Raw genomic sequence first — 57,038 nt, 5'->3', positions numbered from 1 at the left:
CGATACCGTCCCGCGAAGGTTTTTGAAATAAACCCCGTCGGATATCGACATCGAATGAAGCGTGGCGACCGTCGCCATATGAGCATATGCCTCAGCACCATGTCGGCGTTTTAAGTCAAGAAGCTCCGCTCGCTCGATCTTTGTCACGAAAGTCGCTATCGTCTTCGAACCGGAAATTTCATAAAAGTTCGAGATTGTGACGCCACCATCAGGAGTGCTCAGGACAGATGAGCCGCCTGCAGGCAACAGACCAAGATTGCCAAAGCGCTTCTTGATATCTGCGAGAGTTGTTTGGCCGAACCTGAAGTCGGAAAAGTAAGCGAGCTGGCGCAAGCCTTTTCCATCCCATTTGGCCTCCAAGCGAACTAATTTCCCGGTCGACTGCTCGGAGGTCGCTGAGACTTCGACCCCATTTGCAGCCATGAATTTCCCGTCAACATATCCGCCGAAACTGTTCTGCCAGGCTACGCTATCCAGCTTTCCACGGTCCTCTCCGATCGAGTGCCCAGCGACGACTTGAGCTGCTGCCTCAGAAGAAGGATGCAAGACGACCACGCCAAGTGCAACGGACAAGCCGGGCCATCGGAAAAGATATCGCAGCTTTTGTAAAAGCATTTCGTACCGGCCCCCGCCCGTATTCCATTAGTACAACCTTACATTATCAGGTTTGCCGAAGTGCGAAATCACTAATTGAACACAGGGGAAGGGTTTTCGCGAAAAGCGCGACTTTTGCAAGCTAAGCCAAAATGCTCATAGTCGCCTTGCTTTACCTATCCAGCCAGTCTGGCTCTCTGACCTCCGGCAAACAAAGCTTTTGCGTGGACGATTGCGCCTCTGAGGCTTTCTAACGAAGGTAGTTTGGGTGACCACAATTTACCCAAAGGGAAACTATGAGCGCGCGATTAACTACCGCGATTCGAATGTCAGCGTCCGCGAAGGCGCTTCTTCACAAAACAAAAAGCTTTTCTGACCGGGATATGATGGATCAGATAGATCTGAAGGCCCATATGGGCGTAGAGCCGTTGCTCTTGGCGCTCGCGATGGAAGTGGCCCTCAAAGCCTGTTTTCGATCATGACGATGGATCCGTCATAAAGTCGCATAACCTAACGAATCTATTTGGCCGTCTAACACCTGAAAGTCAGCAGATACTCGACGCTCAATTCAAAGAAAGTAAGCGCCCGATTGGTACCGCCTGCCGAATAGCGGCTTGATGGCCTAAGAGACGTGTTTAACGACGTCGTTAGCGACGTGTCTTAGGCGAGGTATGGGATGCGTGTCGAAATTCTTGGTCAGGAACGGCGGCGACGTTGGGGTGATGAGAAGAAGCTCGACATTGTCATGTCTGTCGGGCTCGACGGTGCGACGATCACTGAAGTTGCGCACCGGCACGATGTGACCCGGCAACAGATCTACGCCTGGCGGCATGAGCTGAAGAAGAAGGGTTTGTTGCCGACCGCTGCCGATACGGTCTTCGTTCCCGTAGAGACGTCCGCCATGCTTGGCGCCCCGCTCGTACGTGAGGATATTGTGCGCGTGCCTGCAATGATCGAGTTGCAGTTGAACGATGGGCGGGTCCTTCGCTTCGACAGTGCCGTCGATGCCACCGTCCTGACAAGGCTCATCCGGGCGGTTGAAGCAGCATGATCGGACCAGGAACCGGTGTTCGAGTGTATCTCGCCTGCGGCGCCACGGACATGCGTAAGGGATAGAGGGCCTGGCTGCGCTTGCGCAGGATGTATTGCGCCAGAAGCCGACGGGAGGTGCTGTCTTCGCGTTTCGAGGAAGACGGGGCGATCGGATAAAACTCCTGTATTTTGATGGCCAAGGCTTCTGCCTGTATTATAAAATTTTGCAGAGGGGGCGTTTTCCCTGGCCTTCAGCAGCAGATGGAACGGCCCGGCTGACAACGGCGCAACTGGCCATGCTTTGGGAAGGGATTGATTGGCGACGTCCGAATTGGGGCGCTCCGCCGGCGCGTGTCGGTTGATTTTATCCCTCTGATTCTGCTTGTTTTTATGGATCTTCGCCCTGACTTATGGTAGTCAGGCTCATGTCGAACGCCACCCAAAATCTTCCCGACGATCCGGCCTTTCTGAAGGCAATGATCGCCGCTTTGCAGGCGGAAAACGCGAAGATGTCGGCGACGTTGCAGGCCCATGACCAATTGATCCAGTCCTTGCGGCTGCGCATCGCCAAGCTGAAGAAGCAGGTCTTCGGCAAGTCCTCGGAAAAGATCGAGCGGGAAATCGAACAACTCGAACTGGCGTTGGAAGATCTTTTGATCGCCGCGGCCGAGCGCGATACGAAGCCGATCAATGAGGCCGATGAGTCCAAGCCCGTCGCGTCGGTGGCAAACACTCCCGAAAGAATAATGCGCCGTCGTCCGCGCGTATCGGAAAAGGCAGTTCGCGAGCGCAAGGAACTCGATCCCGGCACCTGCTGCCCTGCGTGTGGCGGCGAATTGCGCCTTGTCGGCGAGGATGCCAGCGAGATCCTCGACATGATCGCCGCGCAGATGAAGGTCATCGAGGTCGCTCGATTGAAGAAGTCCTGCCGTTGCTGCGAGAAGATGGTGCAGTTGCCGGCACCCAGCCGCCCGATACCGGGCAGCATGGCAGGTGCTGGCCTTCTGGCTTACATCATGGTCTCGAAGTTCGACGACCACCTGCCACTCTATCGCCTGAACGAGATCTTCGCCCGCATGGGCGCCGACATTCCCGACAGCACGTTGGTCGAATGGTGCGGTCGCGCCATGCAGGTACTCCAGCCGCTGATTGAGCGGATCGAGGCCGCGATCATGGGCAGTGACCTCCTCCATGCCGACGACACCCCGATCCGGGTGCTCGACCGTTCGCTGCGAGACAAGGGGTTGGGCAAAGGCGTGAAGAAGGGCAGGATTTGGACATACGTCCGCGATCAGCGGCCATGGGCGGGCGCGGCTCCACCAGGTGCGGTCTACTACTTTGCTCCCGACTGGAAGGAAGACCACGTTCATCATCACCTCAGGCAGGCGAGCGGCATCCTTCAAGCCGACGGCTACAAGGGCTACGGGAAGCTTTATGAGCCTGGAGCGGATGGGACATCTCGTTTCCAGGAGGCAGCATGTTGGGCGCACTGGCGACGCGACTTCCATGACATCTGGACCTCGAACAAATCCGAGATCGCACGCGAGGCTCTCGACCGTATCGGTGCGCTTTACGACGTCGAGCGCGACATTGCGGGCCAATCTGCTGATATCCGCTTGGCCGCGCGTCAAAAACACAGCAAGGCAAAAGTCGAGGCATTGCGTGTCTGGGCCGAAGCGCAATTGACCCGCATTCCGGGCAAGGGCGATCTGGCGCGAGCCTTCCGGTACGGCCTGAGCCGCTGGTCGTCATTCTGCCTGTTCCTGGAAGACGGTCGTGTCGCAATGGACACGGATGTTGTTGAACAGCCCCTTTCTCAACCTTTTTGTGGTTTAGGTGGCCTATCTCTCCAGGCTTCGACCATGGCCGCGTAGGCTGCCTCCGCCTGTGCAACGAGCTCCATCTCTCGATGTCGGATTTCCTTGATCCAGTAATCGCGGGCGGGACCAGCGGGCCCATGTGCTTTGGGAGCGCCCGCACGAAGCTCGAGCTTTCGCATCTTCATGGCGACAAAGGCGGGCCGAGCCCATCTGTAGGGAGCCTCCTTGGTCAGCAACTGCCAGATCAGATTTGCGATCTTGCGCGCCGTGGCGACCGCCGCGACGTTGAGGCCTTTGCGGTCCTTTATCCGGAGAAAGAAGGGACGCAGCGGCCCCGGGACCGACGCGGCCGACCAGGCAGCTTCAATCAGCATCGTTCTGGCAATCGCGTTTCCCTGTTTCGAGATGCGGCCATGGATTGCGCCGCGATCGCCGGACTGGCGCACCCGTGGGGTCAAGCCGAAGTAGCTCGCAAGCCGGTCGGGCGTCGGGAACCGGGAGATGTCGCCAATGGCGGCTATCACCGCCGTGGCAACCACGGAATTTACTCCGGCGATCGTCATCAGCTTGCGCGTGCGAGTGTCGTCAAGCGCAATTCGGGCCATGGCACCATCCAGCTTTTCGAGCTTGCCCTTCAGCCAGTCCAGTTCATCGAGATGGCGGGCGAGGAGGTCGCGCTCTGCCTTGGGCAACGGGGCCTTCGAAAGCCAGTCTCTGCCATCTTTTCCGAACAGATGTCCCGAGTATTTCGGCACGAGATTGGCGTGGAGAACGGCCTGAACCCGGCTCTTCACTCGTCGCACTGATCGCACGAGCGCCGCGCGCTCCGACACGAGACGACGCAGGTTCGGGGTATCATCATCCGCGGCCCAGACCTCCGGCAAGAAGCCGGCGGCATGAAGCTGCGCCAGAATCCGCGCGTCGACTTTGTCGGTCTTCACGCGCGCGTGGGCGATGGCCTTCACCTGAAGCGGGTTCGCGATCACGACCTTGGCCACGAACGGCGTCAGCAACCTTACGATGGCCGAGGTGTTCCCGGTTGCTTCCAGTATGACTTCGTCATCCTTTCGAAGCTTCTGCCCAAAGGCCACCACAGCGTCGTAATCCAGGTCCACCCGGAATTCATCAGTGACCTTGCCCCTGTCAAGAACCGCGACCTGCGCAAAACTTCGATGCACATCCATTCCGATCGACCGCATTCCAAATCCTCCATGTTGTTGATGGGGGAGTGCGCGGGCTGTGCGACATCTACGGATACGCGCTCGCAGCGCAGACGGGATAGTCGCAGGGGCGGCCAGATAACAACGCGAGCTCGCAGCTCAAAGTCAATTCGGCCTGCCCGCTTCTTCGCACTCCGACGCCCCTGTCCCGACACGACAATTCTAACATGACAGGATAGAATCTGCCGAACGTTCGTGGGACGCCGATGGCAACATGCCCGATAACAATGCCGCCGAGCGGGCGCTGCGCCCGATTGGAATCGGAAGAAAGAATTGGCTTTTTGCTGGCGCTGACACCGGCGCGGAGACCTTGGCGCGCGCCATGACGATCATCGAGACGGCCAAGATGAATGGCCTCGATCCACAGGCCTATCTGGCCGATGTGCTCGACCGTATCCACGATCATAAGATCAACCGCCTCGACGAACTGCTCCCCTGGAATTGGTCACCCGTGGCCGTCATCTGCGCTGAGGCGGCCTGATGGCAACAGTCACTTATGTCCGCACCTTCAAATATGTCGCCGAAATTCTTGGCGAGGATCCAGAGCTTCTTCGGGCGATCGTCAGCAACGATGACAACCTGACCTACGGCAGCATCATCAGTGTCTACAACGGCGAGGACGAATCCGTCATCGCACTGACAGACGACGGCATGGAGGAGCTGGAACAAATGCTCCACTATGCTCGCCGCTCAACTCAGGAATGGGACGAATTCCTCGACAGCTTTGTCGACGACGAAGAACTTATCGCCCGCATCAAAGCAAAATCTCCGCGGTAACAATCGGGCGGTTACCAAAGAAACAGTGGCACGATATTATTCCAGCGGGCTGCATATAGACCATGGGATCAAAGTTCTCTTGTATCAACATCAAGACGCATTTTTAGACTGGCGATATCTTCATGAGAGGAAGAAATCTCTGAATTTTGATCAGGGGACTTTTGAGGCGACACTCGAAATGGTTCTCCGCGAATTTCATAAACGATACCGTGTCGAACCACTATAGATCGTTGTAAGAACATGAAAGCTGGGCCCTCGGCGATCACTTCGAAAACGTCGGTGAAACAACATGTTGGCGTGCTCGCTCTTTATTATAATTGGGGCGCCGACGGTTCGTATCCGTTCAAGAGCGGGCGACATACTTCACAGTCTCTAACTATTTGCCGACCATAACTCCGTGCGTTTTCTCACAATATCGCGCGGACGCAATCCAAACGTTTATAACCCCGGCGAGAGCTATGGCGCGGGTGATGGAAGAATGGCTCCAAGAAGGACAATCCCCTGCCACAGGTGCCGCGTTTTAACGTACGTGGATGGTAACCATTGCGCCGCCATTGGCGCTGTTTTTAAACTCAAGGTGTCCGCCATGCGCTGCTGCTATTGCTTGAACAACGGAAAGACCAAGGCCTGTCCCGCCCGTTTCTCTAGACCGTGACACGTCGCCGCGCCAGAATAAATGGATAGCGGTAGCATCGATCTCCTCGGGAAACCCCGGGCCGCGATCGATAACATGGATGACCGCTTGGTTATCTGGCAGTTGGTGTGTTTCGAAGCGTAGCCATTTGCCACTTCCGGCATATCTGACAGCGTTATCCAGGAGCGCAAGGACCGCTTGCCTGATCCTCTGGGCATCTGCAAAGACCCATGCCGGGTCCAAACCTGTTTCGATTTCGAATTGTCGCTCGTCGAGAACGGGTACTGAGGACGCGATGACCGAAGCCACAATATCCGCCAGATTTGTTCTTTCGCGATGCGTGACAAGTTTTTGGCCGGCGGCCAAAGACAGCGTACGCAGGTCTTCGACGATTTTTGCCAATCCTTCCACCTGAACCAAGAGATCCGCCACGCTCTCTCGCCTCAGGGGAAACACGCCATCGATCATCGCCTGCAAACCGCCCTGAAGGATCGTCAGCGGGGTACGCAATTCGTGAGCAACAGCCATATTGTTGAAACGTAGCCTTGTTTCCATGTGATCAAGACCGCGCGCGAGTTGGTTGAAGGTTTCGACCAGGCTGGCGACTTCCTGTGTGCTTCCCGCAGGCGCTTCAACTCGGACTGCGAAGTCCCCGCCTCTTAAGGCCTCCGCGGCGCGTGTAAGTGCAACGAGGGGACGCGCGATGTGCCGGGCAAAATAGACGCCAATCAACGAGCAGATCAATGCCGAGATCAACCCACAGATCAGCGCAGACAGCTGAATTTTAATATCGGCTTTCGCATCCTCCTCCTCCATCCTGTCAAGCAGAGACCTGAGAGAAGTGCCGTCCGGAATGCCTCCCTGCTGAATGACTTGTAATGCTTGAGCGGCGTCGGGCGGAAGGTTCCTGTTGATCCCATCGTCGAGAAACGACGAGTACCAGGTGACGCCGACATAGGACATTCCGACACTGAGGATCAGCATCGTCGCGATAACAATAGCGGTGAGTGTCGCGAGCGATTGGGAAAGTCGGGGGCGTTTCAACATAGTAGAGGTTCCGCAAAACGGTAGCCAACTCCCCTGACTGCGGGGAAGAACCCGATTTGCCCATGGTCTTCGAGCTTTCTCCTCAGATTCGAGATATGGGTATCCACTGTCCGCACCAATGCGTCGCTCTCCGGCAGGCATGCGTCAAGGATGTCGGCGCGCGCAAATACCTGGTTCGGATGGCGGATCATATGTGCGAGAATCCGAAATTCACTGAGAGTAAGAGGTAGGACCTGACGCGTATTGTCCTTTGCAACGACGACAGAATAGCTACTGAAATCCACCTCAATCGCGCCAAACCGGATTAGTTTGTTGGGCTGCGCACCGGAGGCGCGTCGCAACACCGCCTTTACCCGCGCGACAACTTCCTGCGGGTTAAACGGCTTTACCACGTAATCATCTGCGCCAAGATGGAGGCCGCTTAACCGATCGAGATCGTCGGCCAAAGCAGTCACCATGATGACCGGTGTCGAGCTCGTGTGCCGGAGCCGAGCGAGGACCGCCAGTCCATCCAGCTTTGGAATGCGGATATCGAGAAGCACAATGTCCGGTTTCAGATAGGCATGCTGTTGCAGCGCCGTCTCGCCATCTGACGCCTGGACGGTGCGGAAGCCCTCACGTGACAAATACGCCTCCAATAACCTGGAAATGGCAGGCTCGTCTTCAACGATCAGGACAAGATAATTTTCCACCTCTAACCCCAGCAACGTATTGTTCATTTCGGTCCGCCGCGAGGCATTTATGTGAAATCAGAGGTGGCCGTGCAATACCCAAGCGTGCCCCTTTACATCGATCCCGGGGCTTGCGGACAGCTCTTTGACAAGACCTTCGCCATTTCTTGACAATCCGGTTCCAAATCCGCTGCGTTCACGGCAATCCGCGCCAACTGGTATGCAGGAGAGCCCGACGCCAACCACAGCCAGCATTTGATATGCGGACGGCAAGCCCGCGTCTGATGCTGAATTCGCGGATCAATTAGCATGCAAAAACACGCCTCCCAATTCGTCTTCTCCCCGTTTTTGGAAAGACCCGTAAAAGCCGATCTTTCTCCGATAACACATGCTTTGACCGTGACCGGCTGGTTGATCGTTGGTGTGAGCTTCATATTTACGGTCTTTCCGACGATCGACCTGACGGTGTCCAGCTGGTTTGCCAAAGACGGAAATTTTATCCTTGGCGATCATGTATTGCTCAGGGGTTTGAGGGACTACAGCCGGCTGCTCACGAAAGTCATAGTTTGGTCGATGGTGCTGTTGACGGCGTTGTGCATCGCCTGTCCCAGGGGTTTATGGCGGTGCGCTGCCCACAAACCTTTGTTCGTGCTGACGAGTTTCTTTGCAGGACCAGTTGTTGTCGTTGAGGCGCTGAAGTTCGCAATAGGGCGCGCGCGGCCACGCCATCTCATCGATTTTGGAGGTAGCGCTGATTTCACGCCGGTGTGGGAATTCGCAGCAGCATGTTCCCATAATTGCTCTTTTCCGTCGGGTGAAGCGGCGGGGGCTGCAGCTGCACTCTCCCTGCTGGTTTTTGTTTCTCCAAGGTATCGGGCGTTGACAGCATCAATGGTAACGCCTGTCCTTATTTTTGTTGCGATGAACAGAGTGGCTTTCGGGGCCCATTTTTTATCGGATGTGGTTCTGGCCTGGCTGATAACCCTCTTTATCATGTTGTTGATCTGGCGGTGGACGCAGGTTCGGTCACAGGATATCGACGATCGTTTAAGCGGGGTCGTACGAAGGCGCGCACAATAAGTTTCGCTGCCCAGTATCGGTTTTAGAAACCGCACAAATATTTGGGCTGCGAGATCGACCGGCGTACGACGCATTGACCGGAGCCGCATCATCTTTGGCCAATTTAAAACCCATCACACTCGAAGAGAGGCTTCACAATGAGCATGATAACTATCGAAAAATATGTGGAAGGACGGTGCGTGGAGAAAATGAGCCTTCCTGTCGCACCACTGCGCTTCCTGACGAAGCTGCTTCCTCGCAAGGCCAAATTTGAGCTGCTGGCGCTTGGTCTCGACATCGAAACGATTTTGGCCGCGAGTAGAACCTCGCCTGCCGAATGTTGGATAGACGTCGAAGAAAATAAGGTGCCGAAACGCATCCGGGTCGTTCGTCATGTCTGAGTCGACTATGCGCACAGTTCAAAGGTGATTCAAGACCGGCACTCGCGGATCGTGCACGACGAGTGGCATAGTGGAGGCGACCTACAAACTGATAACAATCGCCATTCCGGATAAAGAAATTGCGGTTACTATGCGTAGTTCCAATCATCCGGCTGGCGGCTCATATCTCTTCAAGACCCTGAAGGAAGCGGAGCTGAGCCATGGCGAGCCTCCGAAGGTTGGTCTTTAAGAACCGCCGTTTTCATTTACCGGCCCGCTTTCGGAAGCGATTTCATTGCGAAAGACAAGGAATCTCAGGCGTGAGCAAATTCGGGGTCGCGTTCATTAAGATATGTCGGCAGCCTAGCTCCAGCCAGTTTCTAACATTTCCGACTTAGCCGTCACGATTCAATACGCGTCGCGCAACGGCAGGGCCGCTAGTCCAAGATAGCGTGGAAGATCGGTTGCGGTGGAATAACCATAGAGCCTGCCGCATTCTTCCAATGCCCTTCGGGTGAAGATCGGTCCGTGACTTGTTCTCGTTGGCTCACCTGTTGAGCAGGTTCTTCAGCTAAATGTAAAATCCGCTCGGCTGAACCCGCAAAAGGCGTCATCTCGTTCGAACGGAATATTGCAAGGTGGGCAGAGCGATGTACGCCTAGGGATATTTAATTGGAGTTCGGAGCGAACGAAAAAATCTGAACCGAGGGAGCGCTCACGAAACCCTTGATCGTTCCCTTTTACAGTCGTCAGTTGCTCACCGCCCGAGGTCTTTCGTCTGCGACCATCGCCTAAAGGCTGTGAAACACCATATCCAATTAACAGATCCATCGCTCGCCCGGCATGACTGGCGTCGAGCTTGGCACTTTCGATCTTTTCTGTCGGCCTTCTCTACCGAAACTCCACGAAACTTTCAGATGAGCGAAAATCGGATCGGCAGAGCGGAAATGGCATGCGTTTTTTAAAGCAAAGTGGTGTTATCTTGCGACCTTCGTCCCGGACACTCAAATCCATAGCTGCCATCATCAGGTTCGCGGTGATCATAATCCTTGTGCTTTGGCCCTTCTTTATTGCCGTCATATTTCGAGTGGTATCGAGCGATGCTGGTCAGTTGCCCCTATATTTTTAAATCTCTTCTGACCCGGAGCGCGACGTATTTCGCGGGTTGGGATTCCATATAAGGCCGTTCAAGGTTAGTAGTGGACGGAATGTGAAGCTCCCTGTATCGCAGAGCTCACAGGTCTTTAATGCCTGCATCTTCCACCTATCGATTCTTGTATATCGGGGAGATATTCAATTCGGTCGCTGATGTCGGTCATACACTCTGCCGACTTTATTTGTAGACGCGAATGATGACCCGTTGCCCCACCCGGAACGGCGCGTCGCGGCTTACCATCACGATTGAGGTTGCTGTGCGAATGTCATTGCGTTCGCCGGGCATACCGGTTGACTGCATCAGAACGGGAGAGATGCGGCTGATGCGGCCCTCATATGCCTGCCCTGTTCTGTCCTCGGCCAGCACCTCAACGGGCACGCCGGGTTTGACGTTGTCGAGAAACTGCTCGGGGATTTCTGCCCGGACGATCTTCTGGCCTTCCGGCAGGATAGTGAACATCTCCGTCGCGCCGCTGGCTGTGGCAAATTCTCCGACCTTGATTCCCTGCCTGATGATGAAACCATCGACCGGAGCGCGGATGGTTCGTATGTCGGCCTCGCGGGCGGCGATATCGCGCCGCATTTTGGCGGCAGTGAGGACGGATGCGGCCACCTTGAGTTCGCCAGCGAGATTATCCCTGGCCGTTATAGCTTCATCGAGGGCTTGGTCCGAAACGGCATTTCCCGCCGCGGCGCGCTTGACCCGATCTGCCTGGCGAGAAAGGTTTTTCATCTTCATCTGAAGAAGATTATGTTGCTCTTCGGCCTGCAGAGCTTCCTCCGATGCGATCTTCGCCGATAACGTTTCCTGACTGGAATCGAGTACTGCCATGACGTCCCCCGCCTTGACCTGGTCACCCTCGTTGACCAGCAGGGACGTAACGATGCCATCGCGGGGGGAGGCGACCCGCAGAAGGCCGCCCGGGATATCCACGACCCCCCTAGCTGCAGCCAGGATGGGTGGACCGACCAGATCCGGCCGGTCGGTGTCTTCCTCGGCGTTCGGGGAAAGTGTGGTGAAATACAAGAGCGCCACGCCGATCATCCCAGCCGAAACCGTTGTCACTGCCGGACGTTTGATACGAGGGAGAAATTTCATGTCTTCAAGATCCTGTGGAACTTTTACCGGAGATGGGCCTGATGTCTCGGAGCAGGCGTCCGTCCTCCATCTGGAGGACACGATCAGCCTGCTTGACGAGACGCATGTCGTGCGAGACACACAGCACCGCCGAACCGAAGTCTTTTGCGATGGACTGGAGAATCTCGACAATGTTTCGACCGTTTTCGCTGTCGAGGGCGCTGGTGGGTTCGTCTGCAAAGAGAATGGCGGGCTTTTTGACGATGGCGCGGGCAATCGCAACACGTTGTTTTTCACCGCCGGACATTTCCGACGGCCGCAGATGACTTTTCTTTGACAAGCCGACGCTTGCCAAGGCGCTTGCGGCCCGTTCGCGGGCCTCTGCAGCGGGAACAGACATGTAATCGAGCGGTATCTGCACCTGCTCGACTGCGGTGAGGCCCGGGAAAAGATTGAACCCCTGAAAAACAAATCCGCAATTCTTAAGGCGAAATTCGTCCCGCGCTTCATCGCTTAATGTAGACAGCATGACATCACCCGCGCTCACCGACCCGTCGTCTGGCTTCGTCATGCCGCTGAGGATGGCAAGCAGCGTGCTCTTGCCGCATCCCGACGGGCCGATCAGCAGCGTGAATTCGCCAGCGTAAATGTCCACCGACACACCCGATAACGCCTGCATCTGAATGTTATGTATCGTAAAGGACTTACCGAGATTGCGCGCGCTGAGCACAGGCAGCATGGTTCACCTCAAAAGCGTGGCGGGATCGGTGTCCCGCAAACGATGAATTGCCAGAAGACAGGCGACAGCCGCGACAAGAAGCACAACTGTTGAGGCTGCAGCGACAATGGTGAAGCGCAATTCGAAGGGAACCCGGTACACCGCCGCCATCAGGGCGATTGCAACACTTAGAAACAGGCTGATGATAAAACCGAAAAGACCGACCCAGCCCGCCTGTTCGATGACGATGAAACGAAGCCGGTCGAAGGGTACGCCAAGCGCCCTGAGCGTTGCATATTGAGGCACCGTGCCGGCCACCGCACCCATCAGGGTCTGGCTCGTTATGACGGCTCCGATCATCACGGCGATGAGGGTCGCGAAAATGAATGCAATTCCCGCACCCGAATCCAGCAACATATACATCGTCGTCATGGACGCGAGTTCTTCAGCCGACCAGACCTCGAAACGGCGTATATCGGTGCCGCTGTTAAGGCGCGCCTGTATGGCGGCGCCGTTGGTGCCCCGCTTGAGATCATAAAGGAAATAGGTGGCGCCGCCGTCGCTGGGCAGACTGTGATCGAGATTACGGGCGGTCTCCCGTGAGGTCACCACGTTGACGCCGCCTAGGCCGCGAAGGCCGTCGATATAGCCGACGATCCGTACCGAACGCCCGTTCACCTCGGCAATACCGCCCTTTTTTGTAGAAAGCTTCGAAGCGTCTGCAATGTCCACAAGGACGGTGCCGGGCTCGCTCAACTGATTTCGCAGCGATCCGGGAATAATGCGCGCGAGGGCCTCGGCGTCATGTGCCGTATCAATGCCGAGAACCGTGACGCTGACACCGCCGCCCCCGTGCGTGCCTCTCCAGTCGCCGGAGCCGAACAGAACCGGCTCCACATGCGAGATCGCCGGCTCGGCGTAAAGATTTGTCGCCACACTTGCGGGAATCGCGCGCCCGAGGTCGACACTCTGTGTTCCGGGAAAACCCACCCAGTATTCGGCTTTGGATTGCGTAACGTAAAGACCATTGGCACCCACGATGCCCAGCAGCAAAGCACCCTGGACCGTCATCAGGACGCCCGAGAAGGCAATCGCGATTGTCGCGGGCAAAAAGCGGCGCCATTCGTGGATCAAGGTCTTGCGCGCAATCGAGATCGTCATGATCCGCTTTTCCTCCGCTTATCGGGGAAGGTTGCGATACCAGGTGCCTGCGCTGCGAGACTTCCGCCCGTCGCTTTCGCAAAGGCAATTAAGGCTTCCGCTTCGTTCTTCGTCGCTTCGGTAAGTTGACTGCGGGTGTCTGCGGCTTCGATTTGGCGGGTCACGAGGGCGGACGCGTCAGACAGGCCTTCGCGGGATAACAATTTGGCTTGAGCCAAACCTTTTTGCGCCGTCGCATAGGCTGAATTCGCACGCGCGGTTTCAAGCCGCGCGGCGAGGAGCGTCCGCAAGGCCGAGGAGGCTTCGCCATCGGCAACCAGAACTGACTGCCGGTAGGCTGCAACGGCCTCACGCCATTGCGCCTTTTTTACCTCCACGACATCCAGTCGTTTCCCGTAGTCAAAGATGGGCATCTGTAATGATGGGCCACCCATGACGCCGAAGATGGACCCTGAGACGGGTGATCCGATACCGATCATTCCCGAGAGATGGAGTTTGGGATAAAGATCGGACGTCGCAATTCCCACTTCGGCTCCCGCCTTCAGGACGGCAAATTCAGCCCTTCGAATGTCCGCGCGCTGCCGCAGCACATCGGCCGGAACCGCCGTTACCCGTGCGTTGCTCGCCACGGGTTGAGGTCTCATTGCCGATAGGGTGGCATCGCCCTCCCTCACGCCCTGAAGAACCGCAATGCGCTGGATTTCGTCGGCAATGGCATTGTCGAGAAGGCGTTTCTGTTGCGCCATAGCGGCACTGTCCTCAGTCGCCGCCTGGGCTTCGAACCTTGTCGCCAATCCGCTTCTTGATCGTAAGGTCGCGACATCTCGTGCTTTTGCCTTAGCGGAGGATAGGAGATCGACATTTTTTCGCTGGTGCTGCAACGCCCTCAGACGCACGTAACTTGTTGCGGCCTCCGCCGCGACGGAGAGCTTCGCTGCATTTACGTCTTCAGCCGCTATGTATCTGTCCAGATCGGCAGATTGCTGGGCGAGCTTATCTTGCCCGAAGAGAGCGATTTCCCATTCAGTCTCAAGGTTAAGATGAGCTGGACGGCGGGAAATGTCGTCTACCTTCGTCCTGCTGCTGGAACCCGTTGCAGACCCGGAGAGGGCGACATTGGGCAGGAAGCCGGAGGACGCAGAGTGTGAAATCGCGGCTGCCGCAGCCAGCCGCTCACGGGCCTGCGCCAAGGTCAGATTGCCCTGCTCTACACGCGCCACGATGCCATTGAGTTGACTGTCGTTAAGCGCCAGCCACCAGGCTTCGGTTTTTGGGCTGGGTCGCCGCGCATCCGCCGGCGGAAACTCCGCCGGTGCGATGTCAGAAAAAGTCGGTCCGCCCTGATGGCAGGAAGATAGGAGGAGCGCAAGGAGCATCCAGCGATGCCGATTCAAAACGCCATTGCAATTCGACCTCGAACGATCGACACAATCACGACGCACCCTAATCATTTTGGACCACATGAAACACGCATTACCCAGAAAAATAGCCGTTGATCCCCAGTGCCGGTCGCTGATGCGACAAATCGAATGCAGGCCATCGCATTCATCGTCCCAAGACCATTGCAGGCTCAAGATTTCGCGCAGTCACTGTGCAGATTTGGTCGAGGACCTCGGTATCGACCTTTCCTCCGGTGCCGTCGACACACACCATGCACCCGCAATGATCAGCGCACTGCCACCCAGCTGAAGAGCGGACACTGGCTCGGAATAGAGGAGCCAAGCGCTTGCGAGCACAAAAACGTAGCTGACGGCGGAGAGGGGAAAAGCTTTCGAAAGATCGGTCTGCGCAAGCACACGCAGCCAGAGGACGAAACAGACAATTTCGGCAATGATGGCCAGAGTAAACCAGGGCGATTTGGCAAGATTAATCAACCATTGAGCGCCGAATTCGCCCGAAACACGGACAGCGCTCTCCTTGAGAAAAATCTGCTGAAGCGTATTCAACAGCGGAATGGAGAGCCAAAGCGTCGGCAGATCCCTCATTGCTTCTCCAATCCATCAGAGCTGAAAACCGGCGAAACCCATCGCAGAAGAGCGTGCAGAGCGGGGTTCTTGTGCCTGAAAAACATTGAGTTCGCCGTCAGCGTGCTGCCGAGACGGAGCTTGTTCTGGTAATAGGCCTGCCCGCTTTGATATCGGGTGAGCCCGTGTTCGAGGCAGTAACGCAAGTTCTCGAACCAGCTGAGATAATAGAGATTGTAAGGCTTGCCATTGACCGCATCCATGCAGAAGAATTTATCGATAAGTCGATCGCGATCGTACAAAAGCAGGTTGAAGGCGAGAATGTCGTCGCCGACGCGATAGGTGGTACAGAACGTATTCTCGGGCAGATTTGACAGGACACCCGTGAAATAGTCCGGCGTCAGTTCTTCGAACTGCCACTCACTTCGGTTACGGGTATCGTGATAAAGCTCCAAAAACCGGGGCAACATATCGCCGAGGTCCGTGATCCGCTCCACTTTTACCTCTGAGGCTGCGCGGCATTTGCGGCGCATGTCCTTGCGTGTCGAAGACGACAAGCCGGCGAGATAGGTTTCGATGTCGGGAAAATCCACCCGCAACCATGCGGTTGGCAAGCCGGGCATGGCGACGAACTCGCGCCGGTGGACCGCTGCCGAAAGCGCTCGTCCCAGAGGCATCGGTACGTCTTTCAGAGCGAACAGGCCATATCCTGACATCTGGGCCCATCGTTCTGTGCATTCCAGCAGATAGGTCATCAGATCAGTTTCCCAAACGCCAGGAATATCCGGATGCATTCCGATACTCGCGCACTCCGTGCAGGGAGAGCCGATACAGGCAAGCCGGAGCGACAAGAACCGTGGGAATAGTTTGCGGATGCCTTCGACAAGGGACGTGACCCGTCCTCTTTCCAGCGTCGTTTCCAGACGGTAATCGCATAGAAAAATTGGAGCAGCAGCTATCATTATCCCGTAATAGCTGATGGTCGCATATCGCCATTCAAAGCCCTCAAGGCCGGACTGTTCCACTGCCAGCAAATAGTCATAGCGTTCTATATCGCCGCTGAAACACGCATCCCAAGCGTCCCTGTCGACGGCGGCAAGCGTCTCATGGATCCGGAATTCGAGGTTCCGGGAATTGAGACCCGGGCCGTCGCCAATTTCAAATCGGGTTTCTAAACGCATGTTTTGTCTCAAAAAAACGGGCGGAAAGATCGGCGACTTTGCGATGTTCCCTGTCCACGTGGATCATATGGTAGCTGTCGTTCAACCAGTGCAGTGCTCTCGGGCCGCCAATCTTTGTGGCGATGTAGCGGGCGTGATCGGGACCGCTGAGATCATCTTCAGTTGAATGAATGATGAGGGATGGCGTCGTGATCTGAGGCAGATGCTTCTTGAGATGGTGGCCGAGCCGGCTCATCTCGACGACACCGCGCCCCGGGAAATGGCTGAGAACACCTTCATTTTCCATGGCCGCAATCATCCGCCTCAGACGATCGTCCTTGATGCCAAGGGAAGGCGTTTCACTGAAATTAAGACGATCGATGAAGGGTATCAGACTGATCCATCTGATGTGCGGTGAAAGGATCGCGTAATAGCGCGGAACATTCCAGCCGTCGTAGTGGAAGCAGGGTGAGTAGAGCGCGACCGACCTAATCGGGGATGATGGCATATGGGACGCGAGCAGCGAAAGCTTTCCGCCAACGCAAATGCCAGCGGAAAAGACGGTATCGCTTCGCGTCGCCAGCCAGTCTGAGGCGACCGCGATGCTGTCCAACCAGTCTTCAAAACGGGAGCGCCGCAAGGCGGCTTCCCCACGCCCATGCCCTGCGAGCAAGGGCGCAAAAACCGAGTAACCCCTGCGGCGGAATTGCCGCGCCACCAGGCGCATTTCGGCTGGGGCGCCGCTCATGCCGTGCACGAGCATGACGGCCTTGCCATTCGTACCCTCTTCGAAAAAGGAAAGACCGTCGTTTGACGGATTGAACGCTTTCGTCTTTTCGTCTGCCGAAGCGTGCGGGAAGGCGTGGAACAGGTTTGATTGTGAGCCGGCAAAAGAAAATGTCATAGCCCTGATGCTCCCACGCAGATGACGCCGCCCGATACCAGCGCAACCCCGATCGAGTGCCGCAGGCCGACCGTTTCCTTGAAAAGGATAGCGCTAAAGATGGTAATGACGGCATAGCTCGAGGCCATCAGCGGGAATGCGATGGAGAGCGGAACATTCGCGAGGACATAGGTCCAGGCGACGAGCTCTACGCCCCAGAACACGACCCCGGTTAATGTCCAGGGGTGGAGATAAATGTTGCGCCGGTCCTTGGCCGAGGCCAGTTTGAAGCAGACTTCCCTGCCTGCCTCTGTCAGCACGCAGAAAAGAATGAGAGCGAGCATTGTGTTATTGAGCCCGTCCGTCATGACAGCATGTCCGAAAACGACCTTAAAAGCGCAAGGTTGGTGACGGTGTTACGATCGCGGGTCATCACCGCATCGGGCGCGCGCAACGGCTGGTCGATCAGGATTTCTCCCTGCTTCAGAAGCCGGGTCAGCAAGGTGCCGCTATACACCGGCGTCGAGTAATCACCGATGACGTCGGCCCCCACGATGCGATGTCGCGTCGCGATATCGCTTAACAGCTCAAGGACCGTTGAAAGCCGCAATCGGCCCTGATCCCAGTTGGTGATAGCGTCGTCCAGCGAAAGGCAATCCTTGTCTATGGTGATATAGACATTGGACGTGAATATCCGCGACAGCAGGTGCTCACTGAATGCCGGCAGCCCCATCTTTCTCATGGTCGACCAGATGAGATGGCCGCCCGACTGGATGTAGCTGACGCTCTCACCGTAGGCGCGTCTGACGCGGCTTGGCAGGTGGTCGTAAGGGTAGAGCTCAACCTTCCCGTTAGCGAGATTGCCAAGGTTGGCGCCCTTGCGCTCCGGCGTTTGCAGGTCGTCGCTGCAGACACCAAGCGTGATGATCTTTTGAACATTTGGATGTTCTGCGACCTCGTTCACCCAAGAGCCGCAATGGAGACCGTTGTCGAAGTTGACCCAGTCAGGGTGATTGTCGATATGGATGACGGTGAGAGGTCCATCGAAACTCTCTGCCGCCTCGGCAACCAGCATTGCTGAGACATGATGAAAGTCGCCCGATCCAAGAAAACACAGCCGAGGGGACGCGGGCGCGCCGGCGGGGCGCGCTATACTGGGTTTCAACAGATCGAGCGACTCTCTCCTGCTCCAGAGACGAATGGCGCTCCCACAGCGTCGTTCGTCAAACTCGTGTGCGCCCACCGAAAGTGCGGCGTCAACGAAGGTTGGCTGCAGATGGAGGGCATCATCGAGATGGAGCAGAAGCGTGTTCACGAGCTTACCTCCGTTCAGCACGGGTCAGAAGCTGGTCGAGCAGCTCGATCGCGAGATCGATCTCGTCCAAGGAGATGTTGAGGTTCGGCGCGAATGTGATGACGTTCTTGTGGTAACCACCGACATCGAGCACCAGGCCGTATTTGCGTCCGTTGACGATCATGTCGCCCTTCATGCCCTCATCCGACATCCAGTCGAGAGTGGCTTTGTCAGGCGTGAAGCTGTCGTCGCGGCAAATCTCCATCCGGAGAGCAAGGCCGAGCCCATCCACTTCGCCGACGATCGCGTGTTTGCGCTGTAACTGCTGCAAACCATCAAGGAAGGCAGCGCCCTTCGCCATAACACTGGCGCCGATATTCTCTTCGTCGGCCATTTTAAGCGTTTCGAGGGCAACAGCCGTTCCCATCGGGTTGCTGGCGAAGGTCGAATGCGTGGAGCCGGGCGGGAAAATCGTCGGGTTGATCATCTCTTCGCGCGCCCAGATGCCGGACAGCGGGTTAAGACCATTGGTAATCGCCTTGCCGAAGACCAGAACGTCAGGGGAGACGCCGAAATGTTCGATCGACCATAGCTTGCCGGTGCGGTATACGCCCATCTGAATTTCGTCGACGACAAGAAGAATGCCGTGCTGATCGAGCACCTTCTTCAGCTCGACGAAGAAGTTCATCGGCGGGATTACGTAGCCGCCGGTGCCCTGGATGGGCTCGACGTAGAAGGCCGCATATTCGGACTTGCCGGCCTTCGGGTCCCAGACCCCGTTATATTCGCTCTCGAACAGGCGGGCGAACTTCTGGACGCAATAGTGGCCGTACTCCTCTTTCGACATGCCCTTCGGGCCGCGAAAATGATAAGGAAACTCGATGAACTGGGCGCGTTCGCCAAAGTGCCCGTAACGACGACGGTAACGGTAAGACGAGGTGATGGATGTGGCGCCCAGCGTGCGACCATGATAACCGCCCTCGAAAGCGAACATCAGGCTCTTGCCGCCTGAAAAGTTCCGGACGATTTTCAGCGAATCCTCGACCGCCTGCGAACCTCCGACGTTGAAGTGCACGCGACCCTTGCTGCCGAACTTTCTTTCCGCGTCCTGCGCGATCATCGTCGCTAGTTCGACCTTCTCGCGATGCAGATATTGAGAGGCAACCTGGGGCAGGGTGTCCAGCTGGCGATGGGCTGCGGCGTTGAGGCGCGGGTTGCGGTAGCCGAAATTGACCGCCGAGTACCACATCTGCAGATCGAGAAATGCCGTGCCGGCCTCGTCATACATGAAGGAACCGTCGCATCCCGAGAAGAACTTGGGATGATCCGTGTAGTGAACCGTGTCGCCGTGGGAGCAATAGGTCTCCTCCAGAAAGCGAAGTTCGTCTTCCGATACGGTATCTGGCTGGCCGTTAGCGGGCTTGATGAGAGAATGCATTTTCATATTCCTGATTAGGCGGTTTGGGAAAGGTCAAGATCCGCTCCGCGAGCGGTGATGATGTGTGGCAGCCGTGTGGCCGCTTCAGCCTGCACATCCTTAAAAGTCGTGTAGGAGACGAAGGGGATGGAGTGGCTTGTGCAATGGGCGACCAGCTTGTGCTTTGCGAAAAGAATGTCGGCACGCGCCGAGACGCAAAAATCGCTTCGCCCGTCGCCGACATAGAGGTGAGGCGTATGCGATGCGACCACGGCGCACTTGCAAACCCCCGATCCGGCCTGGCAATCGGACTGCATGAATGGTGCCTCCAGTCGGTAATGAAAGCGGGTCGCGTTCTTTTCGACACAGAGGCGATTGGCGATGATGTCGAGGTGGCCGAGGCCGTGAGTGGACAAGACGCGGTGAATGAAGCGATCGACCCCATCACTGACAACGGTAACGGGGATCGAGTTTTTTGAGCACCAGCGGACAAACTCGGGGAATTCCGGGTCGATTTCGACCGTGTCGAGAAATTCATCGATGTCATTCATGGCCGCCTGAATGAGCGTGATTTGCGCACTCATGCATTGCCGCGCGTCGATGCGCCCCGCTTCCCAGGCTCGCTCGAGGTCGTGCCACTCCGACGCCGCAAACCGCTCGAGAACGGCATCCGTGACGTCGATCATGGCGATCGTGCCATCAAAATCGCAAAAAGCGTGCATTAGCGCGCCATTCCCGTGCGGGTGATGTCGCAAGGCCTACAAACGCTATATGTGTTTCCAAGCGTTGCTGGCCGGCCGGACCCTGCGGGACTATCGCTGCGATAGGAGCGGGTTATCCCAAGTGATTGTTCAGTTCTTGATTTTTTCATTTCCGAAAAGCTCTCCGTCAAATCCAGCGCGGCGGGAGACGGAACAGTGCCGTTTACCGGTGCCGTGCTGGCGAAAAGGCGAGTGCGCCTCGTCTGTCGAGAAAGTGTGGAGAAAATCTTCGTGTTCGGTGGAGCGGGAGCCCGTCGACCACATCACCGATTGACGCGCTTGAATAAGTTGGTCCAACTGCAGCGAGAATGCCGAAGTCGCACTGCGATCGCAGCGTCAGCCCGTTGAACCAATGTCGCCGATGCTTGATTTCAACGCCTGCAAAAATTGCTTATCGAGAGACAATTCATGAACAATGCCCTTATCCTGATCATAGAAGACGATCCGGAAATATCCGACATCATTGAAACCTATTTCGCGCGCGAAGGCTTCCGAGTCGTCACCGCGGGTGATGGCACAGTTGGATTGGCCCATCACCAACGCCTTCGGCCGGATCTGGTGGTGCTTGATATCAAGCTACCGCGTCAGGACGGATACGAAGTCCTTGCCGCCATCAGGCGGGTGTCCGACACGCCTGTCATCATGGTAACGGCGCTTGCGGATGATCTGGACAAGCTGCAGGCTTTGCGCATCGGTGCCGACGACTATGTCGTCAAGCCCTTCAATCCCCTTGAAATCGTTGCGCGCGCCAAGGCGGTCCTTAGGCGGGTCGCGGGTCGTAGTCCAGACCATGTTTTGCGCGTTGGGCCGCTGAGTGTCGATCCCCAGGCCCATCGTGCGGTGGTGGAAGCGGGTTCCGAACATGTTGTTCTCGATTTGACTCGGACGGAATTTCGTATTCTCGCCCACATGGTGGCTTCGCCCAATCGCGTGTTCGAGCGCTCCGAACTGGTCGACGCCTGTCTCCCGGAAGGTGAGGCGCTCGACCGTACGGTTGACAGCCACGTCAGCAATCTCAGGCGCAAACTGACTGCCGCGGGTGCCGGAGGCGTTCTGACGGGCGTGCGCGGCGTAGGATACCGGATTGATGACATCTAGGCGCGCCAATCTTAATGCCGGCCTCGTTCGCGCGATGGTGTTGCTGACACTGTTGGCCTTCGTCGTCGTTTACGGCGGCCTGGTAGCATATTTTTTCTTCATTTATGACTGGCTCTATCCCGAAGGCGAGTATGATAGCGCCTGGCAGCTTGGCGATACGATCACGCTGGGGCTGTTGCTAGGTATAGGTATATTGACCGCTTCGATCCTTGGCTGGAGGTTGGCGCGATACGTTACGGAACCGCTAAAGTCCGTTGCGCGCGCGGCACGGACGATCGCCCGGGGTGATTTTTCTGCACGCGCCGTGCTTCCCCGTCGCAGCTTTGGCGAAGCGGGTGAGCTTGTCTCGGATTTTAACCTGATGGCCGAGCGGCTGGAGCGCGCAGAGACAGAGCTCAAATATTCAAATTCTGCCATAGCCCATGAGTTGCGGACCCCTCTGACCATTTTGCGGGGCAGATTGCAGGGCCTGCTTGACGGTGCGTTTCAGCCCACCCCCCAGCTCTATCTTCGCCTTATTGCTCACGTCGATGACCTTGGCGGCATCGTTGAAGAGCTGCGGACGCTCGCGCTCAGCAATGCCGGCCAGCTCGATCTGCAATATTCCCGGCTGGACCTCGCATCGGAAGTCGCCGCCACTGCCGATTCCATGGAGGATGACCTCTCAATTGCTGGCAGCCTGGTCGTGAGACGGCTAAATCCCGCTGTTACGATGGCAGACAAGCCCAGATTGCGTCAGGCGATCGTTGCGTTGCTCGATAATTGCCGGCGCTATGCCCCAAATTCTACCGTCTATCTAGAGACCTGGCAGGACAAGGATCATGTGTATTTCAGATGCACCGATACAGGTCCCGGCCTTGCCGATGAGAGCCGGAACCGCGCTTTCGAACGATTTTGGCGAGCCGATGATTCCCGTAATCGTGTTTCCGGCGGTTCGGGCCTTGGTCTTCCAATTGTGAAGGCGATCATGCAGGCGCATGGAGGCGACGCTGTCATTCTGCCGACCGAAGGACGTGGTTTCAGCGTTGATTTGCAGCTGCCACGTCGGGAAGAGGCCCCAGGCTGAGGATCAGACACCACGGGCTTTTCAGAGCGTCGCCGACACCGAGCCGCCGGTAGCTGGAGCAAGCCCAAAAGGGCCGAAGAGCATGGAAAAGAAGGGACGCTTCGGCGCCCCTTCTTTCGTTTCAAGCCACCGATCATCGACGTTTCCTCCACATAATCTGCATCTGGACTTGGTTAGTGACGCTTACGAGCAATCTCTGCTCCCAGCGTCGGCGCCACCGTGCCGGCGGAATTTGATACGAGGTTTTCGATGCGAAACGCGCTCATTCTCGCGGCGGCAATTGCCGGCGCAGCCATCCTTGGAAACACCACCGCCCAGGCCGGTTCTTATGCCGCTGCCGAAATCAACATGCGGGCGGGTCCAAGCACACACTATCCTTCCATGGGTATCTTGGCCGAAGGCATGCCACTCAACGTGATCGGCTGCACAAAGGGTTATCGGTGGTGCGACATCGAGGCCTCCGGGCGCCGGGGCTGGGTGTCGGGTGCTTACATCGATATCGATCACGACGCGCAAAGGCTTCGGGTACCCGCCTATGCCCATATGGTGCATGAGCCCGTCGTGCCGACTGTGTCATTCAACATTGGCGCCTATTGGTCCGATCATTATGCCGATCAGGACTTCTACGGCGACATCGACACCTGGGATGATTTCGCCTGGGAAGAAGATGCGCCGCCTCCCGGTTGGGACCCCAACTGGTGAGACGGAGATCAGGCGGATGGGTTGCTGTGCGACCCCTGCCCAAGGCGTGTCGGGGCAGACGCTTCATGACCGAACGAAAACTTCTCGTTGTCTGCATCGTCTTTTCCATCCTTGAGGTGGTTCTTGCCTGGCATACGACCGGCTCGCAGATAAACGACCATTTGCGGACGAGCGTTCAGCAAGCCGCAACACCATGACTCAGACGACAATGAAACGCACAATCGCCAGAAAGAATGGTCTCATCATCGGCTCCGTCATCGCAGTTCTGGCGATAGGCGGGGCGTCGGCGCGGACGGTTTTCTCCGATACGGATGACCAGGAAGAAATCGTTATGCCGGTTGTTCAGGGAACCGTCGAAGAAGCGGTTGTCGCCAGTGCCGTCCTCGAGCCCGCCCGATTGGTCAATGTCGGAGCCCAGGTGTCCGGGCAACTGAAAAACCTGCATGTCGAACTCGGGCAGAAGGTGAAGCAGGGCGATTTGATCGGCGAAGTCGATTCGACAACGCAGGTAAACGGTCTGCGGATCGCCAATGCCGCCCTTGCGAACCTTAAGGCACAGCGGCGGGCGCGGGACATCCAGCGGCATCAGGCTGAACTTGCGTATAACCGGCAGAGAACGCTCAACAGCGCGAACATTGTGTCTACCGCTAACAGAGAAACCGCTGAAGCAGCGTTTCGCGTCTTGCAGGCCGAAGTCGAGGCACTTGACGCGCAGATCCTTCAGGCTTCGGTCGAGGTTGAGAATGCTGAGGTTAATCTCGGCTATACGAAAGTGCGTGCTCCGATCGACGGCACGGTCGTTGCCGTCGTCACTAAGGCAGGGCAGACGCTGAATGCCGTTCAGGCCGCACCAACAATCGTCTCTCTGGCGCAACTGGACACGATGCGTGTGAAAGTTCAGGTTTCTGAAACTGATATTGGGCGGGTCCGGGTCGGGCAGACCGTCCGCTTCACGATCATGGGTTATCCGGATAGCCCGATCTCGGCGAAACTTGAGCAGATCGAGCCGGCGCCCACGACAATCGCGGCGGATTCCACGGCCGGCACCGGCACGTCAGGCGCGGTTCAGGGTGCGCAGGCGGTTTATTATAATGGCCTGTTCAAAACCCCCAATACGGATGGCCGGCTCAGGCCCATGATGACCGCGTCCGTCAGAATTATTGTCGGCAAGGCAGAGGACGTTCCCCTCGTGCCCTGGTCGGCCCTCACGGATCGCGATAAAAACGGTCGCTATCATGTCCGTGTTCGTCAGGCATCCGGCGCTGCGGTCGAGAAGCTCGTGACCGTTGGGCTGACGGATAAAATCAACAGCCAGATCATCGACGGGCTTTCCGTTGGCGATAAGGTCATCATACCCGCTGAAGGTGAAACGTCGACCAACACAGACCTGGTGACGATGTGATACCTCTTATCCAGATCGACAATGTCTACCGCTCGTTTGCAGCCGGAGACGAAAAAATCACCGCTCTGAACGATGTCAGCCTTACGATCGAAGCGGGCGAGCTTGTCGCGATCGTTGGCGCCAGCGGTTCGGGCAAATCCACGCTCATGAATATCCTCGGATGTCTCGATCAGCCCAGCGAAGGGGACTATCTGATCGGCGGCAAGAGTGTTTCGGGGCTGACTGCCGATGAGCTTGCGGCGTTGCGACGGGAGCATTTTGGTTTCATCTTCCAGCGTTATCATCTGCTCGGTCCGCTCAAAGCCATCGAGAACGTAGCAATGCCTGCCGTGTATGCAGGTCTCGACCCTGCTGCCCGTGATCGCCGCGCGAAGGCGCTGCTGGATCGTCTTGGACTTGGCGAGCGTCTCGATCATCGCCCGGGCCAGCTTTCCGGAGGCCAGCAGCAGCGCGTCTCCATTGCCCGCGCCCTGATGAATGGCGGCGAAATCATTCTTGCAGACGAGCCCACCGGCGCACTCGACAGTAAAAGCGGAGAGAACGTTCTTGAGATACTCAAGGAGCTGCACAGTGAAGGGCACACTGTCATCATGGTCACGCATGATTTGCAGGTGGCGGCCAACGCCGATCGTATCATCGAAATCCGTGACGGCAGGATCGTTTCCGACCAAAGAACACGGGATGTCCCGGAGGCAAGCATCCGGCTGCCCCCCAGTGGCGAAACGCCGATTGGCCGGTTCTCCGCCCTCCGGCAGCGCCTGTCCTATGCGGGTCCGATGGCGCTCCGCTCCATGGCAGCCCACCGCATCCGCACGTTCCTGACAATGCTCGGTATCATCATAGGCATCGCCGCCGTCGTCTGTGTTGTAGGTCTGGGGGAAGGATCGCGTCAGAAAGTTCTGGCGCAGATGAGCGAACTTGGGGCCAGCACGCTCTCCATCTATCCCGGGCGTGATTGGGGCGACGAGCGTGCGGCGAATATCACGTCTCTCGTCATTGCCGATGCCGAAGCACTGTCGGCGCAATCCTACGTGCGCGGTGTAACGCCGCTCATCTACGCTTCGGCGCGTGCCCGCTCAGACCACGCGTCTCTGACAGCAAACGTCAACGGCGTGGGGCACGACTATTTCACCACCAATGGCATGATGTTCATATCGGGCGGGGGCTTCTCCGCCGAAACGCCATCGAGGCTCGGCCAACAGGCCATTCTGGACGACAGGACAGCCGCTGCGCTTTTCCCTAATAAGCGGGTTCCGCTTGGGCGCACCATCATGATCGACCGCATGCCGGCGACGGTGGTGGGCATTGTCCAGCGACCAAGAAGCGCTGCGGGCGACAGGACATTGCAGATCTATGTTCCCCATTCCAGCGTGGCGGGAAGAGTGTCTGGAACTGCCAGCAGTCTCGGCGGGTTGACCGTACGCGTCGCAGATGGCGTCGATACAGCGGCGGCCGAGCGCGCGATCGTCAACCTTGTTACCCGGCGGCATGGGACGAAGGACTTCTACGTTTTCAATAGCGATCAGATGCGAAAGGCGCTTGAGAAGACCTCCCGTACGATGACCCTTTTGATCTCGTCGGTCGCCGTAATTTCGCTGATCGTCGGCGGCATCGGTGTCATGAATATCATGCTCGTTTCCGTCACGGAGCGGACGCGCGAGATCGGGCTTCGGATGGCCGTGGGCGCAAGGCGCCTCGACATCCTGCTGCAATTCCTCATCGAAGCGGTCTTGATTTGCCTGGCTGGTTCGGTCGTGGGCATAGGCCTCGCGGTTGCGATTGCGGCGATCATCGGCGACCAACAGGGTGAGATGCCGATGATCATCTCCATGCAGGCGGTGCTCGGATCCTGCGCCGTCGCTTTTCTGATTGGCCTCACCTTCGGCTTCCTGCCTGCCCGCAATGCGGCGCGGCTCGATCCGATAGACGCTTTGTCGAGAGAGTAAGAGGCAATATCGTGCTTGGTGCAATTCTGGTGAAGGAGAGAGTTCAATGAGTAGACATCAAAATTCCGTCGCGGTGGCGCTGGATATCGCGCAAGAGGCGGATTTGCACGATTTCAAAAAGGCCTTGCAGCGCGCCTTCATGCTCGCCGTCGTGGAGGAGATGGGGCCGACGGGCGAGACGATCCCGGCAGACGAGGACATTGAAGGTGCATTTCACGCTCCCGGCTCTGTCGTACTTCGCGTTCTCGCCGACGGAAAGTGGGTGGGAGGTGCGGTCGTTACAATAGACGACAAGTCGCATGAAAATGAGCTCGCCTTTTTCTATGTGGAACCGGATGAGCATGGCCGGGGCGTCGGCCAGAAAGCGTGGAAAGAGATCGAGCGGCGGTATCCTGAAACCCGCCTGTGGACGACGCACACGCCCTATTTCGAAAAGCGCAACATTCACTTCTACGTCAACAAGTGCGGGTTCAAGATCGTCGAATATTTCAATTCGCGGCATCCTGACCCGCACGATACGCACGAGGCTGATCCCATTGACAGTGGCATGTTCAGGTTCGAGAAAAACATGGCCTGTGAAGACGCTGATCCTTCCCGGCGATCTCGACGGTGAAATCGGCACAGCCGCCCGGGTTACGGTGAGGTTGCCAACGCCGTTTGCCCAGGGTCTCATCCTGTGGCCAGCTCACGAGCGCATCAAACCATGCGGGGAAGAACATCGGTCGGACCGCCCTTGTCCATCAGCCGGTGTTTCATCGCTCCCAGCACGTGGAGTCCGATAAGCACCAGAATGGCATAGGCGCCGTACCTGTGCAGCGTCTGGAAAACAGTAAAGGCACTGTCGTTCTTGGGAAGCAGTTCCGGCAGATGGGTAATGAAGAAAAATGGGACACCATCACTCTGCGAAAAACTGCTGGAGAGCGAATAGCCGAGTAGCGGAACGAGGAGCGTGAGGAGAATGAGAAGCTTGTGGACTGCGTGCGAGAGGGTTCTCTCGAACGGCGCAAGAGCCGAGGGCGCTGGCGGCATGCTCGTTGCGTAGCGCGAGCGAAGCGCAAGGTGGACAATCGCAAGCAGCCAGACGAGAATGCCGAACTGCTTGTGGTTGGGATAGAAGATCGAAGCGGTTGCCATATCGCTTTCCGGCAGGCGCGTCATATACCAGCCCGACGCAATAAGTCCGATGATCAGAGCGGCTCTTACCCAGTGAAGACAGCGGATCGGGAGCGGATATTTAACGGTCTTGAGATTGTCGGTCTTGATGGCTGACATCACAATGGTCTCCTTGATGGGAATAGCCATTTCGCCAGGTTGGCGCTGGCGAATGAGAAAGACGGGCTCAGTGGCCCGCCTTGACGTTGTTGAGGGCAAGGAATACGGCTGCCGAAAGCAGGCCGATCAGGGTGCCCGCGGTAGTCAACAGAACCGCATGCGCCTGCGAAAAGGCACTCTTGCCGGCGGTTACCAGTGCCGCAGCGACGTTTTCGGGCAGTTTGCCTGCAAGAACGTAGGTATCTCCGATGGAATGGCGTGCAGCATCTGCGAGCTCAGCCGGAACTCCTGTCGGCAGAACCAATGCACCCATGTAGATTGCCGAGAGGGCCACGCCGAAGAAGGTGATGCCGAGACCGGCGCCAAGCTCGTAACCGGTTGCCTCGAGCGAACCGGCAGCCCCTGCCTTGTCAGCCTCCACAGATCCCATGATGGCGATCGATGAAGCCGTAAGGCCGATGCTGAGCGATAGTCCGAGCAGCATTAGGCATGCCGGTACGATGAAGCCGGGGTCATGAAAGTCTATTCGCGCCAGCCCGAGAAGGCACAGAGAGGCAATCAGCAGGGACGCGCTTGCGACTGTGCGAAGCCCGAGCCGGTTCGACAGGAAACCAGCGAAAGGACCGCCGACAGCGGCAGCAATCATGATGGGCAGCATGAAGAGTCCTGCCTGCAGCGGCGACTTGTCGAGAACAAACTGCATCTCCTGGGCAAGCGTCAGTTCGACACCTGCCAGCGCCCCCGACGTGACGATCGCCATAGCCATACCTGTCACGATTGCAGGGCGGGAAAAGAGGGTTACGTCCAGCATTGGCTGCGCCACGGAAAGCTGGGAGCGAAGGAAAATCGTCAGAGCGGTCGCGCCGATAAGAAGAGCGAGCACGACGATCACGAAGGGCTCCCTGCCGCCGAACCCGGTTTTGACGGCATAGACCAGTGCGATGAGACCGACGATCAGCAATAGAGCCTGGCTTATCTGCCATTTTCCGGAAGAAACCATTTCCTTTTTCGGCAGGATGAAAGCGATGATCGGAACGACGACGAGCATGACGGGAATATTGATCAGGAAGACCGATCCCCACCAGAAATGCTCGAGAAGCGCACCGCCCACCAGTGGACCGACCGCGGCGCCGGCGGCACCGACCGTGCCCCAGAGACCGAGCGCCATCGCTCGCTCACCCGGGTCTTCGAACGTGCGCCTGATGATGCCGAGAACACAAGGGAGGATCATCGACGCTCCGAAGGCAAGCAGGACACGCCCGGCAATCAATATCCAGGGCGTCGGCGAAAACGCAGCCACGAGGGAGGCAACGCCGAAAACGAACAGGCCGGTCAGCAGCATTTTCCTATGACCGATCCTGTCGGCGAGGGTTCCCATCGGCACGAGCAATCCGGCCATCAGCAGAGAATAAATGTCGATGATCCAGAGCACCTGCGTGGTCGAGGCCCGCAGCGCCAGCGTCAGCGACGGCACGGCGATATGAAGGATCGTCATGTCGATCACAACGGGCGTAAATGCCAGCATGACCGCAATGAGAATGAACCACCGACGCGCGTGCAGCGGGGAGGGGGGCGTGACGTTATTCGGGTCGACAGACACCGTCATTTTTTTCACCATCAGAATACTCGATCGCGCAAGGCTGACAGCGGGCTGAAGCCGCGGCCACTTCCGCAGCCTGGACCTTATTGGCAGCCCTTTGTTGTTTCATGGAGGACTTGTGGAGAAAGCGTGGAGACGACGTCCTTCGGTCCAGCAAGGGGACCGTGGTCAGAAGACCGGCCGGCCGAGCGAAATCTCGAACATAGCGCCGCCTTTGGCGGATGGCGCATAGTGTATCTTGCCGCCATGGGCCTCCACGATCGCGCGTACGACAGAGAGACCTAGTCCGTTGCCGGTTTTTTCATGATGGCCGGTCCTGGTGCCTCTTCTGAAGGGTTCGAAGGCCCAGGGCGCGATATCGTCACCGAGCCCAGGGCCTTCATCGATAACGCGCAGGCGCGTGATGCGGTCTTCCACGTGAAGCGTTATATCGATGGCACCACGCACAGCATGACGACGCGCATTCGTGACGAGGGCAAGAAGTACCTGCCGAATCCGCATCGCATCGGCCTGAATCACGACATCGGCGAGGCTGAGCCTAAGTTCGAAACCCTCATCCCGCAGCTCCTCTTCCAGCAGGTTGCCGAGTTGTTCGATTTCCTGCTTCAGCCGCACCGGCTCGATGCGCAGATCAAGATGGCCGCTGTCAGCCAGCGTCACAGTGCGCAGATCCTCGACAAGCCGTGCCAGCGAATCCACTTGCATGACCAGGGATTGAAGCGAGGTTTCGTCAGGTTCGAACACGCCATCGATCATCCCTCGGAGACGGCCCTTCAGGATCGTGAGGGGGGTGCGCAGTTCGTGTGCGATCGTGGCGTTCCAGAGCTTCATATCTGCCGCCATGTCGTCAAGACGTTGCGCCATCGCGTTAAAATCCTGGACGAGATAGGCGGTTTCCCCAAGCGACTGGTCGCCCGGCAGAGCGCGCGCGGAGAGATCACCGTCCTTAATGCGTCGTGCGCTTTGGGCAAGTGATTCAAGCGGCTGTAGGATACGCCGGGTCAATCGAACCGATGCGACGGCAGCGACGATGAGGGCTATGAAGATGAGAATGGAGAGGATGATGAAGTCGACGCCTGTCAGCCAACTCTCCTCGTACTGCGACCATGGCGAAAAGTAATAAATGATGCCGAAGGCGATGTAGGTGCCGAAAAAGACCACCAGACAGACAACAACGGTCATTGATGACATGGCCAGCAATATCTGCCGGCTAAGACCTTTCTTCAGCATCATGGCTCTACCGCCAGACGGTAGCCGACGCCACGAATGCTGGCGAGCATCCCCTCGCCACCCGCCTGATCGAGCTTTTTGCGCAATTTGCTGAGATGGCTGTCGATGGTGCGGTCGAGTGCATCGGAACCTGGAAGGCAGGCGTCCACCAACTCTCCCCGGGTGAAAACCTTAGTCGGCGTTCGCGCCAGATGCGTCAGCAGGCGGAACTCAGTCAAGGTGAGCGACAGTCGGATACTTTCGCCGTCTTTGTCGATCTTTGCCTGGTAGCTGTCGAGATCAATGGTCAGATTTCCGACCCGGACGACGGCGCCGGTTTGCGCGAGCCCGGCGCGTCTGAGGACCGCCTTTGCCCGTGCCACGACCTCGATGGGGTTGAACGGTTTGACGATGTAATCGTCGGCGCCTATGCGCAGCCCCTGAAGGCGGTCGACATCTTCGTCGAGCGCGGTGACCATGATGACGGGGGTATGGCCGCGTCTTTGTATCTCAGCCAGAACCTCCCACCCGTCCAGCCGCGGCATGGTGACGTCGGCCAGAACAATATCAGGTTTGAGTGAGCGGTGGAGTTCAAGGGCCACCTTGCCGTCGCGGGCATGCGCCGTACGGAAACCTTCGCGGACAAAATAGGCCTCGAGGATGCCAGCAATTTCCATGTCGTCTTCAGCGATCAAAACCAGTTCAGCCATCGTCTTCACACTCCTTGAGACTTCCATGCCACCGAACGACGGCTCCGTCGAGTGTGAGACTGCGGCCTCCACGAAGCCTCAACAATTCCTACACAAAGCCACCACCCTCGGACCCTAGATGGTCGCCATCAAAGAGATTTTTCAAGAATGCAACGGTGGACATACATGCAACGCGGATCACGCTTCTGGAAACTCGGCGCATTGTGCCTGCCGATTATTCTTCTGTATTCGTGCAGTGACAGTGGCCAGAACGAAGGCAGCGCCGCCGCAGTAGCGGCGCCTGCACGCGTCAGCGTCATGACGGTAAAGCCGGAAACGGTGACCGTGTATGACGAGTTGCCCGGAAGGGTCTCGGCTTATCGCACGGCGGAGATCAGGGCGCAGGTGGGTGGCATCATCAAGAAGAAGCTCTTCACCGAAGGGGCGTTCGTCAAAGCCGACACGCCATTGTTTGAGATCGACCCTGCACCGTTCGCCGCCGATGTGGATGCGGCCACAGCGGTGCTTGCGCGCACGGAGGCGGAACTTCTCAATGCACAGGTCAAATATGAACGGGCGAAATCCCTGTCGTCGCGCGAGATAACCAGCGCCGAGTCGTTCAATAATGCAACGGCGGCTTTGGCGCAGGCAAAGGCGAATGTAGCGGAAGCCAGGGCCATTCTGGCGCGGCGAAAGCTGGAGCTTTCCTATGCCACCTTGCGAAGCCCTATCGGCGGCCTTATTGGCCAGTCCTTCATGAGCGAAGGCGGACTTGCTTCGGCCTCCGCAACGACTCCACTTGCCGTCATTCAGCAGATCGATCAGGTCTATGTGGACGTTCGCCAATCCGCAATGAGCCTCGAAGCGCTGCGCGACACGGCTGCGGAGGCAGGATCGCAAAATCCGGACGAACTGCCGGTCAAGATCACGACGATTGCAGGCAAACCCTTTGCCCACGATGGAAAGATCCTGTTTTCGGATATCTCCGTCGATAGCGCCACGGGAAGCCTCGGCATTCGCATCCTCGTCAGCAATCCGGAGGAGCAGTTGCTTCCGGGCATGTATATCCGCGCCATGGTGCCGCGTGCCATCTACAGCGACGCAATTCGCGTGCCGCAGGAAGCGGTTATTCGCGACCCGGCCGGTCGACCTCAGATCGTCGTCATCGGACAAGACAAGACCGGTGCGCGACGAACCGTTGAGTTGGGGCCGATAACCGGCGGTCAGTACATCGTCACATCAGGACTTGCCACCGGAGAGACGGTCGTCGTCCTGGGGCAGGATCGCGTCGAAAACGGGCAACCGCTGGAGACATCGCCCTTTTCCTCCGCCGCGCCAGAGACAAAAAGCTAAGGAGCGGACATATCATGCCGCAGTTTTTCATTACCAGGCCGGTTTTCGCCTGGGTCATCGCCATTTTGATCGTGATTGCAGGGGTCATTTCCATTCCCCAGCTCCCCGTTTCGCGCTTTCCCGTCATCGCGCCGCCCAGCGTCTCGATCTACGCCACCTATACCGGTGCGACGCCGAAGACGATCAATGACAGCGTCACCAGCCTGATCGAACGCGAGCTTTCGAGCGCCAAGAATATCCTTTATTTCGACTCGTCGGCCGACTCCTCCGGTTCCGCCAACATCACGGTTACCTTCAAACCGGGCACCAACCCCGAGCTTGCCCAGGTGGATGTCCAGAACAGGCTGAAGGCCGTAGAGGCGCGCCTGCCTGAACAGGTTCGCCGCGCGGGTTTGACTGTGGAGTCAGCGTCTTCCGGCTTCCTGATGATCGTTTCGTTGAAATCGAACGACGGGTCGCTCGACGCTCTTGCCCTTGACGATTATCTCGTCCGGAATATCGCGCCGGAGCTCAAGCGTGTCAGCGGTGTCGGCCGTGTGCAGTCGTTCGGTTCGGAAGCGGCAATGCGCATCTGGCTCGATCCCGTCCGCCTTGTTGCCCATTCCATCTCCATGGCTGAGGCGACGCAGGCAATCCAGCAGCAGAACGTCGCTGTTGCCCCAGGGCGTCTCGGCGAATCTCCGACTGTGCCGGGCCAGAAGGTCACCGTCCCACTCAACGTGAGCGGTCAGTTGCAGACCCCGGACCAGTTCGCGCAGATCATCCTGCGTTCCAATTCCGATGGTTCCAGGCTGACATTGGGAGACGTCGCGACGATCGAAGTGGGATCCCAGAGCTCAAGCTTCTCGATCCTCGACGGTGGTAAACCCGCAACGGCGGCGGCCATTCAGATGACGCCGGGCGCCAACGCGGTCAGCACATCCAATGGCGTGCGTGAGCGTCTGGCGGAGCTTGCCACGACGATGCCGCAGGGAATGGAATACGCCATCTCCTACGACACGGCACCATTCGTTAAAGTCTCCATCCAGAAGGTGGTTCAGACGCTCGCCGAGGCCATGGTTCTGGTTTTTCTGATCATGCTGCTTTTTCTGCAAAACCTGCGTTATACGCTTATTCCCGCTATTGTCGCGCCTATCGCCCTTCTCGGTACATTCGCCGTCATGCTGGCGATTGGTTACTCTATCAACGCGCTGACGATGTTCGGCATGGTTCTCGCAATCGGCATCATTGTTGATGACGCCATCGTCGTGGTGGAGAATGTCGAGCGTCTGATGGCAACAGAAGGGCTTTCGCCTCTTGAAGCGACCCACAAGGCGATGACGGAAATATCCGGTGCCGTCATCGGCATTACGCTTGTTCTGACGGCAGTTTTTCTGCCGATGGGCATGGCTTCCGGTTCGGTTGGCGCGATCTACCGGCAGTTTACCGTGTCGATGGCCGTATCGATCCTATTTTCGGCGTTCCTGGCACTCAGCCTCACGCCTGCGCTGTGTGCGACGCTGCTGAAACCTATCAGCCACGATCATCATCAGAAAAAAGGTTTCTTCGGTTGGTTCAACCGTGCCTTTGAGCGCCTCACCGAAAGGTACGCCGGCTGGGTCGCCATTCTCCTGCGCAAGACGGGTCGGACCATGGTGGTCTACCTCGCTATCATCGCCGCGGTCGGCTACGGCTATGCCACGGTGTCAACGGCCTTCGTGCCGGACGAAGACCAGGGCTCGTTCATGACATCCTATACCCTGCCAGCGAATGCCACGGCGGAGCGGACACGCGCTGTCGTTGATCTGTTCGAGAACCACGTGAAGACGAGGCCGGACATCGCCAATAATCTGACGATCATGGGTTTCGGTTTTTCCGGCTCGGGACCAAACACAGCCATGTCCTTTACCACGCTCAAGGATTGGGGTGAACGAAAGACGACTGTCGATGATGAAGTGAGTGGCGCCACGGCAGCGATGGCTACGGCCGAGGAGGGACAGATTTTCAGTCTCAAGCCACCGGCAATCGATGAACTCGGTACGACATCGGGCTTTGCATTGCGGTTGCAGGACCGTTCCAACCACGGGGCAGAGGCGCTTGCCAAGGCTGCTGCCCAGTTGACCCAGCTTGCGGGTGAGAGCACGCTTGTGCGCGATGTTCGCGTTGACGGGCTTCCTCGCGGGCCAAGCGTCACCTTGAACATCGATCGGCAGAAAGCGAGCGCGCTCGGCGTTTCCTACTCGACCATCGCAGATACGCTCGGTGGTGCGGTCGGCTCAACCTATGTCAATGATTTTCCGCGCGATGGACGCCTGCAACAGGTGATCGTACAGGCAAAGCCTTCAAGCCGTATGCAGGTGGATGATGTGCTCAACCTCCACGTCCGCAACGAAGCCGGCAAGATGGTCCGTCTTTCGGAAATCATTACACCGGAATGGTCGACGATGCCGCTGCAGTTCACCCGTTATAACGGCTATCCATCCACCAGCATTTCCGGCTCCGCCGCCTCGGGCGTTTCCAGCGGCAAGGCGATGCAGGAAATGGAACGGCTCGCGGCAAAGCTACCCACCGGTTTTGCGGTCGAATGGACCGGTCAGTCGCTGCAGGAGCGTCAGTCGGGCTCACAGGCGCCGATGTTGATGGCCTTTTCGTTCCTGATCGTTTTCCTAGTCCTCGCTGCGCTTTACGAAAGCTGGACCGTGCCGCTGTCCGTCATGATGGTCGTGCCGCTTGGCATTCTTGGTGCCGTCATCGCCGTCCATCTGCGTGGGTTGGAAAATGACGTTTTCTTCAAGGTCGGCCTCATCACACTCATCGGCCTGTCGGCAAAAAATGCGGTGCTGATCGTGGAGTTTGCGCGAAAGAGGCAGCAGGATGGACAGTCCCTCAGGGATGCGGTCATCGAAGCCTCCCGACTTCGACTGCGGCCCATCGTCATGACCTCGCTCGCCTTCACGCTCGGCATCGTTCCGCTCGTCATCGCCAAGGGCGCAAGTTCCGAAACACAAAATGCGATCGGAACAGGTCTTTTCGGCGGGATGATTTCCGCAACCGTCCTCGCCGTGTTGTTCGTCCCGGTTTTCTATGTCCTGGTGGCGTCGTTAAGGCGCCGCTGAAAAGATGGGCGAGACGGTGCGGCCACCCACCCTTTCCAACAGGTTTCCGGATATTGAGCATTTGTTGGCGCGGGTGGCGTCCTGATTCCGCAGGCATCCACATACGAGATTTTTACGTCAAGCCGCTGGGTTATGTGCAACCTCTGACGAAGAGAGTTGCGCATTAATCCCCGCAGGGGCGATCCCGTTGGGGCGATTGGCGCATATTGGGTGAAGCCATACGAACCGACGCGGTGGGAAGTTGAGACGCTGGAGGCGCTGGCGGAGGCCGCCGCCACCGCGGTAGAACATATTGGCTTGGCGGCGCCACAGGAGCTGGCGGAGCGCGCAGCTTCCGTCGGCCAAAATGCCTGTGACTACCAGTCTGATATCGACGCCGTATCAGGGATAGCGGCAGTGCCGACCATGCTTGACGTCGCTTTGCGGATGACCGGAATGAGGTTCGCCGCCATTACTCGTGTAACCGAGACGCGCTGGATCACCTGCAACTCCCTCGACCGCGTCGGTTTCGGCCTGAAGCCTGGCGACGAACTTCCGATCGAGAGCACGCTCTGCAACGAAATCCGAGACCGCCGCCAGGTGATCGTGTTCGACGACGCCCAGACCTACGACCAGTACCGGGACCACCACACGCCCCGCATTTACGGGCTGCGCAGCTACATCTCGATGCCGATCATCCGGGCGGATGGCTCCTTCTGGGGAATTATCTGCGCAATCGATCCGAAGCCGGCGAAGGTCGACACCCTCAGGTCATCGGCACGTTCAAGCTGTTCGCGGAGCTAATCGCACATCATCTGGATGCCGCTGACCGGCTGCGTGAGACGCAGGCGTCGCTGCAGCGCGAGCGCGAGCTGTCGGAACTGCGCGAGCAGTTCATCGCCGTGCTTGGTCACGACCTTCGCAATTCGCTGGCGGCCTTAAATGCCGGGACGAGCCGCCTACTGAAGGAAGGTTGGACGGCTCGAAGCCCACTGGTGCTAAACCTGATGAAGGCGAGCATTTCCCGCATGACCGGGCTCGTCGACAACATCATGGATCTAGCACGGGCTCGGCTTGGCGGTGGCATCTCCCTTGATCTGAATGAAACGGACCTAGTAGAAACCTTGCAGGTGGTGGCTGACGAGATTCGTTCGGCACATCCGCACCGTGACATCCGTCTCCATCTGGAACTTCCAAAGGCGGCACTTATCGACCGCCTTCGGATCGCGCAGCTGTTCTCCAACTTCGTTTCGAACGCGGTTAGCCACGGCGCCGATAAGCATCCGGTGGAGATCAACGGTCGGCAGAGCGAGCAAGGTATCGAGATCTCTGCGCGCAACGGAGCCATTCCGATTCCCGCGGACAACATTCAGCCTCCCGCGGCGAACAGGGGCTGGTCTTGGCCTTTATATCGCACTGGAGATCGCCAAAGCACACGGCGGGACAATCGATGTGTCCTCGATAATGCAGAAATCTGCTTCACGTTCAAGATGACGCTTTAGGCATAGGTTGCTTCAACTGACTACTCGTTGGTATGAGGACCCTGACCGCATCGCGCAGCGCATCGGAAGCGATCGTTTCTCGCATCGCACAAACGTGGCAAAGCGGGATGGGATGGGCGACCTGTCATAACCGTGGTGAATAGATACGGCACGCTCCGGACCGGAGAACGTCGCCTGCCGGAGAAATATCTCGCCGCCAAGACTGATGTCCAATAGCGGCGTCGATCTTCTCTGCCGCTTCTATCAGCTGCAGAGCCCGTTCTGTCGATTCCGCCGGCAAGTGGGCTGGCCTGGATGTCGATTTCTGCCGCGCCGTTGCGGCAGCCGTTTTAGGCGACATCTCGGCCAATAAAAGAGCATCCACTGTTTCATAGGGAGCAGGGAATGGAATATCCTCCTTGTCGGCGGAAGACGCGGCATGTCTGGGGTGCCTTACTGCTGAATAACAAAAAACAATAATTTCGAGGGTAAGAACCGCCCTAAAGATCGGGAACAACGTGGGAGCTACCATTGAACGAACGACTTCGGATCGAAAACCTTTACAAGGTTTTTTCGGACAGACCGGAAAAAGCCATGGACCTCTTGAAAGCGGGAGCCGGAAAAGAGCAGGTCCTGGCTGAAACCATGGCCGTTGTGGGGCTGAACGACGTGTCACTGAGCGTGCCGGAAGGCGCGATGTACATGATCATGGGGCTTTCCGGCTCGGGCAAGTCCACGTTGGCGCGCTGCATCAACCGCCTAAACGAACCCACTGCCGGCAGCATCCTCCTCGACGGACGAGATATCGTGCCGCTGAAACCAGCCGAGTTGCGCGACATACGCCGACGGCGCGTTTCCATGGTTTTCCAGCATTTCGCACTGCTGCCAAACAAGACGGTGATCGAAAACGCCGAATTCGGCCTGAAGATGCGCGGCGTGCCGCTCCAGCAGCGCCGCAAACGGGCCGAGGAAATACTGTCCATCGTTGGTCTTGCCAAATGGACCAAGCATTATCCGCACGAACTTTCCGGCGGTATGCGGCAGCGCGTCGGCCTTGCGCGGGCGCTCGCCACTGATGCGGATCTCTTGATCATGGACGAGGCGTTCAGCGCGCTCGATCCGCTGATCCGTTCCGAGATGCAGGATGAGTTGCTGCGTCTGCAGCGAACTCTCAACAAGACCATCGTGTTCATCACCCACGATTTCCAGGAGGCCCTTAAGCTCGGCACCCGGATCGCTATCATGAAAGACGGTGCCGTGGTCCGCGAAGGTACGCCTCAGGCGATCGTCGCCGATCCAGGCAACGATTATGTTAGCGCCTTCACGCGTGATGTTGACCGGTCGCGGGTCTTTGAAGCTCGGGCCGTCATGCGACACTGCGAGGCGCTCAGTCGCTCTGGCGAAATCCAGATTGTTGGGCAGACAGCCAGCAAGACGAGAAAGGTAGGCTTCGTGCTCGATCCTTCGGGCCGGGTCGTCGGCTTGCTCGATCAAGCCGCTCTGTTGCAACTCGATTCAGGTTCGTCCTGCGACAGCCTGATGTCGCGCGATTTTGTCAAGATACGGGAAAACACGAAGTTGATCGATGCTGCCCGCATGAACCGGCCGGATCAGCCGATGGCCGTTGTCGATGAGGACGATCGGTTTGTCGGCATACTCGAGTCTGAACAGATCCTCGCCTGTATCGCTTCTTCTTCCTTCCCGGCCGCGTCAGCGCATGGTGAAAAAAATGTTTGATGCCAACGATCTTGCCGTTTTTCCGATTGATGCGTGGATTGCCGATGGCGTCCAGTGGCTCGCTCTTAATCTTCGCCCATTGTTTGTTGCCATCAAGTGGCCGATCGAAAACCTGCTGGCGTTTAACGACCACATTCTGCATGCCATCCCGTTTCCGATCTTCCTGGTCCTGTCGTTTTTGATCGCCTATCGCCTGGCCTCGCTCGGCATCGCCATTTTTACCGCGATCTCTTTCGTCGTCATCGCGTCGCTTGGGGTTTGGGATGAATCGATGACCACGCTGTCGCTGATCAGCACCGCCATCGTCATATCGACTGTGATCGGCATTCCGGTCGGCATATGGTGCGCGATCAACAACAGCGTATGGCAGGTTGTGCGGCCAGTCCTCGATATCATGCAGACCACGCCGACCTTCGTTTATCTCGTGCCTGTCGTGATGCTGTTCGGTGTCGGCACGGTGCCCGGCGAAGTGGCCGTCGTGATTGCCGCTGCGCCGCCGCTCATCCGGTTCACCAATCTCGGTATTCGCATGGTCGAGACGGAAATGGTTGAAGCGGGTCTCGCCTTCGGTGCAGACCGGCGCCAGCTCCTCTGGGAAATCCAGTTTCCGTTGGCTATCCCGACGATCCTTGGCGGTCTTAACCAGACGGTTCTGACGGCGATGGTCATGTCTGTCGTGGTCGCGATGATCGGTGCCGAAGGGCTTGGGCTTGTCGTGTTGCAGGGGCTTGGGCGTCTTGATGTGGGTCGAGCGGCTGTTGGCGGTATCGCAATCATTCTGCTTGCCATGATCCTCGACCGGATTACGCAAAAGCTCGCCATGCCCGCGACGTCAAAGCCGAAGCGTTCGTTTCGGACGACGCTCGGCACGGTTCTGATGGGATCCCGTTCGAAACCTTCGGCCGGAACTGCCTGAGCCTGCTTCGCTTCTCATGGGAAGCGAGGCGCGTTTCTGGAATCCATGTGACTGAAAATTCATCTAGTCCGCCTGTCGGCTTAAGACCGGAGGGTAAAGCGAAAATGCGCCCCTTCAGACGTCAAACCAAAACAAATAGAGGGAACTATGACACTAAATTTCAAATCATTCGCCTTGCTGGCCTCGACAATCGTCGCAGCCTCCGTTCCGGTATTGTCATCCGCTTCTGCCGCGGAACTGCCGGGTGAAGGCAAGACCATTCGCTTTGCGCAGTCAGACAGTCTCGGTGCCAACTATGTTGTCGCCAAGATTGTAACCAAGGGTTTCGAAGCGCTTGGCTACAAGGTCAAGCTTAGCACGGTCAACACGACCTTGTTTTTCCAGGCGGTGGCCCAGGGCGATCTCGATATCGCGACCGACATCAATTTTCCTCAGCGGGAGCCCGGTTTTCGTAAGGTGGCCGACAAGGCAGACATGATTGGGAAGGGCCTGATCGAGGGCGGTGGTATAAATGGCTACCTTATCGATAAAAAAACGGCCGATGCCTATAACATCAAGACGCTCGACCAGATGAAAGATCCCAAGATCGCAGCGCTGTTCGGAACGGATGGAAAGGCCGATCTCATCAACTGCGATCCCGGCTGGAGCTGCGGCGATGTCGTGGAATACCAGCTCGACAAGTTCGGTCTCAAAGATACGGTAAAGTCTGTTCGCGGTAAGTACGAAGCCCTGATGGTCGAGGCTGTCGCCCGCGCGAAACGGGGCGAACCGGTGTTCTTCTATGCCTGGAGCCCCTCCTGGATGAACAAGGCGCTGCAGCCAGGCAAAGACGTCGTCTGGTTGCCGACACCCTTCGATGCCCTTCCGCCAAGCGTACCAAGCACCGGAACGAACGCTGTTGCGAACGTGGAGGGTTGCGCTGGCGCCGCGAATCCCTGCCGCATGGCAATGGCTGCCTGGAACTGGACGGCGGTCGGCAACAAGGACTTCCTGAAAGAAAATCCGGCAGTGAAGTCCTTCGTCGAAAATATGTCTTTCCCTCTGGCGACATGGTCGAGCTGGGAGCAAGCGATTAGCCAGAAGGGCGGCAGTGATGCAACGGTTCGCGGTCTTTCGGATGCGTGGCTGACAGAGAACAAGGCTCTGCTCGATGGTTGGGTTGCGGCTGCCAAAGCTGCAAATTGACCCCAAGCCGATTTACTATGCCAAGCAGGAACGGCGGAGGTGCGCAGGCACCTCCGCCGTCTTTCTTTCCCCTCAATTTAGAGGAGAAACGCAGCGTTGTCTTTTTCTAAAGGCGTGAGGGAAGACGGGATTCGGATATTGCGAAAAATCAAAGGCCGGAAATATGGAAGCTCTTGGTTTCCAGATATTCGTCAATACCGGCCTGCGCGCCTTCGCGGCCGAGCCCGGATTGCTTAACGCCGCCAAAGGGCGCGACCTCCATCGAGACGCTGCCGGTGTTGAGGCCCACCATTCCGAATTCCAGTGCTTCGCCAACGCGCCATGAGCGCTTGAGATCCTGCGTGTAAAAATAGGAGGCCAGCCCGAACGGCGTGCCATTGGCGATCTCGATTGCTTCTTCGTCAGTTCCGAAGCGGAAAAGCGGAACGAGCGGACCGAACGTCTCCTCATTTGCGACCCGCATGTCGACCCTCGCGTTGCCGATCACGATCGGGGTGACGAAACGTCCGGCATCGTGTTCAGCCTTCTGCGTCAGCAGGCTTGCTCCTTTGGCCAAGGCGTCTGCGACATGCGCGCGAACCTTCTCGACGGCAGCATCGTTGATCAGCGGCCCCAGATTGCTGCCGCTCGCCAGGCCGTCGCCAACACTGAGCTTTGCGACTTCCTCCAACAAACGGGCCGCGAAGCGGTCATATATGCCGTTCTGCACGAGGACGCGGTTCGCGCAGACGCAGGTTTGTCCGGCGTTGCGGAACTTACTCGCCATAACGCCGGCAACCGCCAGATCGAGATCGGCATCGTCGAAGACGATAAATGGGGCATTTCCGCCAAGCTCAAGGCTGAGGCGTTTGATCGTGCTGGCGCATTGTTCCATCAGCAGCGCGCCGACGCGTGTCGAGCCTGTGAAGGACAGCTTGCGCACGGTCTCGCTGGCAGTCAGTGCGGCGCCGATTTCCTGAGGCAGGCCGGTGATGACGCTGAGCGTGCCATGCGGGAAGCCGGCGCGTTCTGCAAGCAATGCCAGTGCCAGCGCAGAGTAGGGGGTGAGTTCGGACGGCTTGACGATAATCGGGCAACCGGCGGCGAGCGCCGGCGCGCATTTGCGCGTGATCATCGCAATCGGGAAGTTCCACGGCGTGATCGCAGCGCTGACGCCGACCGGATCCTTCAGTATGACGATGCGTCGGTCCTGTGACGGCGATGGGATCGTGTACCCGTTGACGCGCCGGGCCTCTTCCGCAAACCACTTGATGAAGCTTGCGCCGTAACGGACTTCACCGGCAGCCTCTGCCAGCGGTTTGCCCTGTTCGAGCGTCATGATCCGGGCAAGATCCTCGACATTTTCGATGACGAGCTCGAACCAGCGCTCCAGAAGGGCGGCGCGCTGCTCCGCGGTGGTCTTGCGGTAGCTTTTGAAGGCCGCGTCAGCCGCCTCGATCGCGGCGTTCGTCTCAACGGCGCCGCAGGCCGGAATGGTGCCGATGGTTTTGCCCGTCGAAGGGTTATCAACATCGAGCGTCTTGCTGGAAACGGCGTCCCGCCATTCCCCGCCGATATAGGCTTTCTCAACAAAAAGCGAAGGGTCTTTCAAACCGTGCCTGTTCATGGTCGTCCTTTGACATGTTCAGTAAAGAGAGTGGCGATCGACGAGGCCGACCATCGTCTTGCCCGCGCGGTGTCGGCGAATGTTGTCGATGACGGTATCCACCGCCGTGTGCGGCTGGGTCATGCTGGCGGTATGCGGCGTCAGGAAAATCTTTTCGTGGTGCCAGAACGGATGCCCCGGCGGCAACGGTTCGGGATCGGTGACATCGAGGATCGCGCGTGAGAGCTGCCCGCTCGCCAGCGCGTCGAGAAGGTCGCTCTGCGCAAGATGCTGGCCGCGTCCGCAATTGATGATGGCCGCGCCCTTCGGAAGCTTCGAAAACAGCGCGCCGTCCAACATGCCGCGCGTCTCCGGCGTCAACGGCAAAAGGCAGACGAGAATGTCGCATTGCGGCAGGAAGGCGTTCAGCCCGTCTTCTCCGTGATAAGAGGTGACGCCTTCGATCTTCTTTTCGCTGCGGCTCCAGGCGCTGAGCGTAAAACCGAACGCCTGCAGTTTGGCAATGGCCGCCTGAGCAAGCATGCCGGCGCCGAGGAAGCCAACCCGCAGGCAGGAGGTTGGATAAAACCGCTTCAGCTTCCAGACCTCTGCCCGTTGCTGACCGACATAATCCAGGAAATGCCGGTGCAGCAGCATGACGGAAAGCGAGACATATTCCGCCATCCCCTCGGCAATGCCGGGCTCGACCATGCGCACCAGCGGCAAGTCTTTCGGAATGTCGTCGAGATCGAACTGATCGACGCCGGCGCCCAGTGAGAAAAGCACTTCGAGATTACGGTAGCGCTGCAACATGCCCGCCGCCGGATGCCAGACGGCGAGAAAACGGACCGCCTCCGGCGAGACTGCATCCGGACGATACTCGAAAGGAATTTCTGGCGCCCTTTCGGCAAACAGCACAGCCCATTCGGCGCCGCGCTCGGCATCTGCGTGATATAAGAGGGTCATCGGATGGGCCTCAAGGCTGTCTCGCCGCCGCCTTTAGAGGAGCCGGCGAGCATGTCGCAGGAACGCTTGGAGATCAGGATGCCTTGGCAGGGGCGTCCTTTGCCATTTCTTCCATGTCCTGGAAGCGGTCCGAGATACGCGGATGCGCGCGCGAGCCATCACTGGCACCGATCGCTACGAGGATTTCATCGGGAGCGGGCGCATCGACCATCTGGAAGGTGGCTGTAAGAAAATGCGAGCGCTTGCCTGTCTCGCTTTTGTGGATCATGGGCAGCGAAACAAGTGCGCCCGGTGCGGTGCGAATATTGGTAAAGCTTAAAAATGCCGTGCCATTCACCGCCTCGCGGAACATGTTGCCGAAACGCAGTGTATGGATCAGACCGGATGCATGCTCGATTTCGCCATTGACGCCGACGACGGCAGCCTTGCCATAGGCCTCCACCTGATCGGCGGACATCAGCGCAGTCAGGCGGGCGGTCAGTTCGCGGCCGAGCGGAGGGGCAAGCGAGAGGATTTCCGGGCGCAGGTTCTCGACCCAGCCACGGCCGGCCCAGGGATTGCGCAACACCGCGGCGACGACGACCGAACGGATCGGTCTGTCGGCGGCCTTTCCTCCCTCGATCAGCGTTTCTTCCAGGAAGGTTGCGTATTTGCGGACATTGAGTTCGACCATCTCTGTCATTCCTTTGTTAAATGTTGGGCAGGCTTGGCGTGCCAGGTTGCTGTGGTGGCTGCGCTCAATTTCACCGAAGCGGCGAAAAATCGGTGGGTAGCAGGATGCGGTTTTCGGAGCTTTCGATCAGTGCCGCGAGCCGCGGGATGAAAGCTTGCCAGCGTGGATCCTCCGCTAGCCTGCCACGGCGCTCGGCGCGATCGTCGAGGCTCGCATAACCCCACATGTGGATCACATGGCTGAGCGGACCGATATCAGTGACGAAATAGCCGATCAGGTTACCGAGGATGGGCGCCTGAATGGCGATACCCTCCTCGCGCACGAGTTTCACATATTCCTGCATCTTGCCGCCGCGAATCCTATAGATACGCTCCTCGACGATCATGCCAGAGCTTCCTTCTGCATTTCCGCGCGCACGTCCTGCGCGGCGCGAAAGGCTTCAACACCCGCCGGAATGCCGCAATAGACGGCGATCTGGGTGAGCGCTGCGCGCAGTTCCGCCTCAGTCAGACCGTTGCGAAGTGCGCCACGGAAATGGATCCGGAATTTATGCATGCGCCCAAGCGCCGCCAGCATGCCGAGATTAAGGAGGCTGCGCTGCTTCAGGTCGAGAGCATCATCCGTCCAGGCCATGCCCCAGCAATATTCGTTGAGAATGTCCTGGAAAGGACGCGAGAAGTCGTCGGCCTTTTCGAGCACGCGATCGACGTAGCCGTCGCCGAGAACCTTGCGGCGAATGGCTTCTCCCGCCTGCTGCAGGGGCTTATCCATGAGCTTTCCTCGTTTTGTTCAGAAAATCACGCATAATGGATGCGACAAGGTCCGGCGCTTCCGTCAGGATCGAATGACGCAGACCCTGGAGGATTCTCAGCTCCGAGTTCGCGATCCTGTCATGGATGAAGTCGGCCATGCGCGGATTGGAGCCGCTATCGTCTTCGCCGGTTGCGATCAGCGTCGGTACGCCGATCTGCGATAACTCCTCGCCAAGGTCTGTTTCCGCAAGCACCCGATAGGCGGCGGCGTAACAATCCGGGTCGTTTTCGGCATTCCGCGCCCGGAGGCGGGCGATCTTGTCGGGATTGTTTTTCTGGAACTCTTCGGTCAGCCAGCGCGATAGGGATGCGTCGTAGTGAGAACCGGGTTGGCCTGCCATCAATGCCGCAAGACGGCCTGCCACGCGGTCCCTTTCCTCCTGCGTGCGGCCGGCGACAGTCGACAGCAGGATGAGGTGGTCGACGCGCTCCTGATGCGTCAGCACCAGTTTCTGGGCAATGAGGCCGCCGAGAGAAAAGCCGGCAAGGGAGAAGGTTTTGAACCCCACATGGTCGGCGAGCGCAATCACCTCCCGCACGAAGTCCTCGATCTCGTAGCGACCCTTGATGCGAGACGATTCTCCATGGCCGCGCAGGTCGAAGGTCAAGATGGTGAAGTCTTTCATTAATCCGTCCACAACGCCTTCCCACGCCTCCTTGTAGGAGCCGACGCCGTGAATGCAGATGAGCGGCCTGCTACCTTCGCCCTCGAGCCGGTAGGCGAGTTGCACCTCGCCTACTTTCAAAATCCCCCCGGAGCCCATGGTCAGCCCACCGATGCCGTGCGCTTCATTTCCTTTTCGCGCGCGGCGAAAACCGGCATGACTTCGTCGATAAAGAGGCGGAGCGTTTGGCGCTGTAACTCGAAGGGTTGATTGAAGGAGAGGCCAAGGCAATATTGGTCAACGCCGGCCGCCTCGTAATCCATCAACTTTTCGATGACCTCATCCGGCGTACCGAACATCAGGTTCTTGCGAATGCTCTCGGGATTGTAGTTGTCCTTGTTGCGAACGAGTTCATATGGCACGGCCTCCGGGAAACCGTCTTTCACGGTACCGATGTTCTGCATCAGATTTTCGAAGGTTCGGCCGTAGTCGATGCTGTGACGGACGGGGATCTCCCAATCGTCCGCCTTTGCGTAGACTGATGTGCGTCGCTGCATCATGAAGCGCGGGCGGGGCACTTCCGGATGATCGGAGACCGCTTTGCGGAATTTCTCCGCCAGCACGTAGATCTCCGCGGCAGGTGAAGAGAGTGGCGTCGACATAATATTGGCACCTATGCTGACAGCCCAGTCGAATGTGCCTGGATCGCGAGCCGCAACCCAGATCGGCGGCAGCTGTTTCTGCAGCGGCTTCGGCACGGCGGCAGTTTTCGGGAATTTCCAGTAGTGCCCGTCATGGGCATAATCGCCCTGCCAGAGCTTTTTAACCGCCGGCACAAGCTCCTTCATGTAACCGACGCCCTCCTGCTGCTGGGTGCCCGGGAGCATGCGGTCGAACTCGTATTGATAGGCGCCGCGGGCGATGCCGAATTCCAGACGACCGCCGATCAGGTGGTCGCAGAAAGCAGATTCGCCGGCAAGCCGGATCGGATTCCAATAGGCGGCGGCGAGCGTTCCCGTGCCGAGCCGGATACGGTCCGTGTGCTGGCCGAGCCAGACCAGCGTCTGGAATGGGTTCGGTGCGATCGTTGCTTCGATCGTATGGTGTTCCGAGGTCCAAAGCGTTTCGAACCCGCCTTCGTCGGCCATTCTGGCGATCTCGAGCATGTTGTTCTTGACGGTGTGCATCGAGGCATCGGGCGATCCGCGCTCCATGCTGATGGCGACTGCAAATTTCATGTGTGTCTCCCTAAATTTGTTCTGTTAAGGTTAGCGAAGACGGATCACGAAGGGGTCCTGCATGGCGCCCGAGTAGTCGATGACGACATTCTTGGCGCGAGAGAATTCGCGCATCACGTCAAAGCCGCCGCGGCGGCCGTAACCACTTTCCTTGAAACCGCCATTCGCGGACATGTAAGCGGCCGACCGATAGGTGTTGATCCACACGGTGCCCGCGTCGATCTGGTTGGCGAACCGCATGGCGCGATCGATGTTCTGCGTCCAGATGCCTGATGCCAGGCCGTAATTCGTATCGTTGGCAAGCGAGATCATTTCCTCCTCGGAGGAAAAGGGCATGACCCCGACCATCGGGCCGAACAACTCGTCGCGCATGAAGCTCATCTCGTTGGTGGCATCAGCCATCACCGTCGGCTCGAAGTACCAGCCCCTCGACAGTTCGTCCGATTGCGGACGTTTGCCGCCGATTGCGATGCGAGAACCTTCCCTGACGCCGGAGCCAACGTACCCCGCGAGCTTTGATAATTGGCTCTCGAGTGCAAGTGGGCCGATATCGGTTGCGTCATCCATCGGGTCGCCGAGCTTGATGCTGCGGGTACGCTCAACCAGTGCTTCGACGAAACGATCGTAGATATTGGCTTCGACGAAGCAGCGTGATCCCGCAACGCAGGTCTGTCCGGCGGCGGCGAAGACACCCGAAACGACCCCGTTGACCGTCTTTTCAATATCGACGTCCGAGAACACGACATGCGGAGATTTGCCGCCCAGTTCCATCTGGCATGGCACCAGGTTGGCCGCCGCGTTCGCGGCAATGCGCCGGCCGGTTGCGGTGCTGCCTGTGAAGACGAATTTGGCAATACCCTTGTGGCGGGTCAAAGCCTCGCCGGTTACCGCGCCACCGCCAGTGACGACATTGACCACACCGGCCGGGAACCCGGCCTCCACGATCAGTTCCGCAAGCGCGAGTGTTGAGGCAGTCGCGTGTTCGGAGGGCTTGATCACCACCGTATTGCCCATTGCAAGGCACGGGGCGAGCGTTCCGGTAAGCAGCATCAAAGGTGAGTTCCACGGGGTCACCATGCCGATGACACCGAGCGGCTCGCGCATGTTGAAGTTCAGCTGGTCGAGCTTGTTGACGGGGATCGTGTCACCCTGCAGCTTGTCGGCCATGCCGGCAAAATAGAGGTAGGAGTCTGGAATTGCACGCATTTGCGCGCGCATTTCCTTGATCAGCTTGCCATTGTCGCGAGTCTCGAGTAAAGCGAGATCTTCAGCATGTTCCAGCACGAGATCGGCCAGCCGGCGAACCAGCTTGCCACGAGCGGTCTGCGTCATGCGCCGCCAGGACGGATCGCGAAAAGCACGCTGTGCAGAGGATATCGCCAGATCGACGTCGTCGGCCCCGCCTTCTGCAAACTGGTACCAGGCTTCCCCCGTGGTTGGATCGTAGCTATCGACGAATTTCCCGCTTTGGGGCTCGATGAAACGGCCATCAATGAACAGGCCGAGGCGTTTACCCTTGATGGCTACGGCAGTCGTTTGCATTCCGGTCTCCCAATATCTGATTTCACTTGCTGATTGCGTTGGACCAGGGCCGGGCCTGACCGTCGATGGTCGCAAAGCGACCGCCGTCGCCCGAGTCCATGTAGATGCCGAAAGACCGGTCCTGCCTTTCGCGCGTGTAGCGGCGCAGCACGGCCTGTAGTTCCCGTGTCGGGATGAGGTCGTAGGGGATCTCGTCTATCGGGAAGAAGCGATAGCCTTCCGGAAGCTCGGGGACTGACGTATGGCTCGATAGCTCGGCGCGGTAGATCAGGTGCCCCGGATCGGTGTCCGCCACGTCATAGACCGAATAGAGAAAGGTCGCGTCGGGGTGGAGGGAAAGAGCACTGTCCTCCTTAAGCTTCAGTTCCGTGTCGGCCCTGCGCTTGCGACCGACGGGCAATACCCACCCGCCCTTTCCATCCGCGCGCAGCAGCACGGAATTATTGGCCTCGACCAGATAACCGATCACCATACCCTGCGCTTCAAGCCAGCCTTCCGGTAGCGGGTCCTTCACGCTGGCATAGCGGCCACGGCAAAAGCCGAGAGGTGCTTGCGGGCTTGTTCCGAAGGCTCGGACTTCGCCAATCAGGATAACATGGTCGCCAGCCTCAACTCGATTGAAGACGGTGCAGTCGAACCACGACAGGCTGTCGGCGAGGACAGGTGCGCCCGTATGCACCCGGTGGTGGCGCACAGAGCCAAATTTATCGGCAGTTTTGGACGCGAAGATTCCGGAAACATCGACCTGTCCTTCATGCAGGAAGTTTACTGCGAAACTTTCCGTCTGGCAGAAGGCTTCATAGCTCGCTGCCGATTTTCCAACACAGATGAGGAGCAAGGGAGGATCCAGCGAAACCGATGTGAACGAGTTCGCCGTCATGCCGCGCGGATTGCCATCGGCGTCGTAGGTGGTTACGATCGTCACGCCGGTGACGAATGTTCCAAACGCCTTTCGTAGGGCGATGGGGTCGATGGCTGGATGAGTCTCGTTCATGACAGACGATTTCCTTTTGTTCCGCCATTCAAGGTAGATGCTAGGTGGCGTGCCATCTTCCCTCGCAACGTAGTAAGATGGTCCTAGCGTTTACTGCTTTCGGCGGAACGAACGGACAAGTTGACGTGAACAGGGCGGGTAATGGAAGCGGTTGCGAACGCGCCCCAGATGTTGGGTTTGATATGATTGAAAACGCGCAGAACGAGTTTTAGCCTCAGCGACTGGGTGTGGCCGAGGGGCGCTGAGAGTTGATAGCGGCATCGCGCGTTCGTCCCTCGTCTATGTCACGTCACAAGTGATGTATCGATCTATGGTGGTTTGTGGTTGATAACCGGATGCTCATCGGCCTGAACTGTTGGTGGCGACCCACATCATCCAAGCGCCTCCGCCCCTGCCATGCCAGTAAGTGGGACTTTGGGGTTTCGACAGGAGCGCTCCGTACGTCCCAGATCAGGAGGGATACACAGTTGCAACAGCTTACGACAAAGCCCGCCTTTTCAACCTTGCGCAGGCCCAGCCAATATTTTGTGGCGCGGCGCCAACCTCTCCGGCAGGGCACCTTTCGTGATGCGGAGGCCCCACTGCACGGCGTTAGTGACTACCGGGTCAATGACATGTGGTTGTTTCGGTGATGATATGGGCCGAAAGGCAGGGCAGTTCATATCAATTCGTATCTAAGCCGCTGGTTCCTCTTCCAAGAAACGGAGGATCGAGCGAGCATTTGTTCCCACGATGAGTAGTAGACAACGATGGTCGACCAGCGCATTATCTTTGCTTTAATGGTAGGGCACACGGGATTTGGATCAGAAATCGAAAATACTTTCCCTTCGCGAGGTTGCAAGCCAGATCAACAGTGGCGGCGATATCGTTACGATCCTGACGCAGCTTGTCGCCGCAGCCTGTAGACACGGCAACTGGACGCTCGGTTCGATCATGGGTATCGACGCGGAGAACGGTTATGCATACGTCATTGCTCGCCATGATCCAGGGATCATTCCGCGCAATCTTTCCGAACGCTGGGAGTTGGCGACCAGCCCCTCGTTAATAGCCCTGCAACGCAACGAGCCCGTCTACATTCGCGACGTACGGGAATCGGACGAATTTCCCGGCTATCGCAAGGAGTCATTCGAGCGGGACTACCGCACGGTTCTCGTCATGCCGATGAATTGTTTCGACGAACAAAACCGGCCGATGGTGTTGACCGTGGTCTCGCGTTCCATCACCGAAATTACCGAAGAAGAGCTCGCTTTCATGGGCACGATCGTCCATCTTGGCGCGATCGCCGTGGAAAGACAGCGCCGTCTTGCAGCGGAGGAAAAGGCCGCGGGTCGGCTGGATCGTGCGCTGGCAGCTCATACGTCGATGTTGGAACATGTGCTGAGTGATGGCTCTGTTTCCTCGCTAGCCTCGATGGTCGGGAGACTTTTGCCAGATCCTCTTATCGTTGTGGATTTTACAGCAAACCAGATTATCGCTGGCCGTTCGCCGCTTCCCGATACTATTGGCGATGATGCCTGGCAGGCTGCGGCAAGTGGTGCATTCGCCAGAGCGCTGACGAAGGCTGCAAGGGAAAGTCTTGAGTCCATTACATCCAAAATGGTACCAATTCTTCTCGGTACCGGTTCGACACGGCTAACGGTGACCGCTCGAATTGAGCCGCTTATGGTGGACAAGCAGCATGTCGGCGCGCTCATTATCTTTTCGGATCCCGCAATGTCGGGCGAGTTGGACCAGATCATGCTGGACAGCGCGAAATTCGGGCTCAGCGTTCAGATGATGCGGAGCTTCCTGCGCTTCCGCTTCGAGACAAGGACGGAGAGCGAACTCTTTTTCGAGGTTGTGGAACGACGCTGGCGTGATCCGACCGACATATCCCAGCGCGCCACGCGACTTGGTTTGGATTTCTCCTCACCACAGCAGATGATCGTGGTTGATTTTCCCCAAAAAGCAAAGGCTATCGGCGGAGGTTCGATCGACGTCGAACACACTATCTCACGGGTGATACAGCAGGGCGGGCTTACGGGAAATCTCGTGGCGATCGAGGGTGGCGTCGTCTGCCTGATGCCTTATGAGACGGCGAGGCGGCGGGAAAAGAGTGGCAAGGTGATGCAGCGGATCGCCAGCGAAATGGAGCGCTATTTCGAGGAAGCGCCACTCGTCGTTGCCAGCACGCGCTGCGCCGGGTTGGACGACTATCCGCCTGCTTGGGACCGCTGCAATCGAATGATCCGCATCGGGCGCTCGTTCGGATTGACCGGCGCGGTGTCGACACAGGATTTCGGCCCGCTTCCAATGCTGGTTTCTGCCGCAGATGCGGGTGATGTCAGGAGTTTTGTCCAGGAGAGCATTGGTGCGATGGCCGAGCATGACCGCGAGCACAAGACGCCCTACCTTGAGACGCTCTCGGCCTACCTGCAAGAAGCTTGCCGGGCACAGGCCTGCGCAGACCGGATGGGGTTGCACGTGACAACGCTCCGTTACCGGTTGGCGCGTATCCAGGAACTGTTTGGCATTGATGTCGAAACGCCAGAAAAGCGGTTCGCGGTGGAATTGGCAATCCGTCTGTATCGTGTCATCGACAATTCGGTCTATGGCGAGGCGTAGACGGATGCCTCCCGTCAGAGTAACCGTCCCGAGGCAGTTTGATGGTTTGCGCTTTAATCTGATCCGAGATTGCGCGGAGCGAAGATCTGCCTTCAGGAATCTTTTGCCTCAGTCGCCGTGTTCAAGTTGTTCCCTCTCTCCTTCGTCGTTATGGCTCACGTGCTGAGCCATGTTGGGAGCGAAGCTGCCGTTGCTGCAAACACTTAGATTTCGACCAAAGGTATTGCAGGTTCGATCCTTTTCAAGGCGGCCGCCCGAAATCACCGCCTTAGCAACGAACACCTCAACTGATCAAACCTGGCAATCGCCGGATCAAATCCTGCGCCCGCAACCAGTTCATACAATAATCGTTAACCGCCTTCGTCTGGCAGGGGTGGTTTTGTCGTTTTTGGCCACCTACTCCGCAAATCAGAACCTTGGAATCCTCCACTGAACGGCGGGTTGTGTGGGCATAGCCAAAATTTGATGATGAAAGTGGACGTCAACTGTCCCGAGCACTCGAGTCGACCACGTTTCGCTTGGGAGAGCGGCATTGCGCGTGGCCAGATCCGTGGTGACTATCTGTTAGGACGTGGTTGCGTGACTTGAAAAGGCGACACTCGCCTTAGTAGGCAGTTCACTAGATGCATATCTCTCGCTTTTCCTATTTCCAGAGGCCGAACGTCAGATTTTTCTTGAGATTGGGGATGGTGCCTTTGTCAATGTTGACCTGAACTTCTTTCGGTGATGGTAGGTTGGTTGGATCAATGGCCGCGAGTGCCCTGCGGATTTCGTTGTTCTGACCTATCCCCACATTATCGAGAGCAACTGTCCAGTTTTTCCGAAGCTTGTTCATTTCGCTGTTTTCACCACCGGCTAAGCCGTTCTTCATGATGTCACCAATGCTTATGCCAGTTACAGCTCGCACCACCTTGGCAAGCTCTCCAGGCTCCCGCTTTGCGGCGTCGAAGTTGCCTTTGAGCATGACCAGTGCATTACCGATGGTGCCTCTAAAAATTTGGCTTACGACGTCGGGTTTGCACGAGGCATCCAGCTGCGCCCTTTGCTCATCCAGCTTTTTACTTATTTCCGCGCGATCAGAGGCAAGGGTGGGTTTGATCTTCTGATCGTAGTCCATCTTAAAAAGTTGTCTGGCGAGTGTCGTCTCGACATCGGGCTTAATTTCTGCGGGATAGATGTGCTGGAAAAACATCTCCTGCACTTTTTCCTCCCCAGGGTTGCCCCAACTGGCGATAGTGCCTTTGCCAGCTGGGCTATCAGACCAAGTTTTTAAGGCGATCGTGCGGAGAGCTACCTTGTAAGCGTCCAAAACCTTATCAGGAACCTTCGTCGGATCTTCGCCCCAGGCGGTCATGTTCACAACCGCTTCGTCGGCTTGGGTTTGAATGGCGTTGTAACTGGATTTAAAATCTTTCTGGGCGTCTTTGCACGGGTCCATAAAGTCCAGCATCCCATCCGCAAGAGCAGCAGTCGGTGCAATCAACATCCCGGATAGCACGGACCAGTAAATCGATCGCTTGGACATCCCTAACCCTCGATCCTTTTAACCAAACCAAGTGCCGTGAACAGTTTGCGCATTTCAGAGTTCGGACCGCCGAGGAGTCCATACTTCTTAATATCTCTGATACTAATGCCGAGAGTTGCCCGAATAGCTTTGTCTATGTCGCCGCTCTCCCTTTCTGCGGCCTTTATGTTGTTCTCCATGATTTTGATGCCATCCCTCAGGATCAGCGCTTCCAGCATTTGTTGCAGCGAAACGGACTCGACGGGAACGTCCTCGGCTAGAACCACCGATTGCGGCAGCAGCAACGAAAGACCGACCAATAATGCGAACATCCTACGCATTTTCCCTTCTCCAATTGGCAACTTTTGGATTATTCAGAATACTCTCGGTAGCCGAAGCCTTCTAGCTACCTGAAAGGTGTAGCTCGAAATTGATTTTCATTTCGGTTGATGGTGATGTGCATGACCGAAGCCGTCGCGCGCAGCGGTTAGCCGTTCCGTGATAGATAAGGCGACTCTCGCCCCTGAACAATTTTAACGTGTTAGCTTATAAGAATCATTGGGCCGACGTTTCTGATCCTTTCAAGAGCAAAGCGGTTGCGAACGGCGGGTCGGTGGTTTGTATCCTTTATCAAGACTAAGAAAGACGAGGTGGACAACGACAATCTGAAACTTTGTGTAGAAGTTGTCATTCAAGTGCATTACTATCTCGTCAGATATGGAGATAGCTATGGCCGCAAACGCACTTGTCCAAACACGTATTGATGCCGAAGTTCGGGATCGTGCCTCTGCCGTTCTTGAGAGTATGGGCCTTACAGTATCCGATGCGGTCCGTATATTGCTTACACGGACTGCCAACGAAGGGGCGCTCCCCCTTGAGCTCCTTTCAGGCAGTGAGGCTCATGACGCTTGGTTTCGCAACAAGGTGCTCGAAGCGCTAAACGATACGCGCCCGGACCTATCCGACGACGAGGTTGAGGCGCATTTTGCCGAACGTCGAGCGGCTGCCCGTCTTAAAGCTGGTGCGCTCAAGTCGTGAAACTTACTTGGTCTGCGTTCGCGTTATCGGATCGCGACGCCATCTTCACATACATTGAGGCAGATAATCCTGCGGCCGCCGTTCTGGTCGACGAACGGATAGTCGCAGCCTCACGTCGCTTGCTCGATTTTCCCGCCAGCGGCCGTGTTGGTAGAATTGCCGGTACACGCGAACTCGTCATCAACGGCACGCCCTACGTAGCTGCTTATGCCGTTACCGACACGACAGTTCGAATTCTTCGTGTATTGCATGGTGCGCAGGAATGGCCAGAGTCTGTGCCTATAAGCTAAATCGATTCTTTTCCATGGGGCCGACGGTTAGAATCTTATCAATTGCAAACCTCATGTTTTCACTGAGGTAGATAAGCATCGGCCCCTTTGATGATGATGTCTTCTTCGCTGAGGAACCGGTGCCAGTGCGAATAGAGCACGAAGCGGTCACGCGGAAGCCCCACTTCCTTCCTCAGATGGCGATGAATCGCACTGAAGGCTTTGTGTTCGCATCCACCCCAGAAGAAGACGCTCTCTCGGCGTGCCGGCCATCGAATGGAGCCAATTGCATCTTGAAGGAGCGTCGTGGAGCCTGCACCCTCGCCGTTGCGATATAACCATTGGATAGAAATGCCGCTGGAAGAAGAAAGCGGCAATTCGTCGGCGGGTGTATCGATTTCGTTAAAGGCGTGGCCGGTCGCCGTGGCTGGCAAATACTCAAGAATTCTGGCAATGCCGGGTAAAGCAGTCTCGTCTCCGGCAAGAACGTAGAAGTCTGCTGGTCCTGGACCATTCGCCGCCGGCCCCAGAATGCCGACGACATCGCCTGTCCGCGCATTCATCGCCCACTGGGTCGCCGGCCCGGGATGAGCATGAAGCGCAAAGTCGATCGTGATTGTCTGTCTTGCCATGTCGATGAAGCGGATCGTATAGACGCGCGTCGGAATCGCAATATTGCCCGGCCAGACGACATGCCCACGAGGGTCAAGTAGCGGCCAGCGTGGCGCGGCGATGTCGCGCGGCTGGAAAATGAGACGACAGTGGAGCTGGTCTTTACGGTCGTAACGTTCGAGGTTCTCTCCCTTGAAGACGATCCTGCGAAAGCGGGGCGACAGGTCCTCAGTGGCCTGCACCCGCAAGATACGCAGATCGTCGGGTAAGGCGGGGTCCACATGGTCGCCTTCCCATTGAATATCGAGATTTTCACGGGCGGCGATAAAACCGCTCGGCCCGACCAGAGCATGTTTCAGCCGGTTCAGGCCGCCGGGATCGGAAGCTTCCGCCGTCAACCGGAAACCGTTTGCCGTCGCCTCGAATGTGGCGTCGCCGAATGGCGATGAATAGCCCCGAGTTTCGTAGACACCCTCGGGTTAGATTTTCTGCTGTTTCTCGAACTCGACGGGCGACAGCATCCCGTTCCTGACGTGTTTGCGTTTCGGGTTGTAGAACATTTCGATGTAGTCGAACACGTCCTGGCGTGCTTCATCGCGTGAACGGTAGACCCTGCGACGTATCCGTTCTCGCTTCAGAAGATTGAAGAAGCTCTCGGCCACCGCATTGTCATGGCAGTTGCCTTGACGGCTCATCGAGTGAACCAGATTGTGATGCTTGAGGAACGAGGCCCAGTCCATGCTGGTAAACTGCGAGCCCTGATCCGAGTGGATCAGCACCTTTTCCTTCGGCTTGCGTCGCCACACGGCCATAAGCAGAGCCTTGAGAACGACATCGGTGGTTTGGCGGCTCTGCAGTGCCCATTCGTGCGAGAATGGCGAGCGGTACACTCTATCGCTGGGAGTTCGAAAAGCGAGGAGAGAGCTTCATGCTCGACGTTCCTGGCAAGCTCACGCTCGACGACAGCGACCTGATGCTCCGGGCTGCCCGCGACGGAGCCGGACTTGCCTATCTGAACGAATGGCAGGTCGGGGACGACGT

General features: G+C 57.6%; 53 protein-coding genes and 4 pseudogenes (1 of these 57 running past the window's edge). 25 read left to right on the top strand and 32 right to left on the bottom strand.

Annotation, left to right across the window (positions count from 1 at the left end; genetic code table 11):
• A protein-coding gene (locus FS804_RS22100; protein WP_144578957.1) for a hypothetical protein crosses the window boundary here: on the bottom strand, nucleotides 1-615 show its 5' portion. 522 nt of this gene lie to the left of the window's left edge; only the first 615 of its 1,137 coding nucleotides appear in the window; the start codon lies at nucleotides 613-615; its stop codon lies off the left edge, out of view.
• Nucleotides 616-1,270: 655 nt separating this feature from the next.
• Here FS804_RS22100 and FS804_RS22090 point away from each other — a divergent pair.
• The 3 genes and pseudogenes from FS804_RS22090 to FS804_RS22080 form a co-directional block, all read left to right on the top strand.
• Nucleotides 1,271-1,645 carry a transposase gene (locus FS804_RS22090; RefSeq protein ID WP_186376955.1) on the top strand — a complete coding sequence of 125 codons (375 nt, stop codon included), beginning with the start codon at nucleotides 1,271-1,273 and terminating at the stop codon, nucleotides 1,643-1,645.
• Nucleotides 1,646-1,739: 94 nt separating this feature from the next.
• Nucleotides 1,740-1,988: an IS66 family insertion sequence element accessory protein TnpB gene (gene tnpB / locus FS804_RS22085; protein WP_367269952.1), complete on the top strand. Its 249-nt coding sequence runs from the start codon at nucleotides 1,740-1,742 to the stop codon at nucleotides 1,986-1,988.
• Between the two features lie 63 nt (nucleotides 1,989-2,051).
• Nucleotides 2,052-3,440, top strand: a pseudogene (locus FS804_RS22080) (IS66 family transposase); the annotation flags it as partial.
• A 2-nt stretch (nucleotides 3,441-3,442) separates the two neighbouring features.
• Here the strand turns inward: FS804_RS22080 and FS804_RS22075 are convergent.
• The gene (locus tag FS804_RS22075; protein WP_144579028.1) at nucleotides 3,443-4,630 is read right to left on the bottom strand and encodes an IS110 family transposase; all 1,188 of its coding nucleotides are present in this window, start codon (nucleotides 4,628-4,630) and stop codon (nucleotides 3,443-3,445) included.
• Nucleotides 4,631-4,886: 256 nt separating this feature from the next.
• Between FS804_RS22075 and FS804_RS22070 the strand changes: the two are divergent.
• Nucleotides 4,887-5,147 (top strand): annotated as a pseudogene (locus tag FS804_RS22070) (transposase domain-containing protein); the annotation flags it as partial.
• On the top strand, nucleotides 5,147-5,443 hold the full coding sequence (locus FS804_RS22065; RefSeq protein ID WP_144578955.1) for a hypothetical protein: 297 nt from the start codon (nucleotides 5,147-5,149) through the stop codon (nucleotides 5,441-5,443). The pseudogene FS804_RS22070 and the gene FS804_RS22065, both read left to right, overlap by 1 nt.
• 520 nt (nucleotides 5,444-5,963) lie before the next feature.
• Here FS804_RS22065 and FS804_RS22060 read toward each other — a convergent pair.
• Nucleotides 5,964-7,124 (bottom strand): ATP-binding protein, encoded by a 1,161-nt coding sequence (locus FS804_RS22060; protein WP_144578954.1) that lies wholly within the window; start codon nucleotides 7,122-7,124, stop codon nucleotides 5,964-5,966.
• Nucleotides 7,118-7,816 carry a response regulator gene (locus FS804_RS22055; RefSeq protein ID WP_144579027.1) on the bottom strand — a complete coding sequence of 233 codons (699 nt, stop codon included), beginning with the start codon at nucleotides 7,814-7,816 and terminating at the stop codon, nucleotides 7,118-7,120. The genes FS804_RS22060 and FS804_RS22055 overlap by 7 nt, the downstream gene beginning before the upstream one ends.
• 288 nt (nucleotides 7,817-8,104) lie before the next feature.
• Between FS804_RS22055 and FS804_RS22050 the strand changes: the two genes are divergently transcribed.
• On the top strand, nucleotides 8,105-8,875 hold the full coding sequence (locus tag FS804_RS22050; RefSeq protein WP_210244456.1) for a phosphatase PAP2 family protein: 771 nt from the start codon (nucleotides 8,105-8,107) through the stop codon (nucleotides 8,873-8,875).
• 137 nt (nucleotides 8,876-9,012) lie between these two features.
• Nucleotides 9,013-9,255, top strand: a complete 243-nt coding sequence (locus FS804_RS22045) for a hypothetical protein (protein ID WP_144578953.1) — start codon at nucleotides 9,013-9,015, stop codon at nucleotides 9,253-9,255.
• 1,312 nt (nucleotides 9,256-10,567) lie between these two features.
• Here the strand turns inward: FS804_RS22045 and FS804_RS22035 are convergent.
• The 11 genes from FS804_RS22035 to FS804_RS21985 form a co-directional block, all read right to left on the bottom strand.
• Complete coding sequence (locus FS804_RS22035) at nucleotides 10,568-11,434, bottom strand: HlyD family secretion protein (RefSeq protein WP_246665935.1); 867 nt, start codon at nucleotides 11,432-11,434, stop codon at nucleotides 10,568-10,570.
• A gap of 58 nt (nucleotides 11,435-11,492) precedes the next feature.
• Nucleotides 11,493-12,206 carry an ABC transporter ATP-binding protein gene (locus tag FS804_RS22030; RefSeq protein ID WP_144578950.1) on the bottom strand — a complete coding sequence of 238 codons (714 nt, stop codon included), beginning with the start codon at nucleotides 12,204-12,206 and terminating at the stop codon, nucleotides 11,493-11,495.
• Nucleotides 12,207-12,209: 3 nt separating this feature from the next.
• A complete protein-coding gene (locus FS804_RS22025; protein WP_144578949.1) occupies nucleotides 12,210-13,346 on the bottom strand; it encodes an ABC transporter permease in 1,137 nt (378 codons plus the stop codon).
• On the bottom strand, nucleotides 13,343-14,722 hold the full coding sequence (locus tag FS804_RS22020) for a TolC family protein (protein ID WP_246665934.1): 1,380 nt from the start codon (nucleotides 14,720-14,722) through the stop codon (nucleotides 13,343-13,345). The genes FS804_RS22025 and FS804_RS22020 overlap by 4 nt, the downstream gene beginning before the upstream one ends.
• A gap of 210 nt (nucleotides 14,723-14,932) precedes the next feature.
• Entirely contained in the window at nucleotides 14,933-15,331 is a 399-nt protein-coding gene (locus tag FS804_RS22015; protein WP_144578947.1) for an EamA family transporter, read from the bottom strand.
• On the bottom strand, nucleotides 15,328-16,491 hold the full coding sequence (locus FS804_RS22010) for a GNAT family N-acetyltransferase (RefSeq protein ID WP_144578946.1): 1,164 nt from the start codon (nucleotides 16,489-16,491) through the stop codon (nucleotides 15,328-15,330). The genes FS804_RS22015 and FS804_RS22010 overlap by 4 nt, the downstream gene beginning before the upstream one ends.
• Nucleotides 16,469-17,374 carry a carboxylesterase gene (locus FS804_RS22005; protein WP_144578945.1) on the bottom strand — a complete coding sequence of 302 codons (906 nt, stop codon included), beginning with the start codon at nucleotides 17,372-17,374 and terminating at the stop codon, nucleotides 16,469-16,471. The genes FS804_RS22010 and FS804_RS22005 overlap by 23 nt, the downstream gene beginning before the upstream one ends.
• On the bottom strand, nucleotides 17,371-17,721 hold the full coding sequence (locus FS804_RS22000; RefSeq protein ID WP_144578944.1) for an EamA family transporter: 351 nt from the start codon (nucleotides 17,719-17,721) through the stop codon (nucleotides 17,371-17,373). Before FS804_RS22000 ends, FS804_RS22005 begins: the two co-directional genes overlap by 4 nt.
• Nucleotides 17,718-18,668 (bottom strand): arginase family protein, encoded by a 951-nt coding sequence (locus FS804_RS21995; protein WP_144578943.1) that lies wholly within the window; start codon nucleotides 18,666-18,668, stop codon nucleotides 17,718-17,720. Before FS804_RS21995 ends, FS804_RS22000 begins: the two co-directional genes overlap by 4 nt.
• A gap of 4 nt (nucleotides 18,669-18,672) precedes the next feature.
• Complete coding sequence (locus tag FS804_RS21990) at nucleotides 18,673-20,085, bottom strand: aspartate aminotransferase family protein (protein WP_371417901.1); 1,413 nt, start codon at nucleotides 20,083-20,085, stop codon at nucleotides 18,673-18,675.
• Nucleotides 20,086-20,099: 14 nt separating this feature from the next.
• Nucleotides 20,100-20,786, bottom strand: coding sequence for an MtnX-like HAD-IB family phosphatase (locus tag FS804_RS21985; RefSeq protein WP_144578941.1), 687 nt, complete (start codon nucleotides 20,784-20,786; stop codon nucleotides 20,100-20,102).
• A gap of 447 nt (nucleotides 20,787-21,233) precedes the next feature.
• Here FS804_RS21985 and FS804_RS21975 point away from each other — a divergent pair, with 447 nt between their 5' ends.
• The 7 genes from FS804_RS21975 (at nucleotide 21,234) to FS804_RS21950 (ending at nucleotide 27,652) form a co-directional block, all read left to right on the top strand.
• Nucleotides 21,234-21,923 (top strand): response regulator, encoded by a 690-nt coding sequence (locus FS804_RS21975; protein WP_144578940.1) that lies wholly within the window; start codon nucleotides 21,234-21,236, stop codon nucleotides 21,921-21,923.
• A complete protein-coding gene (locus FS804_RS21970) occupies nucleotides 21,913-22,989 on the top strand; it encodes an ATP-binding protein (protein WP_144578939.1) in 1,077 nt (358 codons plus the stop codon). Before FS804_RS21975 ends, FS804_RS21970 begins: the two co-directional genes overlap by 11 nt.
• A gap of 249 nt (nucleotides 22,990-23,238) precedes the next feature.
• On the top strand, nucleotides 23,239-23,691 hold the full coding sequence (locus FS804_RS21965) for an SH3 domain-containing protein (RefSeq protein WP_144578938.1): 453 nt from the start codon (nucleotides 23,239-23,241) through the stop codon (nucleotides 23,689-23,691).
• 65 nt (nucleotides 23,692-23,756) lie between these two features.
• Nucleotides 23,757-23,888 carry a hypothetical protein gene (locus FS804_RS25415; protein WP_019565817.1) on the top strand — a complete coding sequence of 44 codons (132 nt, stop codon included), beginning with the start codon at nucleotides 23,757-23,759 and terminating at the stop codon, nucleotides 23,886-23,888.
• 11 nt (nucleotides 23,889-23,899) lie between these two features.
• Nucleotides 23,900-25,093, top strand: coding sequence for an efflux RND transporter periplasmic adaptor subunit (locus FS804_RS21960; RefSeq protein WP_246665933.1), 1,194 nt, complete (start codon nucleotides 23,900-23,902; stop codon nucleotides 25,091-25,093).
• Nucleotides 25,090-27,039 carry a MacB family efflux pump subunit gene (locus tag FS804_RS21955; RefSeq protein ID WP_144578937.1) on the top strand — a complete coding sequence of 650 codons (1,950 nt, stop codon included), beginning with the start codon at nucleotides 25,090-25,092 and terminating at the stop codon, nucleotides 27,037-27,039. The genes FS804_RS21960 and FS804_RS21955 overlap by 4 nt, the downstream gene beginning before the upstream one ends.
• Nucleotides 27,040-27,085: 46 nt before the next feature.
• A complete protein-coding gene (locus FS804_RS21950; RefSeq protein ID WP_144578936.1) occupies nucleotides 27,086-27,652 on the top strand; it encodes a GNAT family N-acetyltransferase in 567 nt (188 codons plus the stop codon).
• An 83-nt stretch (nucleotides 27,653-27,735) separates the two neighbouring features.
• Here the strand turns inward: FS804_RS21950 and FS804_RS21945 are convergent, their stop codons facing one another.
• The 4 genes from FS804_RS21945 to FS804_RS21930 all read right to left on the bottom strand — a co-directional run bounded on the left by FS804_RS21945 (nucleotide 27,736) and on the right by FS804_RS21930 (nucleotide 31,830).
• Nucleotides 27,736-28,311, bottom strand: a complete 576-nt coding sequence (locus FS804_RS21945) for a cytochrome b (protein WP_144578935.1) — start codon at nucleotides 28,309-28,311, stop codon at nucleotides 27,736-27,738.
• Between the two features lie 67 nt (nucleotides 28,312-28,378).
• On the bottom strand, nucleotides 28,379-29,929 hold the full coding sequence (locus tag FS804_RS21940) for an MFS transporter (RefSeq protein ID WP_246665932.1): 1,551 nt from the start codon (nucleotides 29,927-29,929) through the stop codon (nucleotides 28,379-28,381).
• A gap of 150 nt (nucleotides 29,930-30,079) precedes the next feature.
• Nucleotides 30,080-31,144, bottom strand: coding sequence for an ATP-binding protein (locus tag FS804_RS21935; protein ID WP_144578933.1), 1,065 nt, complete (start codon nucleotides 31,142-31,144; stop codon nucleotides 30,080-30,082).
• Complete coding sequence (locus tag FS804_RS21930) at nucleotides 31,141-31,830, bottom strand: response regulator (RefSeq protein ID WP_144578932.1); 690 nt, start codon at nucleotides 31,828-31,830, stop codon at nucleotides 31,141-31,143. Before FS804_RS21930 ends, FS804_RS21935 begins: the two co-directional genes overlap by 4 nt.
• Nucleotides 31,831-31,995: 165 nt before the next feature.
• On the opposite strand from FS804_RS21930, the gene FS804_RS21925 reads away from it, so the two are divergent.
• The 7 genes from FS804_RS21925 (at nucleotide 31,996) to proX (ending at nucleotide 41,555) form a co-directional block, all read left to right on the top strand.
• Nucleotides 31,996-33,162 carry an efflux RND transporter periplasmic adaptor subunit gene (locus tag FS804_RS21925; RefSeq protein WP_144578931.1) on the top strand — a complete coding sequence of 389 codons (1,167 nt, stop codon included), beginning with the start codon at nucleotides 31,996-31,998 and terminating at the stop codon, nucleotides 33,160-33,162.
• Between the two features lie 14 nt (nucleotides 33,163-33,176).
• Nucleotides 33,177-36,257, top strand: a complete 3,081-nt coding sequence (locus FS804_RS21920; protein ID WP_144578930.1) for a multidrug efflux RND transporter permease subunit — start codon at nucleotides 33,177-33,179, stop codon at nucleotides 36,255-36,257.
• Nucleotides 36,258-36,413: 156 nt separating this feature from the next.
• Entirely contained in the window at nucleotides 36,414-37,040 is a 627-nt protein-coding gene (locus tag FS804_RS25265; protein WP_246665931.1) for a GAF domain-containing protein, read from the top strand.
• Between the two features lie 98 nt (nucleotides 37,041-37,138).
• On the top strand, nucleotides 37,139-37,738 hold the full coding sequence (locus FS804_RS25260) for a sensor histidine kinase KdpD (RefSeq protein WP_246665930.1): 600 nt from the start codon (nucleotides 37,139-37,141) through the stop codon (nucleotides 37,736-37,738).
• Nucleotides 37,739-38,248: 510 nt separating this feature from the next.
• Entirely contained in the window at nucleotides 38,249-39,454 is a 1,206-nt protein-coding gene (locus FS804_RS21910; RefSeq protein WP_186376954.1) for a glycine betaine/L-proline ABC transporter ATP-binding protein, read from the top strand.
• Entirely contained in the window at nucleotides 39,447-40,370 is a 924-nt protein-coding gene (locus FS804_RS21905; RefSeq protein ID WP_144578929.1) for a proline/glycine betaine ABC transporter permease, read from the top strand. Before FS804_RS21910 ends, FS804_RS21905 begins: the two co-directional genes overlap by 8 nt.
• 147 nt (nucleotides 40,371-40,517) lie before the next feature.
• Nucleotides 40,518-41,555, top strand: a complete 1,038-nt coding sequence (gene proX, locus FS804_RS21900; RefSeq protein WP_144578928.1) for a glycine betaine/L-proline ABC transporter substrate-binding protein ProX — start codon at nucleotides 40,518-40,520, stop codon at nucleotides 41,553-41,555.
• Nucleotides 41,556-41,703: 148 nt separating this feature from the next.
• Here the strand turns inward: proX and FS804_RS21895 are convergent, their stop codons facing one another.
• The 9 genes from FS804_RS21895 to FS804_RS21855 all read right to left on the bottom strand — a co-directional run bounded on the left by FS804_RS21895 (nucleotide 41,704) and on the right by FS804_RS21855 (nucleotide 49,970).
• Nucleotides 41,704-43,161: an NAD-dependent succinate-semialdehyde dehydrogenase gene (locus FS804_RS21895; RefSeq protein ID WP_144578927.1), complete on the bottom strand. Its 1,458-nt coding sequence runs from the start codon at nucleotides 43,159-43,161 to the stop codon at nucleotides 41,704-41,706.
• 18 nt (nucleotides 43,162-43,179) lie between these two features.
• Nucleotides 43,180-44,106, bottom strand: coding sequence for a glyoxylate/hydroxypyruvate reductase A (locus FS804_RS21890; RefSeq protein ID WP_144578926.1), 927 nt, complete (start codon nucleotides 44,104-44,106; stop codon nucleotides 43,180-43,182).
• Between the two features lie 73 nt (nucleotides 44,107-44,179).
• The gene (locus FS804_RS21885; protein ID WP_144578925.1) at nucleotides 44,180-44,788 is read right to left on the bottom strand and encodes an amino acid synthesis family protein; all 609 of its coding nucleotides are present in this window, start codon (nucleotides 44,786-44,788) and stop codon (nucleotides 44,180-44,182) included.
• 61 nt (nucleotides 44,789-44,849) lie between these two features.
• A complete protein-coding gene (locus FS804_RS21880; RefSeq protein WP_144578924.1) occupies nucleotides 44,850-45,164 on the bottom strand; it encodes an NIPSNAP family protein in 315 nt (104 codons plus the stop codon).
• Entirely contained in the window at nucleotides 45,161-45,550 is a 390-nt protein-coding gene (locus FS804_RS21875) for a carboxymuconolactone decarboxylase family protein (protein ID WP_144578923.1), read from the bottom strand. Before FS804_RS21875 ends, FS804_RS21880 begins: the two co-directional genes overlap by 4 nt.
• Nucleotides 45,543-46,355 (bottom strand): alpha/beta fold hydrolase, encoded by an 813-nt coding sequence (locus FS804_RS21870; RefSeq protein WP_144578922.1) that lies wholly within the window; start codon nucleotides 46,353-46,355, stop codon nucleotides 45,543-45,545. The genes FS804_RS21875 and FS804_RS21870 overlap by 8 nt, the downstream gene beginning before the upstream one ends.
• A gap of 2 nt (nucleotides 46,356-46,357) precedes the next feature.
• On the bottom strand, nucleotides 46,358-47,434 hold the full coding sequence (locus FS804_RS21865) for an LLM class flavin-dependent oxidoreductase (RefSeq protein WP_144578921.1): 1,077 nt from the start codon (nucleotides 47,432-47,434) through the stop codon (nucleotides 46,358-46,360).
• 30 nt (nucleotides 47,435-47,464) lie between these two features.
• Complete coding sequence (locus tag FS804_RS21860) at nucleotides 47,465-48,976, bottom strand: aldehyde dehydrogenase (protein WP_144578920.1); 1,512 nt, start codon at nucleotides 48,974-48,976, stop codon at nucleotides 47,465-47,467.
• Nucleotides 48,977-48,998: 22 nt separating this feature from the next.
• Nucleotides 48,999-49,970 (bottom strand): flavin reductase, encoded by a 972-nt coding sequence (locus tag FS804_RS21855; RefSeq protein WP_144578919.1) that lies wholly within the window; start codon nucleotides 49,968-49,970, stop codon nucleotides 48,999-49,001.
• A 798-nt stretch (nucleotides 49,971-50,768) separates the two neighbouring features.
• On the opposite strand from FS804_RS21855, the gene FS804_RS21850 reads away from it, so the two are divergent.
• Nucleotides 50,769-52,574, top strand: a complete 1,806-nt coding sequence (locus tag FS804_RS21850) for a helix-turn-helix domain-containing protein (RefSeq protein ID WP_144578918.1) — start codon at nucleotides 50,769-50,771, stop codon at nucleotides 52,572-52,574.
• Nucleotides 52,575-53,217: 643 nt separating this feature from the next.
• Here FS804_RS21850 and FS804_RS21845 read toward each other — a convergent pair.
• Both FS804_RS21845 and FS804_RS21840 read right to left on the bottom strand, forming a co-directional pair.
• Nucleotides 53,218-54,099, bottom strand: a complete 882-nt coding sequence (locus tag FS804_RS21845) for a hypothetical protein (protein WP_144578917.1) — start codon at nucleotides 54,097-54,099, stop codon at nucleotides 53,218-53,220.
• Between the two features lie 2 nt (nucleotides 54,100-54,101).
• Complete coding sequence (locus tag FS804_RS21840) at nucleotides 54,102-54,419, bottom strand: hypothetical protein (protein ID WP_144578916.1); 318 nt, start codon at nucleotides 54,417-54,419, stop codon at nucleotides 54,102-54,104.
• Nucleotides 54,420-54,807: 388 nt separating this feature from the next.
• Between FS804_RS21840 and FS804_RS21835 the strand changes: the two genes are divergently transcribed.
• Both FS804_RS21835 and FS804_RS21830 read left to right on the top strand, forming a co-directional pair.
• Nucleotides 54,808-55,116, top strand: coding sequence for a type II toxin-antitoxin system RelB/DinJ family antitoxin (locus tag FS804_RS21835; RefSeq protein ID WP_144578915.1), 309 nt, complete (start codon nucleotides 54,808-54,810; stop codon nucleotides 55,114-55,116).
• Nucleotides 55,113-55,406 (top strand): type II toxin-antitoxin system mRNA interferase toxin, RelE/StbE family, encoded by a 294-nt coding sequence (locus FS804_RS21830; RefSeq protein WP_080854966.1) that lies wholly within the window; start codon nucleotides 55,113-55,115, stop codon nucleotides 55,404-55,406. Before FS804_RS21835 ends, FS804_RS21830 begins: the two co-directional genes overlap by 4 nt.
• A gap of 59 nt (nucleotides 55,407-55,465) precedes the next feature.
• On the opposite strand, the gene FS804_RS21825 is transcribed toward FS804_RS21830, so the two are convergent.
• Complete coding sequence (locus FS804_RS21825) at nucleotides 55,466-56,395, bottom strand: siderophore-interacting protein (protein WP_144578914.1); 930 nt, start codon at nucleotides 56,393-56,395, stop codon at nucleotides 55,466-55,468.
• Nucleotides 56,396-56,476: 81 nt separating this feature from the next.
• Nucleotides 56,477-56,833, bottom strand: a pseudogene (locus FS804_RS21820) (IS3 family transposase); the annotation flags it as partial.
• Between the two features lie 26 nt (nucleotides 56,834-56,859).
• Between FS804_RS21820 and FS804_RS25255 the strand changes: the two are divergent.
• Nucleotides 56,860-57,038 (top strand): annotated as a pseudogene (locus tag FS804_RS25255) (LysR family transcriptional regulator); the annotation flags it as partial.

Source organism: Agrobacterium sp. DE0009 (assembly GCF_007680755.1).
Taxonomy (GTDB): domain Bacteria; phylum Pseudomonadota; class Alphaproteobacteria; order Rhizobiales; family Rhizobiaceae; genus Agrobacterium; species Agrobacterium tumefaciens_B.
Note: the sequence above shows the minus strand (reverse complement) of the source record. Positions and strands in the feature narration are given on the sequence as shown.

Coding starts and splice junctions, on each gene's coding strand:
- FS804_RS22090 (WP_186376955.1), top strand. CDS start 1,271: ATGCGTGTCGAAATTCTTGGTCAGGAACGGCGGCGACGTTGGGGTGAT.
- FS804_RS22075 (WP_144579028.1), bottom strand. CDS start 4,630: ATGGATGTGCATCGAAGTTTTGCGCAGGTCGCGGTTCTTGACAGGGGC.
- FS804_RS22065 (WP_144578955.1), top strand. CDS start 5,147: ATGGCAACAGTCACTTATGTCCGCACCTTCAAATATGTCGCCGAAATT.
- FS804_RS22060 (WP_144578954.1), bottom strand. CDS start 7,124: ATGTTGAAACGCCCCCGACTTTCCCAATCGCTCGCGACACTCACCGCT.
- FS804_RS22050 (WP_210244456.1), top strand. CDS start 8,105: ATGCAAAAACACGCCTCCCAATTCGTCTTCTCCCCGTTTTTGGAAAGA.
- FS804_RS22045 (WP_144578953.1), top strand. CDS start 9,013: ATGAGCATGATAACTATCGAAAAATATGTGGAAGGACGGTGCGTGGAG.
- FS804_RS22035 (WP_246665935.1), bottom strand. CDS start 11,434: ATGATCGGCGTGGCGCTCTTGTATTTCACCACACTTTCCCCGAACGCC.
- FS804_RS22030 (WP_144578950.1), bottom strand. CDS start 12,206: ATGCTGCCTGTGCTCAGCGCGCGCAATCTCGGTAAGTCCTTTACGATA.
- FS804_RS22025 (WP_144578949.1), bottom strand. CDS start 13,346: ATGACGATCTCGATTGCGCGCAAGACCTTGATCCACGAATGGCGCCGC.
- FS804_RS22020 (WP_246665934.1), bottom strand. CDS start 14,722: ATGCTCCTTGCGCTCCTCCTATCTTCCTGCCATCAGGGCGGACCGACT.
- FS804_RS22015 (WP_144578947.1), bottom strand. CDS start 15,331: ATGAGGGATCTGCCGACGCTTTGGCTCTCCATTCCGCTGTTGAATACG.
- FS804_RS22010 (WP_144578946.1), bottom strand. CDS start 16,491: ATGCGTTTAGAAACCCGATTTGAAATTGGCGACGGCCCGGGTCTCAAT.
- FS804_RS22005 (WP_144578945.1), bottom strand. CDS start 17,374: ATGACATTTTCTTTTGCCGGCTCACAATCAAACCTGTTCCACGCCTTC.
- FS804_RS22000 (WP_144578944.1), bottom strand. CDS start 17,721: ATGACGGACGGGCTCAATAACACAATGCTCGCTCTCATTCTTTTCTGC.
- FS804_RS21990 (WP_371417901.1), bottom strand. CDS start 20,085: ATGCATTCTCTCATCAAGCCCGCTAACGGCCAGCCAGATACCGTATCG.
- FS804_RS21985 (WP_144578941.1), bottom strand. CDS start 20,786: ATGCACGCTTTTTGCGATTTTGATGGCACGATCGCCATGATCGACGTC.
- FS804_RS21975 (WP_144578940.1), top strand. CDS start 21,234: ATGAACAATGCCCTTATCCTGATCATAGAAGACGATCCGGAAATATCC.
- FS804_RS21970 (WP_144578939.1), top strand. CDS start 21,913: ATGACATCTAGGCGCGCCAATCTTAATGCCGGCCTCGTTCGCGCGATG.
- FS804_RS21965 (WP_144578938.1), top strand. CDS start 23,239: ATGCGAAACGCGCTCATTCTCGCGGCGGCAATTGCCGGCGCAGCCATC.
- FS804_RS25415 (WP_019565817.1), top strand. CDS start 23,757: ATGACCGAACGAAAACTTCTCGTTGTCTGCATCGTCTTTTCCATCCTT.
- FS804_RS21960 (WP_246665933.1), top strand. CDS start 23,900: ATGAAACGCACAATCGCCAGAAAGAATGGTCTCATCATCGGCTCCGTC.
- FS804_RS21950 (WP_144578936.1), top strand. CDS start 27,086: ATGAGTAGACATCAAAATTCCGTCGCGGTGGCGCTGGATATCGCGCAA.
- FS804_RS21945 (WP_144578935.1), bottom strand. CDS start 28,311: ATGTCAGCCATCAAGACCGACAATCTCAAGACCGTTAAATATCCGCTC.
- FS804_RS21940 (WP_246665932.1), bottom strand. CDS start 29,929: ATGGTGAAAAAAATGACGGTGTCTGTCGACCCGAATAACGTCACGCCC.
- FS804_RS21935 (WP_144578933.1), bottom strand. CDS start 31,144: ATGATGCTGAAGAAAGGTCTTAGCCGGCAGATATTGCTGGCCATGTCA.
- FS804_RS21930 (WP_144578932.1), bottom strand. CDS start 31,830: ATGGCTGAACTGGTTTTGATCGCTGAAGACGACATGGAAATTGCTGGC.
- FS804_RS21925 (WP_144578931.1), top strand. CDS start 31,996: ATGCAACGCGGATCACGCTTCTGGAAACTCGGCGCATTGTGCCTGCCG.
- FS804_RS21920 (WP_144578930.1), top strand. CDS start 33,177: ATGCCGCAGTTTTTCATTACCAGGCCGGTTTTCGCCTGGGTCATCGCC.
- FS804_RS21905 (WP_144578929.1), top strand. CDS start 39,447: ATGTTTGATGCCAACGATCTTGCCGTTTTTCCGATTGATGCGTGGATT.
- proX (WP_144578928.1), top strand. CDS start 40,518: ATGACACTAAATTTCAAATCATTCGCCTTGCTGGCCTCGACAATCGTC.
- FS804_RS21895 (WP_144578927.1), bottom strand. CDS start 43,161: ATGAACAGGCACGGTTTGAAAGACCCTTCGCTTTTTGTTGAGAAAGCC.
- FS804_RS21890 (WP_144578926.1), bottom strand. CDS start 44,106: ATGACCCTCTTATATCACGCAGATGCCGAGCGCGGCGCCGAATGGGCT.
- FS804_RS21885 (WP_144578925.1), bottom strand. CDS start 44,788: ATGACAGAGATGGTCGAACTCAATGTCCGCAAATACGCAACCTTCCTG.
- FS804_RS21880 (WP_144578924.1), bottom strand. CDS start 45,164: ATGATCGTCGAGGAGCGTATCTATAGGATTCGCGGCGGCAAGATGCAG.
- FS804_RS21875 (WP_144578923.1), bottom strand. CDS start 45,550: ATGGATAAGCCCCTGCAGCAGGCGGGAGAAGCCATTCGCCGCAAGGTT.
- FS804_RS21870 (WP_144578922.1), bottom strand. CDS start 46,355: ATGGGCTCCGGGGGGATTTTGAAAGTAGGCGAGGTGCAACTCGCCTAC.
- FS804_RS21865 (WP_144578921.1), bottom strand. CDS start 47,434: ATGAAATTTGCAGTCGCCATCAGCATGGAGCGCGGATCGCCCGATGCC.
- FS804_RS21860 (WP_144578920.1), bottom strand. CDS start 48,976: ATGCAAACGACTGCCGTAGCCATCAAGGGTAAACGCCTCGGCCTGTTC.
- FS804_RS21855 (WP_144578919.1), bottom strand. CDS start 49,970: ATGAACGAGACTCATCCAGCCATCGACCCCATCGCCCTACGAAAGGCG.
- FS804_RS21845 (WP_144578917.1), bottom strand. CDS start 54,099: ATGTCCAAGCGATCGATTTACTGGTCCGTGCTATCCGGGATGTTGATT.
- FS804_RS21840 (WP_144578916.1), bottom strand. CDS start 54,419: ATGCGTAGGATGTTCGCATTATTGGTCGGTCTTTCGTTGCTGCTGCCG.
- FS804_RS21835 (WP_144578915.1), top strand. CDS start 54,808: ATGGCCGCAAACGCACTTGTCCAAACACGTATTGATGCCGAAGTTCGG.